The sequence below is a fragment of the Geodermatophilus sp. SYSU D00867 genome (assembly GCF_054050315.1).
Window position 1 is genome coordinate 55,030 of sequence record NZ_JBJGZC010000011.1, and the last position, 54,678, is coordinate 109,707.

61 protein-coding genes and 1 tRNA gene (2 of these 62 cut by a window edge) are annotated in these 54,678 nt (G+C 76.0%); 41 read left to right on the forward strand and 21 right to left on the reverse strand.

Annotated elements, in window-relative coordinates; translation table 11 throughout:
- Positions 1-47, reverse strand: partial view of an alanine racemase gene (locus tag ACI8AK_RS12180; protein WP_387985819.1) — the 5' end (the start) only. It extends 1,159 nt beyond the left edge of the window; 47 of the gene's 1,206 nt are visible here — the first part of the coding sequence; its start codon is at positions 45-47; its stop codon lies off the left edge, out of view.
- Between the two features lie 104 nt (positions 48-151).
- Here ACI8AK_RS12180 and ACI8AK_RS12185 point away from each other — a divergent pair, with 104 nt between their 5' ends.
- The gene (locus ACI8AK_RS12185; RefSeq protein ID WP_456948652.1) at positions 152-1,471 is read left to right on the forward strand and encodes a D-arabinono-1,4-lactone oxidase; all 1,320 of its coding nucleotides are present in this window, start codon (positions 152-154) and stop codon (positions 1,469-1,471) included.
- Position 1,472: 1 nt separating this feature from the next.
- A complete protein-coding gene (locus tag ACI8AK_RS12190; RefSeq protein WP_387985814.1) occupies positions 1,473-2,063 on the forward strand; it encodes a TetR/AcrR family transcriptional regulator in 591 nt (196 codons plus the stop codon).
- Position 2,064: 1 nt separating this feature from the next.
- Here ACI8AK_RS12190 and ACI8AK_RS12195 read toward each other — a convergent pair whose 3' ends face one another.
- The 3 genes from ACI8AK_RS12195 to ACI8AK_RS12205 form a co-directional block, all read right to left on the reverse strand.
- On the reverse strand, positions 2,065-2,955 hold the full coding sequence (locus ACI8AK_RS12195) for an aldo/keto reductase family oxidoreductase (RefSeq protein ID WP_387985812.1): 891 nt from the start codon (positions 2,953-2,955) through the stop codon (positions 2,065-2,067).
- A 35-nt stretch (positions 2,956-2,990) separates the two neighbouring features.
- Positions 2,991-4,199, reverse strand: coding sequence for an MFS transporter (locus tag ACI8AK_RS12200; protein ID WP_456948651.1), 1,209 nt, complete (start codon positions 4,197-4,199; stop codon positions 2,991-2,993).
- A 181-nt stretch (positions 4,200-4,380) separates the two neighbouring features.
- The gene (locus tag ACI8AK_RS12205) at positions 4,381-5,562 is read right to left on the reverse strand and encodes an alcohol dehydrogenase catalytic domain-containing protein (protein WP_456956420.1); all 1,182 of its coding nucleotides are present in this window, start codon (positions 5,560-5,562) and stop codon (positions 4,381-4,383) included.
- Between the two features lie 586 nt (positions 5,563-6,148).
- Here ACI8AK_RS12205 and ACI8AK_RS12210 point away from each other — a divergent pair.
- From ACI8AK_RS12210 to ACI8AK_RS12235, 6 genes are all read left to right on the forward strand, one after another.
- On the forward strand, positions 6,149-7,162 hold the full coding sequence (locus tag ACI8AK_RS12210; protein WP_456956422.1) for a M23 family metallopeptidase: 1,014 nt from the start codon (positions 6,149-6,151) through the stop codon (positions 7,160-7,162).
- Between the two features lie 142 nt (positions 7,163-7,304).
- On the forward strand, positions 7,305-8,228 hold the full coding sequence (locus ACI8AK_RS12215; RefSeq protein WP_456948648.1) for a cation diffusion facilitator family transporter: 924 nt from the start codon (positions 7,305-7,307) through the stop codon (positions 8,226-8,228).
- Positions 8,229-8,294: 66 nt separating this feature from the next.
- Entirely contained in the window at positions 8,295-9,257 is a 963-nt protein-coding gene (locus ACI8AK_RS12220; RefSeq protein WP_387985799.1) for a cytochrome c oxidase assembly protein, read from the forward strand.
- Between the two features lie 78 nt (positions 9,258-9,335).
- Positions 9,336-9,839, forward strand: coding sequence for a metallophosphoesterase family protein (locus ACI8AK_RS12225; RefSeq protein ID WP_456948646.1), 504 nt, complete (start codon positions 9,336-9,338; stop codon positions 9,837-9,839).
- Complete coding sequence (locus ACI8AK_RS12230; RefSeq protein ID WP_456956424.1) at positions 9,836-11,062, forward strand: MFS transporter; 1,227 nt, start codon at positions 9,836-9,838, stop codon at positions 11,060-11,062. Before ACI8AK_RS12225 ends, ACI8AK_RS12230 begins: the two co-directional genes overlap by 4 nt.
- Positions 11,063-11,091: 29 nt before the next feature.
- Complete coding sequence (locus tag ACI8AK_RS12235) at positions 11,092-11,943, forward strand: putative RNA methyltransferase (RefSeq protein ID WP_456956509.1); 852 nt, start codon at positions 11,092-11,094, stop codon at positions 11,941-11,943.
- Between the two features lie 72 nt (positions 11,944-12,015).
- Here the strand turns inward: ACI8AK_RS12235 and ACI8AK_RS12240 are convergent, their stop codons facing one another.
- On the reverse strand, positions 12,016-12,294 hold the full coding sequence (locus ACI8AK_RS12240) for a GlsB/YeaQ/YmgE family stress response membrane protein (RefSeq protein ID WP_387985792.1): 279 nt from the start codon (positions 12,292-12,294) through the stop codon (positions 12,016-12,018).
- Positions 12,295-12,496: 202 nt separating this feature from the next.
- On the opposite strand from ACI8AK_RS12240, the gene ctaD reads away from it, so the two are divergent.
- Together ctaD and serB are read left to right on the forward strand one after the other, a co-directional pair.
- Positions 12,497-14,254, forward strand: coding sequence for an aa3-type cytochrome oxidase subunit I (gene ctaD / locus ACI8AK_RS12245; protein ID WP_456948644.1), 1,758 nt, complete (start codon positions 12,497-12,499; stop codon positions 14,252-14,254).
- A 119-nt stretch (positions 14,255-14,373) separates the two neighbouring features.
- The gene (serB, locus tag ACI8AK_RS12250; protein WP_456948643.1) at positions 14,374-15,642 is read left to right on the forward strand and encodes a phosphoserine phosphatase SerB; all 1,269 of its coding nucleotides are present in this window, start codon (positions 14,374-14,376) and stop codon (positions 15,640-15,642) included.
- Positions 15,643-15,813: 171 nt separating this feature from the next.
- Here the strand turns inward: serB and ACI8AK_RS12255 are convergent, their stop codons facing one another.
- A complete protein-coding gene (locus ACI8AK_RS12255) occupies positions 15,814-16,380 on the reverse strand; it encodes an isochorismatase family protein (protein ID WP_456956426.1) in 567 nt (188 codons plus the stop codon).
- 14 nt (positions 16,381-16,394) lie between these two features.
- The gene (locus tag ACI8AK_RS12260) at positions 16,395-17,678 is read right to left on the reverse strand and encodes a nicotinate phosphoribosyltransferase (RefSeq protein WP_456902836.1); all 1,284 of its coding nucleotides are present in this window, start codon (positions 17,676-17,678) and stop codon (positions 16,395-16,397) included.
- A 72-nt stretch (positions 17,679-17,750) separates the two neighbouring features.
- Between ACI8AK_RS12260 and clpS the strand changes: the two genes are divergently transcribed.
- Both clpS and ACI8AK_RS12270 read left to right on the forward strand, forming a co-directional pair.
- Positions 17,751-18,047: an ATP-dependent Clp protease adapter ClpS gene (clpS, locus tag ACI8AK_RS12265; protein ID WP_387985781.1), complete on the forward strand. Its 297-nt coding sequence runs from the start codon at positions 17,751-17,753 to the stop codon at positions 18,045-18,047.
- A complete protein-coding gene (locus ACI8AK_RS12270; RefSeq protein WP_456902835.1) occupies positions 18,044-18,541 on the forward strand; it encodes a DUF2017 family protein in 498 nt (165 codons plus the stop codon). The genes clpS and ACI8AK_RS12270 overlap by 4 nt, the downstream gene beginning before the upstream one ends.
- Here the strand turns inward: ACI8AK_RS12270 and ACI8AK_RS12275 are convergent.
- Positions 18,480-18,836, reverse strand: coding sequence for a hypothetical protein (locus ACI8AK_RS12275; protein WP_387985778.1), 357 nt, complete (start codon positions 18,834-18,836; stop codon positions 18,480-18,482). The genes ACI8AK_RS12270 and ACI8AK_RS12275 overlap by 62 nt on opposite strands.
- Before the next feature lie 107 nt (positions 18,837-18,943).
- On the opposite strand from ACI8AK_RS12275, the gene ACI8AK_RS12280 reads away from it, so the two are divergent.
- The 9 genes from ACI8AK_RS12280 to ACI8AK_RS12320 all read left to right on the forward strand — a co-directional run bounded on the left by ACI8AK_RS12280 (position 18,944) and on the right by ACI8AK_RS12320 (position 26,087).
- Positions 18,944-19,417, forward strand: a complete 474-nt coding sequence (locus ACI8AK_RS12280) for a Mov34/MPN/PAD-1 family protein (protein ID WP_456948641.1) — start codon at positions 18,944-18,946, stop codon at positions 19,415-19,417.
- A 159-nt stretch (positions 19,418-19,576) separates the two neighbouring features.
- A complete protein-coding gene (locus tag ACI8AK_RS12285; RefSeq protein ID WP_387985774.1) occupies positions 19,577-19,855 on the forward strand; it encodes a ubiquitin-like small modifier protein 1 in 279 nt (92 codons plus the stop codon).
- Positions 19,856-19,902: 47 nt separating this feature from the next.
- Positions 19,903-20,853 carry a PLP-dependent cysteine synthase family protein gene (locus tag ACI8AK_RS12290; RefSeq protein WP_387985771.1) on the forward strand — a complete coding sequence of 317 codons (951 nt, stop codon included), beginning with the start codon at positions 19,903-19,905 and terminating at the stop codon, positions 20,851-20,853.
- Positions 20,844-21,506 (forward strand): HAD-IA family hydrolase, encoded by a 663-nt coding sequence (locus tag ACI8AK_RS12295; RefSeq protein WP_456956428.1) that lies wholly within the window; start codon positions 20,844-20,846, stop codon positions 21,504-21,506. Before ACI8AK_RS12290 ends, ACI8AK_RS12295 begins: the two co-directional genes overlap by 10 nt.
- Positions 21,507-21,560: 54 nt before the next feature.
- On the forward strand, positions 21,561-22,298 hold the full coding sequence (locus tag ACI8AK_RS12300) for an MBL fold metallo-hydrolase (protein WP_456902832.1): 738 nt from the start codon (positions 21,561-21,563) through the stop codon (positions 22,296-22,298).
- A 109-nt stretch (positions 22,299-22,407) separates the two neighbouring features.
- Positions 22,408-23,361 carry a DNA polymerase domain-containing protein gene (locus tag ACI8AK_RS12305; protein WP_456956430.1) on the forward strand — a complete coding sequence of 318 codons (954 nt, stop codon included), beginning with the start codon at positions 22,408-22,410 and terminating at the stop codon, positions 23,359-23,361.
- A 114-nt stretch (positions 23,362-23,475) separates the two neighbouring features.
- The gene (locus ACI8AK_RS12310; protein WP_456956432.1) at positions 23,476-23,955 is read left to right on the forward strand and encodes a DUF4262 domain-containing protein; all 480 of its coding nucleotides are present in this window, start codon (positions 23,476-23,478) and stop codon (positions 23,953-23,955) included.
- 100 nt (positions 23,956-24,055) lie between these two features.
- Positions 24,056-25,297 (forward strand): low temperature requirement protein A, encoded by a 1,242-nt coding sequence (locus ACI8AK_RS12315; protein WP_456956434.1) that lies wholly within the window; start codon positions 24,056-24,058, stop codon positions 25,295-25,297.
- 199 nt (positions 25,298-25,496) lie between these two features.
- Entirely contained in the window at positions 25,497-26,087 is a 591-nt protein-coding gene (locus ACI8AK_RS12320; protein WP_387985759.1) for a QsdR family transcriptional regulator, read from the forward strand.
- A gap of 4 nt (positions 26,088-26,091) precedes the next feature.
- Here ACI8AK_RS12320 and bcp read toward each other — a convergent pair whose 3' ends face one another.
- Complete coding sequence (gene bcp / locus ACI8AK_RS12325; protein WP_387985756.1) at positions 26,092-26,574, reverse strand: thioredoxin-dependent thiol peroxidase; 483 nt, start codon at positions 26,572-26,574, stop codon at positions 26,092-26,094.
- A gap of 48 nt (positions 26,575-26,622) precedes the next feature.
- Positions 26,623-27,027, reverse strand: a complete 405-nt coding sequence (locus ACI8AK_RS12330; protein ID WP_387985754.1) for a YjbQ family protein — start codon at positions 27,025-27,027, stop codon at positions 26,623-26,625.
- 75 nt (positions 27,028-27,102) lie between these two features.
- Here ACI8AK_RS12330 and rph point away from each other — a divergent pair, with 75 nt between their 5' ends.
- From rph to ACI8AK_RS12355, 5 genes are all read left to right on the forward strand, one after another.
- The gene (gene rph, locus ACI8AK_RS12335) at positions 27,103-27,825 is read left to right on the forward strand and encodes a ribonuclease PH (RefSeq protein ID WP_456948637.1); all 723 of its coding nucleotides are present in this window, start codon (positions 27,103-27,105) and stop codon (positions 27,823-27,825) included.
- On the forward strand, positions 27,822-28,433 hold the full coding sequence (gene rdgB / locus ACI8AK_RS12340; protein WP_456956435.1) for an RdgB/HAM1 family non-canonical purine NTP pyrophosphatase: 612 nt from the start codon (positions 27,822-27,824) through the stop codon (positions 28,431-28,433). The genes rph and rdgB overlap by 4 nt, the downstream gene beginning before the upstream one ends.
- Positions 28,434-28,521: 88 nt before the next feature.
- Entirely contained in the window at positions 28,522-29,607 is a 1,086-nt protein-coding gene (locus tag ACI8AK_RS12345; protein WP_456956437.1) for an HPP family protein, read from the forward strand.
- 88 nt (positions 29,608-29,695) lie between these two features.
- Positions 29,696-30,895 carry a glycosyltransferase family 2 protein gene (locus ACI8AK_RS12350; RefSeq protein WP_456948635.1) on the forward strand — a complete coding sequence of 400 codons (1,200 nt, stop codon included), beginning with the start codon at positions 29,696-29,698 and terminating at the stop codon, positions 30,893-30,895.
- Positions 30,896-30,915: 20 nt separating this feature from the next.
- Positions 30,916-31,077: a hypothetical protein gene (locus ACI8AK_RS12355; protein ID WP_387985743.1), complete on the forward strand. Its 162-nt coding sequence runs from the start codon at positions 30,916-30,918 to the stop codon at positions 31,075-31,077.
- 16 nt (positions 31,078-31,093) lie between these two features.
- Here the strand turns inward: ACI8AK_RS12355 and ACI8AK_RS12360 are convergent, their stop codons facing one another.
- Complete coding sequence (locus ACI8AK_RS12360) at positions 31,094-32,062, reverse strand: hypothetical protein (RefSeq protein WP_456948634.1); 969 nt, start codon at positions 32,060-32,062, stop codon at positions 31,094-31,096.
- Between the two features lie 273 nt (positions 32,063-32,335).
- Here ACI8AK_RS12360 and ACI8AK_RS12365 point away from each other — a divergent pair, with 273 nt between their 5' ends.
- Positions 32,336-33,259, forward strand: a complete 924-nt coding sequence (locus tag ACI8AK_RS12365; protein ID WP_456956511.1) for a DUF6910 family protein — start codon at positions 32,336-32,338, stop codon at positions 33,257-33,259.
- Here the strand turns inward: ACI8AK_RS12365 and ACI8AK_RS12370 are convergent.
- A tRNA-Leu gene (locus tag ACI8AK_RS12370) sits at positions 33,211-33,291 on the reverse strand. The genes ACI8AK_RS12365 and ACI8AK_RS12370 overlap by 49 nt on opposite strands.
- 102 nt (positions 33,292-33,393) lie before the next feature.
- Between ACI8AK_RS12370 and ACI8AK_RS12375 the strand changes: the two genes are divergently transcribed.
- The gene (locus ACI8AK_RS12375) at positions 33,394-33,624 is read left to right on the forward strand and encodes a DUF3618 domain-containing protein (protein WP_387985736.1); all 231 of its coding nucleotides are present in this window, start codon (positions 33,394-33,396) and stop codon (positions 33,622-33,624) included.
- A gap of 53 nt (positions 33,625-33,677) precedes the next feature.
- Positions 33,678-34,130 (forward strand): DUF427 domain-containing protein, encoded by a 453-nt coding sequence (locus ACI8AK_RS12380; RefSeq protein WP_456948633.1) that lies wholly within the window; start codon positions 33,678-33,680, stop codon positions 34,128-34,130.
- 3 nt (positions 34,131-34,133) lie between these two features.
- Here ACI8AK_RS12380 and ACI8AK_RS12385 read toward each other — a convergent pair whose 3' ends face one another.
- Entirely contained in the window at positions 34,134-34,745 is a 612-nt protein-coding gene (locus ACI8AK_RS12385) for a TetR/AcrR family transcriptional regulator (RefSeq protein WP_456948632.1), read from the reverse strand.
- A 121-nt stretch (positions 34,746-34,866) separates the two neighbouring features.
- Here ACI8AK_RS12385 and ACI8AK_RS12390 point away from each other — a divergent pair, with 121 nt between their 5' ends.
- Positions 34,867-35,964, forward strand: coding sequence for an EAL domain-containing protein (locus ACI8AK_RS12390; RefSeq protein WP_456948631.1), 1,098 nt, complete (start codon positions 34,867-34,869; stop codon positions 35,962-35,964).
- Here the strand turns inward: ACI8AK_RS12390 and ACI8AK_RS12395 are convergent.
- On the reverse strand, positions 35,942-36,523 hold the full coding sequence (locus tag ACI8AK_RS12395; protein WP_456956439.1) for a histidine phosphatase family protein: 582 nt from the start codon (positions 36,521-36,523) through the stop codon (positions 35,942-35,944). The two genes, ACI8AK_RS12390 and ACI8AK_RS12395, sit on opposite strands and share 23 nt — an antisense overlap.
- Positions 36,524-36,652: 129 nt before the next feature.
- Here ACI8AK_RS12395 and ACI8AK_RS12400 point away from each other — a divergent pair, with 129 nt between their 5' ends.
- The gene (locus tag ACI8AK_RS12400; RefSeq protein WP_456948629.1) at positions 36,653-37,507 is read left to right on the forward strand and encodes an aldo/keto reductase; all 855 of its coding nucleotides are present in this window, start codon (positions 36,653-36,655) and stop codon (positions 37,505-37,507) included.
- A gap of 54 nt (positions 37,508-37,561) precedes the next feature.
- Here the strand turns inward: ACI8AK_RS12400 and ACI8AK_RS12405 are convergent, their stop codons facing one another.
- Positions 37,562-38,101, reverse strand: coding sequence for an STAS domain-containing protein (locus tag ACI8AK_RS12405; RefSeq protein ID WP_387985723.1), 540 nt, complete (start codon positions 38,099-38,101; stop codon positions 37,562-37,564).
- 190 nt (positions 38,102-38,291) lie between these two features.
- On the opposite strand from ACI8AK_RS12405, the gene ACI8AK_RS12410 reads away from it, so the two are divergent.
- The 5 genes from ACI8AK_RS12410 (at position 38,292) to ACI8AK_RS12430 (ending at position 43,997) form a co-directional block, all read left to right on the forward strand.
- Entirely contained in the window at positions 38,292-39,446 is a 1,155-nt protein-coding gene (locus tag ACI8AK_RS12410) for an acyl-CoA dehydrogenase family protein (protein WP_456948628.1), read from the forward strand.
- 49 nt (positions 39,447-39,495) lie between these two features.
- Positions 39,496-40,182 (forward strand): PaaI family thioesterase, encoded by a 687-nt coding sequence (locus ACI8AK_RS12415; protein ID WP_456956441.1) that lies wholly within the window; start codon positions 39,496-39,498, stop codon positions 40,180-40,182.
- 1,031 nt (positions 40,183-41,213) lie between these two features.
- A complete protein-coding gene (locus ACI8AK_RS12420) occupies positions 41,214-41,507 on the forward strand; it encodes a hypothetical protein (protein WP_456956443.1) in 294 nt (97 codons plus the stop codon).
- Between the two features lie 1,074 nt (positions 41,508-42,581).
- Positions 42,582-43,331 carry a hypothetical protein gene (locus ACI8AK_RS12425; RefSeq protein ID WP_456956445.1) on the forward strand — a complete coding sequence of 250 codons (750 nt, stop codon included), beginning with the start codon at positions 42,582-42,584 and terminating at the stop codon, positions 43,329-43,331.
- A 48-nt stretch (positions 43,332-43,379) separates the two neighbouring features.
- Positions 43,380-43,997: a hypothetical protein gene (locus ACI8AK_RS12430; RefSeq protein WP_456956447.1), complete on the forward strand. Its 618-nt coding sequence runs from the start codon at positions 43,380-43,382 to the stop codon at positions 43,995-43,997.
- Positions 43,998-44,018: 21 nt separating this feature from the next.
- Here the strand turns inward: ACI8AK_RS12430 and ACI8AK_RS12435 are convergent, their stop codons facing one another.
- The 4 genes from ACI8AK_RS12435 to ACI8AK_RS12450 are packed head-to-tail and all read right to left on the reverse strand — an operon-like array spanning position 44,019 to position 47,273.
- Positions 44,019-45,137: an NAD-dependent epimerase/dehydratase family protein gene (locus tag ACI8AK_RS12435; protein WP_456956449.1), complete on the reverse strand. Its 1,119-nt coding sequence runs from the start codon at positions 45,135-45,137 to the stop codon at positions 44,019-44,021.
- Between the two features lie 9 nt (positions 45,138-45,146).
- Positions 45,147-46,436 (reverse strand): MFS transporter, encoded by a 1,290-nt coding sequence (locus ACI8AK_RS12440; protein WP_456956451.1) that lies wholly within the window; start codon positions 46,434-46,436, stop codon positions 45,147-45,149.
- Positions 46,433-47,014, reverse strand: a complete 582-nt coding sequence (locus ACI8AK_RS12445) for a helix-turn-helix domain-containing protein (protein ID WP_456956452.1) — start codon at positions 47,012-47,014, stop codon at positions 46,433-46,435. Before ACI8AK_RS12445 ends, ACI8AK_RS12440 begins: the two co-directional genes overlap by 4 nt.
- A 58-nt stretch (positions 47,015-47,072) precedes the next feature.
- Positions 47,073-47,273 carry a hypothetical protein gene (locus ACI8AK_RS12450; protein ID WP_387985704.1) on the reverse strand — a complete coding sequence of 67 codons (201 nt, stop codon included), beginning with the start codon at positions 47,271-47,273 and terminating at the stop codon, positions 47,073-47,075.
- A 204-nt stretch (positions 47,274-47,477) separates the two neighbouring features.
- Here ACI8AK_RS12450 and ACI8AK_RS12455 point away from each other — a divergent pair, with 204 nt between their 5' ends.
- From ACI8AK_RS12455 to ACI8AK_RS12465, 3 genes are read left to right on the forward strand one after another with little or no spacing between them, the layout of a single operon-like run.
- Entirely contained in the window at positions 47,478-49,040 is a 1,563-nt protein-coding gene (locus ACI8AK_RS12455; RefSeq protein ID WP_456948619.1) for an MFS transporter, read from the forward strand.
- Positions 49,037-50,719 carry an FAD-dependent oxidoreductase gene (locus ACI8AK_RS12460; protein WP_387985700.1) on the forward strand — a complete coding sequence of 561 codons (1,683 nt, stop codon included), beginning with the start codon at positions 49,037-49,039 and terminating at the stop codon, positions 50,717-50,719. The genes ACI8AK_RS12455 and ACI8AK_RS12460 overlap by 4 nt, the downstream gene beginning before the upstream one ends.
- Positions 50,716-52,146, forward strand: coding sequence for an ATP-binding protein (locus tag ACI8AK_RS12465; RefSeq protein ID WP_387985698.1), 1,431 nt, complete (start codon positions 50,716-50,718; stop codon positions 52,144-52,146). Before ACI8AK_RS12460 ends, ACI8AK_RS12465 begins: the two co-directional genes overlap by 4 nt.
- Before the next feature lie 71 nt (positions 52,147-52,217).
- Here the strand turns inward: ACI8AK_RS12465 and ACI8AK_RS12470 are convergent, their stop codons facing one another.
- Together ACI8AK_RS12470 and ACI8AK_RS12475 are read right to left on the reverse strand one after the other, a co-directional pair.
- Positions 52,218-52,688 carry an Hsp20/alpha crystallin family protein gene (locus tag ACI8AK_RS12470; protein ID WP_456956454.1) on the reverse strand — a complete coding sequence of 157 codons (471 nt, stop codon included), beginning with the start codon at positions 52,686-52,688 and terminating at the stop codon, positions 52,218-52,220.
- 80 nt (positions 52,689-52,768) lie between these two features.
- Positions 52,769-53,602 carry an alpha/beta fold hydrolase gene (locus tag ACI8AK_RS12475; RefSeq protein WP_387985692.1) on the reverse strand — a complete coding sequence of 278 codons (834 nt, stop codon included), beginning with the start codon at positions 53,600-53,602 and terminating at the stop codon, positions 52,769-52,771.
- Positions 53,603-53,661: 59 nt separating this feature from the next.
- On the opposite strand from ACI8AK_RS12475, the gene idi reads away from it, so the two are divergent.
- Together idi and ACI8AK_RS12485 are read left to right on the forward strand one after the other, a co-directional pair.
- Positions 53,662-54,210 carry an isopentenyl-diphosphate Delta-isomerase gene (idi, locus tag ACI8AK_RS12480; protein ID WP_387985690.1) on the forward strand — a complete coding sequence of 183 codons (549 nt, stop codon included), beginning with the start codon at positions 53,662-53,664 and terminating at the stop codon, positions 54,208-54,210.
- A gap of 104 nt (positions 54,211-54,314) precedes the next feature.
- Positions 54,315-54,678, forward strand: the 5' portion of a protein-coding gene (locus ACI8AK_RS12485) for a polysaccharide deacetylase family protein (protein ID WP_456902815.1). The gene runs 419 nt beyond the window's last position; only the first 364 of its 783 coding nucleotides appear in the window; the start codon lies at positions 54,315-54,317; its stop codon lies off the right edge, out of view.

Sequence of the window (54,678 nt, forward strand, 5' to 3'; positions counted from 1 at the left end):
GCGGTCGCCCGGTCCAGCCGGGCCCGGGCTGCGGCCGGGGAGGTCATGGCGGGGCAGCATCCTCGCGGTCCGCCGAGTGGGTCAAGCGTCCCAGTCGCTTGACCCGGTCCGGCGGCCACGGGACGCTGCCGCGCACGACGGAGGAGGCGGCGTGGGCACCTGGCGCAACTGGGCCGGCAACCAGCGGGCGGACGGCGTGACCGTCGTGCACCCGGCGGGCACCCGGGAGATCGCCGCCGCGGTCCGGAGCGCTGCCGACGCGGGCCGCCGGGTCACCGCCCTGGGCAGCGGCCACTCGTTCACCGGCATCGGCCGGCCGGAGGACGTCGCGCTGGCGCTGGACCGGCACGCCGCGCTGATCGGCGTCGACGACGCCGGGCTGGTCACCGTGCAGGCCGGCATGCCGCTGCACCGGCTCAACGCGGAGCTGGCCGCGCGCGGCTGGGCCCTGACCAACCTCGGCGACGTCGACCGGCAGACCGTCGCCGGCGCGATCTCCACCGGCACCCACGGCACCGGCGCCCGGTTCGGCGGGCTGGCCACGCAGGTCCGCGCGCTGGAACTGGTCACCGCCGACGGGACGGTGCTGCGCTGCGCGCCGGACGAGGACCCCGACGTCCTCTCCGCCGCGCGGGTCGGCCTGGGTGCCCTCGGCGTGCTGAGCACCGTGACCCTGCAGGCGGTGCCGGCGTTCGCGCTGCGCGCCGAGGAGGGCACCGCCGCGCTGCCGGACCTGCTGGCCGACTTCGCCGGCTTCACGTCCTCGACCGACCACGTCGAGTTCTACTGGTTCCCGCACACCGACCGGTGCCGGACCCTGCGCAACACCCGGGTGCCCCTCACCGAGCTCGCGCCGCGGGGCCGGGCGCGCGCGTTCTGGGACGACGAGGTGCTCGCCAACGCCGGCCTCGCCGCCGTCGTCGCCGCCGGTCGCCGGGTGCCCGCGCTGGTGCCGACCCTGGCGCGGTTCTCCGCCGGGGCGCTGGGCGCCCGCACGTACACCGACCTCGCGCACCGGGTCTTCGTCTCCCGCCGGCGGGTGCGGTTCCGGGAGACGGAGTACGCCCTCCCGCGGGAGGCGGCCCCGGCCGTGCTGGAGGAGCTGCGGCGGGTGGTCGACGCCGGGCCGCACCGGGTGCCGTTCCCGGTCGAGGTGCGCGTCGCCGCCGCCGACGACGTCCCGCTGTCGACGGCGTACGGCCGCGACACCGCCTACGTCGCCGTCCACGTGCCCGCCCGCAGCGAGCCGGGCGGGTACTCCGCCGCGTTCGAGGCGATCGCGCTGGCCGCCGGCGGGCGCCCGCACTGGGGCAAGGAGCACGGCCTCGACGCCGCGGCGCTGGAGCCGCGCTACCCGCGGTTCGGCGAGTTCGCCGCGCTGCGCGCGCGGCTGGACCCCGCGGGGGTGTTCACCAACGCCCACCTCGCCCGGGTCCTCGGTCCGGCCGGGCAGCCCGCCGGGCAGGCCTGAGGTGCCCCGGCTGCCGGCCGGGCAGCGGCGCGCGGCCCTGGTGGAGGCGGCCCTGCGGGTGATGGCCCGGGACGGCCTGGCCGCCGGCACCACCCGCGCGGTCGTCGCCGAGGCCGGGATGCCGCTGGCCGCCTTCCACTACGCCTTCTCCTCGCGCGACGAGCTCCTGCGCGAGCTGGTCACCCGCGTGGTCGGCCGCGAGCTGGCCGCCGCCACCGCGGGGCTGGACCCGGCCGCGGGCCTGGCCGGCTGCCTGCGCGCGGCCGCCGCCGGCTACCTCGACCACCTCGAGCGCGAGCCCGGCGCCGAGGCGCTGATGCTCGAGCTCACGCTGCACGCGGTCCGCGACCCGGCGTTGCGGCCGGTGGCCGCCGAGCAGTACCGCGCCTACACCGCGGCGGCGACCCGCCTGCTGGAGGAGGCCGCCGCCGCGACGGGTGCCACCTGGCGGCGGCCGGTCCCGGAGCTGGCCCGGCTGCTGGTCACCGTCGTCGACGGCGCGACGACGACCTGGCTGGTCGACCGCGACACCGCCGCCACCCGCGCGGTGCTCGAGGCCGCGGTCGACCAGCTCGCGGCCTGGGGCAGGTGACTCAGAGGTCGACGTCGGGCTCGCCGGTGCCGCCGATGCGGTCGAGCTCCTCCATCTCCAGCGGCCCCAGGACCCGCGCGCCCGCCTGCAGGTTCTCCTCGAGGTGCGCCACCGACGACGTCCCCGGGATCAGCAGGACGTTGGGGGAGCGGGCCAGCAGCCACGCCAGCGCCACCTGCATCGGCGTGGTCTCCAGCCGCCGCGCCACCGTCTCCAGCGCCGCGGACTGCAGGGGCGTGAACCCGCCGAGCGGGAAGTAGGGCACGTAGGCGACGCCCTCGCGGGCCAGCGCGTCGAGCAGCGGGTCGTCGTCGCGGTGCACGAGGTTGTAGTGGTTCTGCACGCACACCACCGGCGCGATCGACCGCGCCTCGGCGAACTGCTGCGTCGTCACGTGGGAGACGCCGAGGTGCCGGATGAGCCCCTGCTGCTGGAGCTCGGCCAGCGTCTCGAACGGCTCGGCCAGCGAGCGCTCCGCCGGGGCGTGGCCGGGCATGCGCAGGTTCACCACGTCGAGCACGTCGACGCCGAGGTGGTCGAGGTTGTCGTGCACGGCCTGCGTCAGCTCGTCGGGGGAGAGGGCCTCGGGCCACGCGCCGTCCGGCGTCCGGCGGGCGCCGACCTTGGTGACGATCGTGAGCTGCTCGGGATAGGGGTGCAGCGCCTCGCGGATGAGCTCGTTGGTCACGTGCGGGCCGTAGTAGTCGCTGGTGTCGACGTGGTCCACGCCCAGCTCCACCGCCCGGCGCAGGACGGCGACGGCGGCCTCCCGGTCGGCCGGCGGGCCCATCACCTGCGGGCCGGCCAGCTGCATCGCGCCGTAGCCGATGCGGTTGACCGTGCGGTCCCCGAGCGGAAACTGTCCCGACCTCTCGGCCGTCGTGGTCGTCATGCCCGCCTCCTACCCGGGGAGTCCGGGGGAACCCGTCAGGCCGCCAGCCGGCTGCCGACCTCTGCGTGCCAGCGGCCGACGTCGGCGCTCACCCGCGCGGTCTCGCGCCGGTCGGCCCGCCGGGCGACCAGCGCCAGGCCGCTGCCCAGGAGCGCGAGGGCCGCGCCCACCCACATCGGCGCGGTGTAGCCCAGGCCCAGGGAGATGACCAGCGCGCCCAGGGCCGCGCCGACCGCGTTGGCCACGTTGAACGCCGCCTGGTTGGCCGCCGACACCAGGCTGCCGCCGGACACCCGCGCGGCCACGATCACGCCGTTCTGCACGACCGGACCCATCGCGAAGGCGACCGCGCCGAACAGGACCAGCAGGACGACGGCGGCCGCGGGGGTGCGGGCGAGGAAGGCGAAGGCGGCCAGCAGCAGCGCGGTGGCCAGCAGCCCGGCGACCACGAACGTCCAGCCGAACCGGTCGCCGAGGCGGCCGCCGGCCAGCGTCCCGACGGTGGTGCCGACGCCGAACAGCGCCAGCACCGGCGTCACCCAGCCCTCGGGCAGGCCGGCCAGGTCGGTGAGGATCGGGCTGACGTAGCTGTAGACGGAAAACAGCGCGGCGAAGCCCACCATCGTCAGCACGAGCACCAGCCACACCTGGGGGCGGCGGAAGGCGGCCAGCTCGGCCCGCAGGTCCCCGCGCTCCCCGGTGCCGGCGGGCAGCCAGGCCAGCAGCCCGGCGATCGTGACCAGCCCGATGACGGCGATCGCGGCGAGCACCAGCCGCCAGCTCAGCTGCTGGGCGACGAACGTGCCGAGCGGGACGCCGACGACGTTGGCCAGCGTCAGCCCGACCATCATGAGCGAGATCGCCTGCGTGGCCCGCTCCGGCGCGACCAGCCGCCGCGCGGCCACCGCACCCACGCCGAAGAACGACCCGTGCGCCAGCGCGGTCAGCACCCGTGCCGCGGCCAGGGTCTCGTAGGTGGGCGCCACCGCCGACAGCGCGTTGCCGACGACGAACACGACCATCAGCGCGACCAGCGTCTGGCGCGGGGAGAACCGCACGCCGAGCGCGGTGAGCGTCGGCGCGCCGAGGACGACGCCGACGGCGTAGGCGGAGATGAGCAGGCCGACGGCGGACACCGAGACGCCGAGGCCGTCCGCGATCTCGGGCAGCATGCCCATCACGACGAACTCGGTGGTGCCGATGCCGAAGGCGCCGATGGCGAGCGCGAGCAGACCGCGGGGCACGGGAGGACTCCAGGGGACGACGGCGGGAGGGGGAGCGTGCGGACGTCGTCGTCCGTGCTGGCCCTGCGGGGCGGGTACTACGGGGAGGCGGGTACTACGGGGAGGCGGGTACTACGGAGAGGCAAGGCACCGGCCGCGCGGGACATGCCCCGCGCGGCCGGTGGGTGTGCTCACACCCGGGTCAGGGCTGCAGCAGCACCTTGACCGCGCCGTCCTTCTTCTCGCGGAAGTCGGCGTAGGCCTGCGGCGCCTGCTCCAGCGGCACCCGGTGGGTGGCGAAGTCGTCGACGCCGAGCGGGTCGCCGTCGACCAGCAGCGGCAGGATGTCGGGCACCCAGCGCCACACGTTGGCCTGGCCCATCCGCAGCTGGATCTGCTTGTCGAACATCCGCATCAGGGGCAGCGGGTCGGTGGCGCCGCCGTAGACGCCGGACAGCGAGATGGTGCCGCCGCGGCGGACCGCGTCGATGGCGGTGTTCAGCGCGGCCAGCCGGTCGATGCCGGCGACCTGCATGACCTTCTCCATGATCGCGTCCGGGACGACCGCGGTCGCCTTCTGCGCGATCTGCGCCAGCGGGGAACCGTGCGCCTCCATGCCCACGGCGTCGATCACCGCGTCGGCGCCGCGGCCGGCGGTCGCGTCCTGGATCTGCTGGACGACGTCGTCCTTCTTCGTGGAGCGGATCACGTGCGTGCCGCGGGCGGTGGCCCGCTCGAGCCGCTCGGGCACGACGTCGGAGGCGTACACGTCCTCGATGCCCAGGTGGTGGGCGATCCGGGTGCACATGTCGCCGATCGGCCCCAGGCCCAGCACCAGCAGCGTGCCGCCGGGCGGCGTCGCGGCGTACTGCACCGCCTGCCAGGCGGTGGGCAGGACGTCGGAGAGGTAGACGAACCGGTCGTCCGGCGGGCCGTCCGGGACCTTGATCGGCAGCGTGTTGCCGAACGGGACCCGCAGGTACTCGGCCTGGCCGCCGGGCACCTGCCCGTAGAGCTTGGTGTAGCCGAACAGCGAGGCGCCGAAGCCCCGGTCGCGGTTCTGGGTGGTCTCGCACTGCGACTGCAGGCCCTGCGAGCACATCCAGCAGGTCCCGCAGGAGATGTTGAACGGGACGACGACGCGGTCGCCGGGCTTCACCGCGGTCACCGCGGAGCCGACCTCGCGGACGACCCCCATCGGCTCGTGGCCCATGACGTCGCCCTTGGTCATGAACGGCGCCATCACCTCGATCAGGTGCAGGTCGGACCCGCAGATGCCGCTCGAGGTGATCTCGACGAGGACGTCGGTGTCCTCCTGCAGCGTGGGGTCGGGGACGGTGTCCACCTGTACGTCGGCACGTCCGTGCCAGGTCACTGCGCGCACGAGATCCTCTCCTCGGGTCGTCCGCAGGGAGCGCTGTCGATCACGCCTGTCCAGGGCCTTCTGCCCGGTGTGGGCCTGATCGCCCCTCGTTCAACGCTCAACCGGCGTGTTCATCACTGTCCGTCACATCGGTTCTACGCAGTGTCGAATGACAACGGTGCAGCTCCGTGGCCTGCGCCACACATCCGGCCCTGCGTACCCAGGTCCGCAGATCACGTAACGGTCACGGCGTGTTTACATGGGCCCCGCCCGCTCCCCCGGGCACGGCACGACGTCCCTGTCCCCGACGGAAGTCAGGTGCATGACCGAGCTCCACCCGGACCGCCTCCTCGACGGAGGGACGGCCGCGCAGCCCGCGGCCGGCACCCCCCTCCGGCAGGCAGCGGCAGCGTCGCCCGACCGGCGACCCGCCGACGCCGCGACGACGGCCCCGCGGCCCACCCCGTACCGACGTCAGGGGGAGACGTCGCCGGGCGGGGACCGCACCGAGTCCCGATCCGAGTCCCGCCCCGCCCGCCGTCCCACGCCGTCGCCGCGGACCTCGCCCGAGGAGACCGCCGCCGGGACGCCCGCCCCCACGACCACGGTGGCCGGCCTCGAGGTCCGCACCGTCGTCGCCGGGACCGGGCCCGCGCAGGCTCCCGCCGCCGAGCCCGCCGAGGTCCTCGCCGTCGCCGACGCCGCCGAGCTGGCCGAGGCCGCCGGCGCCCAGGCGCTGGCCGCCGTCGCGGCCGCCGGCGCCGACGACACCGCCGCCGACGACACCGCCGCCGACGGGCCCGAGGGCGCCGGCGCCGGTGGGGAGCGGGTCCCGGTCACCGTCGTCGCCGGCCACGGCCGGCACCGGGCGATGGCCCGGCTGCTGCGGCTGCCGCGCCGCCGGCCCGCCTTCTACCTCGCCGCCGCGCTGGTCGGCGCGGTCGGGGTCGGCTCCTTCTCCGTGGGCGACCGCGTCGCCCAGGCCGACGGCCCGGAGGCGGTCAGCCACTCGGTGAGCGTGGCCGAGGAGCTCGGCATCGCCGACCAGGACCTGCCCGCGGCCGCCGAGGCCGCGACCCTGCGCTCGGACGCCACCCTGCTCGGCGCGGTCACCGCCAGCCGCAACGCCCGCGAGGCCGAGGAGGCCGCCGCGGCGCAGGTCCAGGCCGACGCCGACCGCGCCGCCCAGGAGGCCGCCGCGGCCGCGGCCGCCGAGGCCGCCCGGCCCAGGACCGTGCTGCCGGTCGACGGTGCGCGGCTCACCAGCGGCTTCGGCGCGCGCTGGGGCACGCTGCACGCCGGCATCGACCTCGCCGCGCCCATCGGCACGCCGGAGTACGCGGCCGCCGACGGCGTCGTCCTCGAGGCGGGCCCCGCCAGCGGCTTCGGCCTGGCGGTGTACGTCCAGCACGAGAACGGCGACGTCACCGTCTACGGGCACATGGAGGAGATCCTCGTGCAGCCCGGCCAGGTGGTCCGCGCCGGCGACACCATCGCGCTGCTGGGCAACCGCGGCCAGTCGACCGGCCCGCACCTGCACTTCGAGGTGCACGTCGGCGGCATCGACGGCGAGCGGATCGACCCGATCCCGTGGCTGCGGGACCGCGGCGTCGCCATCTAGACGCGAGGACCCCGCCGCCCCGCCCCTCGCAGGCCCGGGGCGGGCCCCCGCAGCGGGGCCGGCACGACACGCGCCCCCCCCCCCGGCAGGTCCGGGCAGGGGGCGCGTGCCGTCGGAGGACACTGGAGGAGGAGGTGGGCCGATGGGAGCCGGGCACGGGCACGGGCACGGGCACGCCACCGTCGCGGCGGCCTCGCGCGGGCGGCTGGCCGTCGTCCTCGGGCTCACCCTCGCCGTCCTCGTCGCCGAGGTGGTCGGGGCCCTGGTCTCCGGCTCCCTGGCGCTGCTCGCCGACGCCGGGCACATGGCCACCGACGCGCTCGGCGTGGGCCTGGCCCTCGGGGCGGTGACGCTGGCCCAGCGCCCGGCCCGCGGGCGGCGCACCTTCGGCTGGCAGCGGGTGGAGATCCTCGCCGCGGTGGCCAACGGGCTGCTGCTCGCCGGCGTCGCGGTGTTCGTCCTCGTCGAGGCGGTGCGGCGGATCGGCGACCCGCCCGAGATCACCTCCGGCGTCGTCCTCGCCGTGGCCGCCGGGGGTCTGGCCGCCAACCTCGCCGGGCTGGCGCTGCTGCACCGCGGCCGGCGGGGGTCGCTCGCCGTCCGCGGTGCGCACCTGGAGGTGCTCGGCGACGCGCTGGGGTCGGTGGCCGTCCTCGTCGCGGCCGGCGTCGTCGCGCTCACCGGGTGGACGCCGGCCGACACCATCGCCGCGCTGCTCATCGGCTGCCTGGTGCTGCCGCGGGCGTGGGCGCTGCTGCGCGAGTCCCTCGACGTCCTGCTCGAGGCCGCGCCCCGCGACGTCGACCTCGACCGGGTCCGCGCGCACGTCCTCGGGGTGCCCGGCGTCATCGGCGTCCACGACCTGCACGCCTGGACGATCACCTCCGGCCTGCCGGTGCTGTCCGCGCACGTCGTCGTCACCGACGAGGCGCTGGCCGCCGGGCACGGCGGCCGGGTCCTCGACGCGCTGTGCGCCTGCCTCGGTGACCACTTCGACGTCCCGCACTGCACCTTCCAGATCGAGGCCGAGGCGCACGCCGGCCACGAGGCCCCCGTCCACGACTAGGAGGACGCCCCTGGCGGGGGCGCCGGTGGGACAGTGGAGGGCACGACGGACGGACCGGAGGTACAGGTGGAGCACGGGCACCACTCGGGCATGTGGGTGCCCGACGAGCCACCCACGTGGGGACGGGTCTTCCTGCCCCACCTGGACGCGTGGTCGGTGCTGCCGGTCCTCGCCCTGCTCGGGGTGCTGGCCTACCTGGTCGGCCTGGTCCGGCTGCGCCGCTCGGGCGTGGCCTGGCCGTGGTGGCGCACGGCGTCCTGGGTGGCCGGCTGCCTGTCGCTGTTCGCCGTCACCGGGACCTGGCTGAACGGCTACGGCATGGTGCTGTTCAGCGTGCACATGGCCCAGCACATGGTGCTGTCGATGGTCGCGCCGCTGCTCCTGCTGCTCGGTCGGCCGGTGACGCTGGCGCTGCGGTCGCTGCCGCGGGGGAGGGGAGTGGCCGGCGTCCCGCGGGCGCTGCTGCTCGACGCCCTGCACAGCCGGGTCGCGCGCTTCCTCTCGCACCCGCTGTTCACGCTGCCGCTGTTCCTGGTCAGCCTCTACGGCGTCTACTTCACGCCCGTCTTCGACGCGCTGATGGGCGACCCGTTCGGGCACCAGTTCATGCTCGCCCACTTCACCGTGACCGGGCTGCTGTTCTTCGGGCCGATCCTCGCCCAGGACCCGTGGCCCCGGCAGGTGGGTCACGCCGGCCGGATGCTCGAGCTGCTGATCCCCATGCCGCTGCACGCCTTCTTCGGCGTCGCGATCATGATGTCGACGTCGCTGGTGGTGCGGACCTTCGCCGACCCGCCCGCCGGCTGGGGCGTCGACCCGCTCGCCGACCAGAACGCCGCGGGCAGCATCGCGTGGTCCTTCGGCGAGCTGCCGACGGTGCTCGTCCTCGTCGTCGTCCTGTTCAGCTGGATGGGCTCCGAGGAGCGCCGCGGCCGCCGGATCGACCGCACCGCCCGGCGCACCGACGACGCCGAGCTCGAGGCCTACAACGCCCGGCTCAGGCAGCTCGCCGCCCGCTCCGGGTCCTGAACGCGGCACCGCCCGCGGCCCCCGCGGGGAACGCGTCGGCCCCCGGGGCGGCGACCCGCGCCCTGCCACCATGGGGCCGTGTCCGTCTCGCTGGTGGTGACCGCCGACACGCACCTCCCGAAGCGGGCCCGTGACCTGCCCCGCTCCCTCTGGGCCGCGATCGAGGCCGCGGACCTCGTCGTGCACGCCGGCGACTGGGTCGACGTCGCCCTGCTCGACGCCCTCGAGTCCCGCGCCCGGGCCCTGCTCGCGGTGTACGGCAACAACGACCACGGGCCCCTGCGCGAGCGGCTGCCGGAGGTGGCGCACGCCGAGGTGGGCGGGCTGCGGGTCGCCGTCGTCCACGAGACCGGTGACGCCAAGGGCCGCGAGCGCCGCTGCGCCGCGCGCTTCCCCGACACCGACGTCCTGTTCTTCGGGCACAGCCACATCCCGTGGGACACCACCACCGACAGCGGACTGCGGCTGGTCAACCCCGGCTCGCCCACCGACCGGCGCCGGCAGCCGCACGGCACCTTCGTCACCGCGGTCGCCGACGGCGGGGCGCTCACCGAGGTGGTCTTCCACCCGGTCGCCCGGTGACGGTCTCCCCACCGGCGTCCCCTCCCGCCGCCCGCTGGCGTCACCTGGCCGTCGGCCTGACCGGGCTGGTCGCCGCCTGCGCGGCGCAGAACGGGATGCCCTTCCTCACGCTGGCGCTGCGGGAGGAGGGGCTGACGCTGCCGCAGGCCGGCCTGCTGGTCGCCGCGCCCACCGCCGGCCTGGTGTGCGCGCTGCTGCTCTGGGGCGTGCTGGCCGACCGGTACGGCGAGCGGCTGGTGCTCTCCGCCGGGCTCGCGGTCGCCGCCGGAGCGCTCACCGGCGCCGCGCTGGCCGACGCCGCCGTGCCCACCGGCCTGTGGCTGCTGCTGGCCGGGGCGGGCAGCGCGTCGGTGCACGCGGCCAGCGGCCGGCTGGTGCTGGGCTGGTTCCCCGCGGAGCAGCGCGGGCTGGCCATGGGCGTCCGGCAGGCCGGGCAGCCGCTGGGCGTGGGCCTCGCCGCGCTGACGCTGCCGCGGCTGGCCACCGACGGCCCCGGCGGCGCCTTCGCGTTCCTCGCCGCCGGCTGCGCGGTCACCGCCGTCCTCGTCGGCCTGCTCGTCCGCGACCCGGCCCGGCCGCCGCGCACCGCCGGCGCCCCGCGGCCGGCCTCGCCCTACCGCAGCCCGGTCCTGTGGCGGGTGCACGCGGCCAGCACCCTGCTCGTCGTGCCGCAGTTCGCCGTCGCCGGGCTGGCCTTCGACTGGCTGGTGCGCGACGCCGGCTGGAGCGCGCCCGGCGCCGGGACGCTGCTGGCGGTCGCGCAGGCCGGCGGGGTCGCCGCACGCCTCGGCGCGGGCACCTGGTCGGACCGGGTGGGCAGCCGGCTCGGGCCGCTGCGGCAGGTCGCGGGCGCGGTGGCCGTCGTCGTCGGGCTGCTCGCCGTCGTCGCGGCCCTGACGCCGGGCCTCCTCGGCCCGGGGGTCGCCGCGGCGGCGGTGGCGCTGGCGGCGGTCGCCACGGTGAGCCCGAACGGGGTGGCGTTCACCTCGGTGGCCGAGCAGGCCGGCAGCGCCTGGGCCGGGCGCGCGCTGGGCGCGCACAACACCGCGCAGAACCTGGCGGCCGCGCTGACCGTCCCGCTGGCGGCGCTGCTCGCCGACGGCGGACCCGGCTACCCGGCGGCGTTCGCGCTCGGTGCGGTCGCCGCCGCGGCCGCGGTCGCCGTCGTGCCCGCCCGGACGGCGGAGCCGGCGCCCCCGCCGGTCGCGGTCGGTGCGCCGTGAGCCGGTGGCGCCCCTGGCCGCCGCGGGCGGTGGCCGTGCTGGCCTGTCCCGTCTGCGGCGCGGAGCTGGCCGCGCTCCCCGGCGACGCCGGCCTGCGCTGCCCGGCCGGCCACTCCTTCGACCGGGCCCGGCAGGGCCACGTGACGCTGCTGCCACCGGGCCACGCACCGCCGACCGGGGACACCGCCGCGATGGTCGCCGACCGGGCGGAGGTGCTCTCCGCCGGGAGCTACGCCGGGCTCACCCGGGTCCTGGCCGGCGCGCTCGCCGCGGGGGAGGGGCCGGTGGACGCCGTCCTGGACCTCGGCGGGGGGACCGGGCACCACCTGGCGGGCGTGCTGGACGCGCTGCCCGGCGCGGTCGGCGTGGTGCTCGACGCCTCGCGGTACGCGGCCCGCCGCGCGGCCGGCGCCTCGCCGCGGGCGCTCGCCGTCGTCGCCGACACCTGGGCCCGGCTGCCGGTCCGCGACGCCGCCGTCGACCGGGTGATGGTGGTCTTCGCGCCGCGCAACGGGCCGGAGACCGCGCGGGTGCTGCGCCCCGGCGGCCGGCTGGTGGTCGCCACGCCGGCGCCGGAGCACCTGGCCGAGCTGGTCGGCCCGCTGGGGCTGCTGCGGGTGGACCCGGAGAAGGAGGCCCGGCTGTCCGCGGCCCTGGAGCCGCACCTCGTGCCGGCCGGCCGCGTGCGGCACCGGGAGGAGCTGGAGCTCGACCACCGCACCGTGACCACCGTCGTGGGGATGGGGCCGCACGCCCGGCACCTGGCGCCGCAGCGGCTGGCCGCCGCGGTCGCCGCCCTGCCGCCGCGGGTGCGGGTCACCCTCGCTGTCGACGTCACGACCTGGGCGCTGCCCGCGGACGCAGGAGGGGCCCGGCCGTGACGGCCGGGCCCCTCCTGGGCGACCGGGCGCAGGGCTCTCGTGGCCTCCGGGGCGCCGGGAGCCCTGCGTCGGTCAGATGCGGGTGCGGCTGCGTCCGCGGGTGGCGAAGACGTAGACCAGCAGCACGATGATGGCGCCGATGATCGAGCCGATGATGCCGGCGGCGCCGATCTCGAAGCCGTTGCCGCTGATCAGGCTCCCGAGCAGGTTGCCGACGAAGGAACCGATGATGCCGAGGACGATCGTCATCCCGACGCTCATGGACTGCTTGCCGGGGACGACGGCCCGCGCGATGAAGCCGGCGATGGCGCCGACCACGATCAGCACGATGATGTTCCAGAGAAGCTCCACGGGGGACCTCCTGAGGGGATGGCCGGGTGGCCGAGGCGCTGGGATCTCCAGGCTCGGACGGTGCTGTTCCCCTGGTGAGCAGGGCGGAAACGCGTCTTGATCATGACGTGACCTGGTCGTCACCCGGGAGGGGGGCGCCGTCACCGGCGCGCCCGCCCGGACGGGCCCGACGGGCCCGTCGCCCTCGGTCTAAGCTGCGCTCGTGACGATCGCGCCTGCACCGATCGTGAGCCGGCCCAGCCCGGCTCGCGAGGTCCAGCGGGGTGCGCGGCTCTCGAACCTGCTGCGGACCACGGACCACAAGACCATCGGCCTGATGTACATGGCCGCCTCGTTCGCCTGGTTCATCGTGGGTGGCTTCATGGCCATGCTGATCCGCGGTGAGCTGGGCCAGCCCGGGCTGCAGTTCCTGTCGCCCGAGCAGTACAACCAGCTCGTCACGATGCACGGCACGATCATGCTGCTGATGTTCGCGACGCCGCTGTTCTTCGCGTTCTCGAACCTGATCATGCCGCTGCAGATCGGCTCGCCGGACGTCGCCTTCCCGCGACTGAACGCCTTCTCGTTCTGGCTGTTCTTCTTCGGCAGCCTCATCGCGGTCTCGGGCTTCTTCACGCCCAGCGGTGCGGCCGACTTCGGCTGGTACGCCTACGCCCCGCTGTCCGACGCCGTGCACTCCCCGGGCCCCGGCGCCAACCTGTGGTTCTCGGGCCTGGCGGTCAGCGGTCTGGGCACGATCCTCGGCGCGGTCAACTTCACCGCCACGATCGCCTGCCTGCGGGCGCCGGGCATGACGATGTTCCGGATGCCGATCTTCACCTGGAACACGCTGGTCACCAGCCTGCTGGTGCTGCTGGCCTTCCCGATCCTCACCGCGGCGATCTTCGGCATGCTGGCCGACCGCAACCTCGGCGCGCTCGTCTACTCGGACGAGAACGGCGGCCCGATGCTGTGGCAGCACCTGTTCTGGTTCTTCGGCCACCCCGAGGTCTACATCATCGCGCTGCCGTTCTTCGGCATCATCACCGAGATCATCCCGGTGTTCGCCCGCAAGCCGCTGTTCGGCTACAAGGGCATGGTCGGCGCGACGCTGCTCATCGGTGGCCTGTCGCTCACGGTGTGGGCGCACCACATGTACGCGACCGGCGCGGTCCTGCTGCCGTTCTTCGCGTTCCTGACCTACCTCATCGCCGTGCCGACCGGCATCAAGTTCTTCAACTGGATCGGCACCATGTGGCGCGGCCAGCTGACGTTCGAGACGCCGATGCTGTTCTCCATCGGCTTCCTGGTCACCTTCCTCCTGGGTGGCCTGACCGGCGTGCTGCTGGCCAGCCCGCCGCTGGACTGGCACGTCAACGACAGCTACTTCGTCGTCGCCCACTTCCACTACGTCGTCTTCGGCACCGTGGTGTTCGCCGCCTACGCCGGCATCTACTTCTGGTTCCCGAAGATGTCGGGCCGGATGATGGACGAGCGGCTGGGCAAGCTGCACTTCTGGCTGGTGTTCATCGGCTTCCACGCGACGTTCCTGGTCCAGCACTGGCTGGGCACCGAGGGCATGCCGCGCCGGTACGTCGACTACCTGCCCACCGACGGGTTCACCACCCTGCACGTCATCTCCACGATCGGGTCGTTCGTCCTGGGCGCCTCGACCATCCCGTGGCTGTACAACGTGGTGAAGTCGTGGAAGTACGGCCGCCTCGCGCTGCGCGACGACCCGTGGGGCCACGGCAACTCGCTCGAGTGGGCCACCTCCTCGCCGCCGCCGCGGCACAACTTCACCGAGATCCCGCGGATCCGGTCGGAGCGTCCGGCGTTCGAGGCGCACTACCCGCACCTGGTCGAGCGGCTGCACGCCGAGGCGCACGTCGGCAAGCGGCACCAGCCCTACGCCGGTGTCAGCGAGCTGGCCGAGGGCACCGGCCCGCGTCAGGGTCCCAACGACCCCGACCCGTTCTGACCCCCGGGGCCCGGCCCCACGCGATCGCACGTCACGACGACGCCCCGTCGGCTCCGGCCGGCGGGGCGTCGCCTCGTCCGCGGGACCACCGCCCGGAGCCGCCGGGGGAGTGCGGCACCATGGCCGCCGTGCCGCTCGACCCCGCACCCCGCACGCGTCCGCAGGCCGCCCCCGACGGGCCCCGCGCGGTCCTGACGGTCACCGGCGCCGACCGGCCCGGCGTGACCGCCCGGCTGTTCGGGGCCCTCGCCTCCGGCGACGAGGGGCTCCCGCCGGTCGAGGTCGTCGACGTCGAGCAGGTCGTCGTGCACGGCCAGCTGGTCCTCGGGGTGGTCATCGGCGCCCGGCCGGCCGACGGCGCGGTGGACGAGGCCGGCTTCCTCGCCTGCCTGGGCCGGCTGGCCACCGAGGTCGCCCGCGCCACCGGCGTCCGGGTCGAGGTGGAGACCGCCTCCGGTCGCGGTGGCGGCACCACACCCACCGGGCGGCCGCACCACGTGATCCTGCTCGGCCGGCCCGTGCCGCCGTCCGCGGTCGCCGGCGCGGCCACCGCCATCGCGGGCGTCGGCGGCAACATCGACGCGATCCGGCGGCTGTCGGACCACCCGGTCACGTCCCTGGAGCTCACCGTCTCCGGGGCCGGGGCCACCGAGCTGCGCACCGCGCTGGCCGCCGTCGCCGCCGCCACCGGCGCCGACATCGCCGTCGAGCAGGTCGGGCTCGCCCGGCGCAGCAAGCGGCTGATCGTCCTCGACGTCGACTCCACGCTGGTGCGCGGCGAGGTCATCGACGAGCTGGCCGCCCGCGCCGGGCGGGCGGCCGAGGTCGCCCGGATCACCGCGGCGGCCATGAACGGGGAGCTGGACTTCGCCGAGTCGCTGCGGGCCCGGGTGGCCACGCTGGCGGGCCTGCCGGTCGAGGTCCTCGACGAGGTGCGCGAGCACCTGGAGCTCACCCCCGGCGCCCGCACGCTCATCCGCACGCTGCAGCGGCTCGGGTTCCGCTGCGGCATCGTCAGCGGCGGCTTCAGCCAGATCACCGACCCGCTGGCCGCCGCGCTCGGCCTCGACTTCGCCGCGGCCAACACCCTCGAGGTCGCCGACGGGAGGCTCACCGGCGGCCTGGTGGGCGAGATCGTCGACCGGGCGGGCAAGGCCCGCGCGCTGGCCCGCTTCGCCGCCGAGCACGGCATCCCGCTGGAGCAGACGGTCGCGGTCGGCGACGGCGCCAACGACCTCGACATGCTCAACGCCGCCGGGCTCGGCATCGCGTTCAACGCCAAGCCCGTGGTGCGCGAGCAGGCGCACACCGCGCTCAACCAGCCCTACCTCGACGCCGTGCTGCAGGTCCTCGGCTTCACGAGGGACGAGGTGATGGACGCGCTGTGACACCGTGTGACTGTGACACCGTGTGACTGTGACACCGTGTGATCTGCCGTCCTGCCGGACGGCACCGCGGCCACGAGCCGTACCCCTGCTGCGCTGAGCCCTGCCACGACGTCCCGCCCGGGAGCCTCCGGCCCCGCGGTCGGTCCGCCGTCCTACGCAGGGCGGCTCGCTTCAGGGGCGGGTGACCGTGCCCTCCAGCTCCACGCCGGCGGTGCGCAGCTGGTCCAGCGCCGCCTCGGTCGAGGCCTCGGACACCCCCGCGGTGAGGTCGAGCAGCACGCGGGTCCCGAAGCCCGCCGCGACGGCGTCGAGCGCGGTGGCCCGCACGCAGTGGTCGGTCGCGATGCCGACGACGTCGACGGCGTCCACGCCCCGCTCGCGCAGCCAGTCCGCCAGCGGCACGCCGTCGGCCCGCCCCTCGAAGCCGGAGTAGGCCGCCGCGTAGTGGCCCTTGTCGAAGACGGCGTCGAGCGGCCCGCGGTCCAGCGACGGGTGCAGCTCGAGCCCGCTCGTGCCGGCGACGCAGTGCGCCGGCCAGGTCTCCAGGTAGTCGGGCTCCTCGTGGAAGTGGTCGCCCGGGTCGACGTGGTGGTCGCGCGTGGCGACCACGTACGCGTAGTCGGCGGACCGCACGTGCTCGGTGATCGCCGCCGCCACCGCCGCACCCCCGGCCACCGCCAGGCTGCCGCCCTCGCAGAAGTCGTTCTGCACGTCCACCACCAGCAGTGCGCGCGTCACCGCGGGACCTCCGTTCACGCCGTCACCGTCTCCAGTGCGGGTTCCCCGCGGGAGAGCGCCCATGCCTCCTGCGGCAGGGCCTCGCGCGCCCGGCGGTGGTGCGCGGCCGCCGCCTCGAGCGCGTCGGCCGGGGACGACGGCGTCACCACCTCGCCGCCGCGGACCAGCTCCACCAGCAGCCGCCGGTCGCCGTCGCGCGGCTCGACCCGCCCGCTGCTGACCACCTCGGCGGTCGCCGTCCCGTCGGCGTCGTGCCGGCGGACGGCGGTCTTGCGGCCCCCGGTGGAGTTCTTGCCCTCCGAGCGCTTGGCCACCGGCACGCCGTCGCGCTCGACCAGCTTGTAGACCATCCCGGCGGTCGGCGCGCCCGACCCGGTGACCAGCGAGGTGCCGACGCCGTAGCCGTCGACCGGCGCGGCCATGAGCCCGGCGATCGCGTACTCGTCGAGGTCGCTGGTGACGATGATCCGCGTCTTCGTGGCGCCCAGGTCGTCGAGCTGGCGGCGGGCGGCGGTGGCCAGCGTCGGCAGGTCGCCGGAGTCCAGCCGGATGGCGCCGAGCTCCGGCCCGGCCACCTCGACCGCCGTCCTGATGCCCTGGACGACGTCGTAGGTGTCCACCAGCAGCGTGGTGCCGACGCCGAGCGTGTCGACCTGCGCGCGGAAGGCGGCGGCCTCGTCGTCGTGCAGGAGGGTGAACGCGTGCGCGCTGGTGCCCGTCGTCGGCACCCCGTACCGGCGGCCGGCCTCCAGGTTGGAGCTGGCGGTGAAGCCGACCAGGTACGCCGCCCGCGCCGCGGCGACCGCGGCCTGCTCGTGGGTGCGACGCGAGCCCATCTCGATGCACGGCCGCTCGCAGGCCGCCCCGACCATGCGGGCCGCGGCCGAGGCGATCGCGCTGTCGTGGTTGAGCACCGAGAGGACCAGGGTCTCCAGCAGCACGCCCTCGGCGAAGGGCGCGCGCACGGTGAGCACCGGGGAGCCGGGGAAGAACAGCTCGCCCTCGGCGTAGCCGTCGACGTCGCCGGAGAAGCGGAAGTCGGCCAGCCAGTCCAGCAGCCGCGCGTCGGTCAGGCCCTGCTCGCGGAGGGTGGCCAGCTCCTCGTCGCCGAAGCGGAAGGCGGGCAGCAGTTCCAGGAGCCGGCCGGTGCCGGCGACCACGCCGTAGCGGCGGCCGTGCGGGAGGCGCCGGGCGAAGACCTCGAAGACGCAGTCGCGGTCGGCGGTGCCGTCCGCCAGGGCGGCGGCGACCATCGTCAGCTCGTACCGGTCGGTGAGCAGGGCGGTACCCGTCGGCATGATCCCGACCCTAGGTCGACCGCCGCGACCGCACCCGGGGGACCGGGGGAGCGACCGTCCTAGAGTGGTCGGGTGGCCGGACCACTCGCGCCGACACGGACGCCCGAACCCACGGTCGAGGAGACCGCCGACCTCGACCGGCCCTGGGTCACCATCGTCTGGAACGACCCGGTGAACCTCATGACCTACGTGACCCACGTGCTGCGGGAGCTGTTCGGCTACGACGAGCCGACGGCGACGACGCTCATGCTGCAGGTGCACAACGACGGCAAGGCGGTGGTCAGCTCCGGCCCGCGCGAGCGGATGGAGCACGACACCAGCCGGCTGCACGCCTACGGCCTGTGGGCCACCTACCAGCAGGACGCATGAGGCCGTTCCGCCGCAAGGGGGCCGACGTCGTCGCGCGGCTCGAGCCGGCCGAGGCCGGCGTCCTCGGGCTGCTGCTCGACCAGCTCGAGCAGCTGCTGGGCGCCGACCCCGAGGACGTCGACGGCGACCCGGTGGTCGCGCGGCTGCTGCCGGCCGGGCACCGCACCGACCCGGAGCTCGCCGCCGACTACCGCGAGCTGACCGAGTCGGCGCTGCGCGCGGGCAAGACCGACGACCTGGCCGCCGTCCGGGCCACCCTCCCCGCCGACGGCGGCGAGGTGCGGCTGGACCGGGACCAGGCCGGCGCGTGGCTGCGCACCACCAACGACCTGCGGCTGGCCCTGGGCGAGCGGATCGGGGTCACCGAGGAGACCGAGCCGCCCGAGGACCCGGCCGGCGAGGAGGGCCAGCAGCTGGCCGTCTACTACTGGCTCACCGGGCTGCAGGGGTCGCTCGTCGACGCGGTCGCCGCCGGGCGCGACGCCCGAAGGTGAGCAGCACCAGCGCCGCCAGCAGCAGGTCCAGCACGAAGAAGACCAGCACCAGGCTGGGCAGCTCCAGCTCGCGGACGGCCGCCCCGACGGTGGAGACGAGCGTGACCACCGACAGGGCCAGCACCAGCAGGAGCACCAGCACCCGCAGCGCGACGAGCAGCGCCAGCGACAGGCGGTCGGCGGCGACGTCGCTGCTGTAGTGCCCGCTGCGCAGGGTCAGCCCCCGGATGCCGAGCCACAGCGACGGCAGCGCGACGACGACCACGCCGGCCGCCATGATCAGGTCGAGCACCACGGGTCCGCACCGTATCCGGTCGGTGACGAGCGGGTGACCTGCCCCGGTCGGGCGAGCGTCGCCCGGTGCCCGCGGTGCCGCTCCCGGGCGCCGCCTAGACTGGCGGTGTGCTGCGCATCGACCGCGCGACCTACGACGCCATCGTGGCCCACGCCCGGGAGGACCACCCGGACGAGGCCTGTGGCGTCGTCGCCGGGCCCGAGGGCAGCGACCGTCCCGAGCGGTTCATCCCGATGCTCAACGCCGCCCGGTCGCCGACGTTCTACGAGTTCGACTCGGCCGACCTGCTGCGCCTGTACCGGGAGATGGACGACCGGGACGAGGAGCCGGTGGTGATCTACCACTCCCACACCGCCACCGGGGCGTACCCCTCGCGCACCGACGTCAGCTACGCGTCCGAGCCCAACGCGCACTACGTGCTCGTCTCCACCCGCCACCACGGCCGGGAGACCGGCCTGGCCGGGGACGACGTCGAGTTCCGCAGCTTCCGGATCGTCGACGGCGAGGTGAGCGAGGAGGACGTCGAGGTCGTCGAGTCCTACCTGTTCGGCCACTCGCCGACCACCGTCGTCTACGACTGACCGAGGACCCCGTCCTCCCCACCCCTCGCGAGCCCGGGGCGGGGCCCTGGACGGGCCGGCCGCGGAATGACCCGCGGCGAGCGGGCGTTGCCCGCACCGACACGCGCTCACGCCGAGCGCTCCCGCACGTCCCCACCCTCCCGAGGAGAACCGCACGCCATGGCCATCGAGGTCCGGATCCCGACCATCCTGCGCACCCACACCGGCGGCAACAAGACCGTCGAGGGCAGCGGGGACACCCTCGGCGCGCTCGTCGACGACCTCGACGCCAAGCACCCCGGCCTCAAGGGCCGCCTGGTGACCGAGGAGGGCAAGCTGCACCGCTTCGTCAACGTCTACGTCAACGACGAGGACGTGCGCTTCACCGGCGCGCTCGACACCGCGGTCAAGGACGGCGACTCGGTCACCATCCTCCCGGCGGTCGCCGGCGGCTGCTGAGGCCTCCCGCCCCGCCGTCCCGTCCCCTCACCCGGAAGAGCTCCCGCATGGCCCGCTTCAACTCCCTCGTCGACTCCCTCGGCGGCACCCCGCTGGTGGGGCTGCCGAACCTGTCGCCGACGCCGGACGTGCGGCTGTGGGCCAAGCTCGAGGACCACAACCCGACCGGGTCGATCAAGGACCGTGCCGCGATCTCGATGATCGAGGCGGCGGAGAAGGACGGGACGCTGCAGCCGGGCGCCACCATCCTCGAGCCGACCAGCGGCAACACCGGCATCTCGCTGGCGATGGTGGCCCGGCAGCGCGGTTACCGGCTGATCTGCGTCATGCCGGAGAACACCTCCGTCGAGCGGCGCCAGCTGCTGGAGATGTACGGCGCGCAGATCGTCAGCTCGCCGGCGGCCGGCGGGTCCAACCAGGCGGTCGCGATGGCCAAGGAGATGGCCGCCGAGCACGACGACTGGGTGATGCTCTACCAGTACGGCAACCCGGCCAACGCCGAGGCGCACTACACCGGCACCGCCCCGGAGATCCTCGCGGACCTGCCGTCGATCACCCACTTCGTCGCGGGCCTGGGCACCACCGGCACGCTCATGGGCTGCTCGCGCTACTTCCGCGAGCACAAGCCCGGCGTCCAGGTGATCGCCGCCGAGCCGCGCTACGGCGAGCTGGTCTACGGCCTGCGCAACATCGACGAGGGGTTCATCCCCGAGCTCTACGACCCGTCGCTGCTGGACTCGCGGTTCTCCGTGGGCCCCGAGGACGCCGTCCACCGCACCCGGCAGCTGGTCGAGCGCGAGGGCATCTTCGCCGGCATCTCGACCGGGGCGATCCTGCACGCGGCACTCGGCGTCGCCGACCGCGAGGTCGCCGCCGGCCGCCGCGCCGACATCGTGTTCATCGTCTGCGACGGCGGCTGGAAGTACCTGTCCACCGGCGCCTACGCCGGCACCCTCGAGGAGGCCACCTCGGCCCTCGAGGGCCAGCTGTGGGCCTGAGCCCGGAGCTGCCCGCCCGGGCCCTGCTGTTCGACAACGACGGCGTCCTGGTCGACTCCGACGCCGCCGTCACCTCCTCCTGGTCGCGCTGGGCCAGCGAGCACGGCCTGGTGCCCGCCGACGTGCTCGCCGTCGTACACGGCCGGCGGTCGGCCGACACCGTCGCCGACCTGGTGCCCGGGCCCGGGCGGGCCGCCGCGACGGCGCTCATCGACCGGTACGAGCTCGAGGACGCCGCCACCGTGGCCGCCGTCCCCGGCGCCGCCGACCTCCTGGCCGGCCTGCCCGCGGACGTGTGGGGCGTGGTCACCTCCGGCACCCCCGACCTCGCCACCGCCCGGCTGACCGCCGCGGGGCTGCCGCTGCCCCGCACCCTGGTCACCGCCCGCGACGTGCGCACCGGCAAGCCCGACCCCGAGGGCTACCGCCTCGGCGCCCGCCTGCTCGGCGTGCCCCCGGAGGACACCGTGGTGTTCGAGGACAGCCCCGCCGGCATCGCCGCCGGCCGGGCGGCCGGCGCGCGGGTCGTCGGCGTGGGGGAGCGGGCCCTCGGCACCGGGGCCGACGTCGTCGTCCGCGACTTGCGCGGCCTGTCCTGGGCCGGCGGCGTCCTGTCCGTCCCGGCCGCCGCCCTGCTCCCGACCGGCGGCTAGCCTGGCGCCCGCCATGGACAGCGGATGGACGTGCGACCGGCCGGGGGTCGCGGCATGAGGCTCACGGTCGTGGGCTGCTCGGGCAGCGGGCCCGGCCCCGCGTCGGCGGCCTCCTGCTACCTCGTCGAGCACGACGGCTTCCGGGTGCTGCTGGACCTGGGCAGCGGCGCGTTCGGGGCGCTGCAGGCGCTGGCCGACCCCGACTCGATCGACGCCGTCTACCTCTCCCACCTGCACGCCGACCACTGCCTCGACGTCGTCCCGTTCGTGGTCTGGCACCGCTACTCCGGCCGCTCGTCGCGGCGCCGGGTCCCGCTGATCGCCCCGGCCGGGGCCGAGCGGCGGCTGGGCCTGGTCTACGACGAGGGCGGCGCGCCGCTGACCGACGTCTTCGACTTCGCGGCCACCCCGGTGTCGGCGGTCCTCGGCCCGTTCACCGTGCAGACCGCGCGGACCGCGCACCCGGTCGAGTGCCACGCCGTCCGGCTGACCGCCCACGGCAGCTCGCTGGTCTACACCGGCGACACCGGGCCGTCGCGGGCCGTCGTCGACCTGGCGCACGGTGCCGACGTGCTGCTGGCCGAGGCCGCCCACCCCGACCGGGACGGGCTGCCGCCGGACCTGCACCTCACCGGCCGGCAGGCGGGGGAGGCCGCGGCCGCGGCCGGGGTGCGGCGCCTGCTGGTCACCCACGTGCCCGCGTGGGTGGACCCCGTCGCGCAGCTGGCCGCGGCGCGGACGGCGTTCCCCGGCGCGGAGCTGGTCGCCCCGGGCGCGACCTACGACGTGTGAGCGGAACCCTCGCGCCCCGCGTGCTCGGCGCGGGCCCGCGCAGGGTGGCCGGCGGGGACCAGCGGTGGACTCACTTGCCGCGCCCGTGCCGGGCGGGCACGGTGGGCCGGTGGTCGACGACGAACGGGACGGCGTCCGGCTGACCAGCCTCGACGCGCCGCTGGGGGACGGGCTGGGCGTCACCAAGGGCGACCTGGTCGACCACCTCGACGCGTTCGCGGACCGGCTGGTGCCGCAGCTGGCGGGCCGGCCGCTGTCGGTGAAGCGCGTGCGGCCGGGCCAGGAGCCGTTCATGCAGCGCAACGTGGCCAGGGGCGCGCCGGACTGGGTGCGCACCGTGCCGGTGTGGTCGTTCGGCGCCCACCGCCAGGTGCACCAGGTGCTGTGCGACGACCGCCGGACGCTCCTGTGGCTGGCCAACCAGCGCGCCGTGGAGTTCCACGTCCCGTTCTTCCGCGCGGGCGCCGAGACCGAGCCGACCGGCGTCGTGCTCGACCTCGACCCGCCGGAGGGCGCCGACTTCGCGGTGGTCGTGCGGGCCGCGGAGCTGGTGCGGCGGGCGCTGGCCGACGCCGGGCTGGCCGGGGCGGTGAAGACCAGCGGGTCCAAGGGCGTGCACGTCGTCGTCCCGGTGCGCGGGGCCGGACCCGAGGACGCCGCCGCCGCGACCCGCGCGCTCGCCGCCCGCGCCGCGGCCCTCGACCCGGACCTGGCCACGACCGCCTACATCAAGGAGGACCGGCACGGCCGGGTCTTCCTCGACTCCACCCGCTCGGGGTCCTCGACGATCGTGGCCGCCTACAGCCCGCGCATCCGGCCGGGCCTGCCCGTGTCGGCGCCGGTGGCGTGGGAGGACCTGCCCTCGGCCCGGCCGGGCGACGTCACCGTGACGACCGCGCCGGACCGGCTGGGGGACGGCGACCCCTGGGCGCGGCTGCTGCCCCCGCCGCAGGCGCTCCCGGCCGACCTCGTCGCCGAGGGCCACACCATCCCGGTCGCGCGGGTGGCCGCGATGCACGAGGGCAAGCGGCGGGCGCGGGCCAAGCGGTCCGCGGAGGGCTGAGCGGGCGACCCGGGGGCCGACGCTCCGGCCGCCGTCGTCCCCAGGGGGGACCCGCGTCCACCACCGGGTGTGCGCGGGCGCGTCCTGTCGGTGCCGACCCGCAGGCTCCCGGGCATGACGCACGACCCGCAGACCACCGCCTGGCTCGACCAGGAGGACGCCCACCTCGCCGCCGTCGTCCGCCGCGCCCGCTTCGCCGTCCAGTACGTCGGGCCGGGGGACCGTCCCGACGAGCCGGCGTTCGGCTACACCATCGGCCTGTTCGGCCTCGGCCACCCCGAGCTGGTGGTCGTCGGGCGCGGGACCTCCGCCACGCACTCCCTGCTCGACGCGGTGGCCCGCGAGGTCGTGGCCGGCCGGTCGCTGGTGCCCGGGGAGCTGCTCGAGGCCGGCCGGGAGGAGCTGGTCGTGGAGGAGTGCCCGAACCCGGGCGAGGTGCTGCTCGGCGCCAACCGCTGGTACCGGCGGCCGGCCGAGTACTCGGTGCCGGCGCACGTGCTCACCTGGGCCTCGCCCGCCGGGTGCTTCCCGTGGGACCCGGGCTGGGACGCCGGCCGGTGCGGGCAGCCCCGACCGGGCACGTGGACGGCCTGAGTCCGCCCTGGGAGAACGCCTCTCGTCCCGGGCGCCGGGAGGGGCCAGGATGGCCCGCGTCGCGGGATGCCGGGACGCGCCCGGCGGGCGGGAGGTGCACGTGACCGCGCGAGCCGATCGACCGTCCGGGGTGCGCGCCCACGCCCGGGTGCTGCCGACGACGGAGCACCACACGGTCACCACGCTGGAGCTCTTCTTCGACCTGGTCTTCGTCTTCGCGATCACCCAGGTCACCGCCTTCATGGCCGAGGACATCGGCTGGCGCAGCGCGGTGCGCGGCCTGCTCGTCCTCGCGCTGCTGTGGTGGGCCTGGAGCAGCTACGCGTGGCTCGGGAACCAGGCCCGGGCCGACGAGGGCGTCGTCCGCGGTGCGCTGATCACGGTGATGGGGGCGCTGTTCCTCGTCGCGCTGTCGATCCCGGAGGCGTGGCGCGACGAGGGCGACGGGTTCAGCGCCCCGCTGGTGCTGGCCGCGTGCATCGCCGTGGTGCGTCTGGGTCACCTCGCGGTCTACCTCGTCGCGGCGGGGGACGACGCCGGGTTGCGCCGACAGCTGCTGCGGACCGCGGTCCCGGTCGTCCTGGCCGCCGGGCTCCTGGTGGCCGGGGCGCTGGCCGGCGGGACCACCCAGACGCTGCTGTGGGTCCTGGCGCTGCTGGTCGACTACACCGGGATCTACGTCTCCGGCACCGACTGGCGGTTGCCGGCGCCGCGGCACTACGCCGAGCGGCACGGCCTCATCGTGATCATCGCCCTCGGCGAGTCGATCATCGCGGTCGGCGTGGGGGTCACCGACCTGCCGCTGACCCTGCCGATCGCGGCCGTCGCGCTCCTCGGACTCACGGTGAGCGTGTGCCTGTGGTGGTCCTACTTCGACGTGGTCGCCCCGGTGGCGGAGCGGGTGCTGGCCGGCAGGCAGGGCGTGGACCGGGTCCGGCTGGCCCGCGACTCCTACACCTACCTGCACTTCCCGATGATCGCCGGGATCATCTTCCTCGCCCTCGGGCTGAAGAAGGTCGCCGAGTACGTCGGCGACGTCGAGCACCACGACCTGACCGACCCGCTGAAGGGGACGGGCCTGTGGTCGCTCTACGCCGGCGTCGCGGTGTACCTGCTGGCGCACCTGGCCTTCCGGCTGCGCAACGTCGGGTCGGTCAACCGGCCGCGGGCCGTCGTCGCGGTGGTGCTGCTGCTCGCGCCCCTGGCCGTGGCGCCCCTGCCGGCGCTGGCGCAGCTCGCGGTGCTCGCCGCGGTCCTGGTGGCGCTGCTGAGCTTCGAGGTGGTCCGCTACGCCGACGCGCGGGCGCGGGTGCGGGCGGAGGCGGCCGCCGAGCACGGGTGACCGCCTCCGCCCGTGCCCGGCCGCCGCGCCAGGAGCGGTGCGTGGACACCGGCACCCGGCACTCGCGGTGCACCGGCCCGGCCCGTGTCCTGACGACGGGGACGGCCGCCGTGCACGTACGGTGGCCACCCTCCCGCCGGCGGGTGAGGCCGGTGCCGGGGCCGTGTCGACGCCGGACGCCCGCGCCTACGCTGCTGCCGTGATCGCGCCGCGTGAGGAGGTCGTCCGCCGGGCGGCGCGGACCCTCCTCGACGGCGAGCGGCTCGACACCACGACCCTCTCCGCCCAGCTGGGCATCTCGCGGGTGACGCTGTTCCGCCGGGTGGGCAACCGGGACGCCATCCTCGGCGAGGCGATGTGGTGGCTGGCCGAGCGCACGCTGCGTCGAGCCGCGGAGGCGCACGACGCCCGGCCCGAGGGCGCGGAGCCCGCGGCCCGGCTGCGCAGCCTGGCGATCATCGAGGACTACCGCCACGTCCTGGGCACCGCGTCGTCGCTGCGCCGCTTCATCGACGACGAGCCGACCACCGCGATGCGCGTCCTCACCGACCCGCGCGGCCGGGTGCAGCCGCGGCTGGTCGAGGCCTACACCGCGCTGTTCGAGCGCGACGTCGAGGAGCGCGGGCTGACGCCGGAGGTGCCCCTGCCGGTGCTGGCCTACGCCGTCGTCCGGCTGGGGGAGTCGTTCCTCTACTCCGACGTCATGGTCGCCCGCGACCCCGACCTCAAGGCCGCGACGACGGTCGTCGACGCGTTGGTGACCGGCGTGCTCGGCGTCCGCGGGGACTGAGCGCTCAGCCCAGGCCGAGGTCGCGGCGCAGCTTCGCCACGTGCCCGGTGGCCTTGACGTTGTAGGCGGCCCGCTCGATGCGGCCCTCGGCGTCGACGACGAAGGTCGAGCGGATGACGCCCTGCACCTCCTTGCCGTAGAGCTTCTTGGTGCCGAAGGCGCCGTAGGCGGTGAGCACGCGCTTGTCCGGGTCGGACAGCAGCGTGATGCCCAGGCCCTCCTGCTCGCGGAAGCGCTGCAGCTTCTCCGGCGGGTCGGGGGAGATGCCGATGATGTCCAGCCCGGCCTCGGCCAGCTCGCCGGCGGCGGCGGTGAAGTCGACGGCCTGGGTGGTGCAGCCCGGGGTGAGGGCGGCGGGGTAGCAGTAGACGATCACCCGGCGGCCGCGGCGGTCGGCGAGGGAGACCGGGGTGCCGTCGGCGTCGGGCAGCGTGAAGTCCGGCGCCGGGTCACCGGGCGCGAGGCGGACGGAAGCGGTCTCGGTCATGCCCGGCATGATGCCGTGCCCGCCCGGCGGGGTCGGGGAGCAGGGGCGTCAGCCGCGGAGGAACGACAGCCGCACCTGCCGCTCGGGGTTGTCGCCGTTGGGGTCGACCAGGCAGATCCGCTGCCAGGTGCCCAGCTGCAGCCGGCCGCCGAGCACCGGCACGCTCAGGTGCGGTGGCACGAACGCCGGCAGCACGTGGTCGCGCCCGTGGCCGGGGCTGCCGTGCCGGTGGCGCCAGCGGCCGTCGCGGGGCAGCAGCTCGTCGAGCTGGGCGAGCAGGTCGTCGTCGCTGCCCGCGCCGGTCTCGATGACCGCGAGCCCGGCCGTGGCGTGCGGGACGAACACGGACAGCAGGCCGTCGTCCTCCTGCCGGACGAAGTCCTCGCACTCGCCGGTCAGGTCGACCACCACCGGCTCGCCGCCGGTCCGCACCGTCCGCAGCTCCGATCGCACGTCGTCGATCGTGGCACGCCGATCGCGGCATCTCGCCGCGAGGACGGCGTGCCGGCGTCGATAGGCTCGGTGCCCGTGACCCGCCCCGACGGCCGCGCGGCCGACCAGCTCCGCCCGGTGACCATCACCCGCAACTGGCTCGACCACGCCGAGGGCTCGGTGCTCGTCGAGTTCGGCCGCACCCGCGTGCTGTGCGCGGCCAGCGTCACCGAGGGCGTGCCGCGCTGGCGGAAGGGCTCGGGCCTGGGCTGGGTCACCGCCGAGTACGCGATGCTGCCGCGCGCCACGCACACCCGGGGCGACCGCGAGTCGGTCAAGGGCCGCATCGGCGGGCGCACCCACGAGATCAGCCGGCTCATCGGCCGCTCGCTGCGCGCCTCGATCGACCTCGCGGCGCTGGGGGAGAACAGCGTCGCCATCGACTGCGACGTCCTGCAGGCCGACGGCGGCACCCGCACGGCGGCCATCACCGGCGCCTACGTCGCCCTCGCCGACGCCGTCGCGTGGCTGGCCGACCGCCGGAAGCCGGCGAAGAAGAACGCGATCGTGCAGTCGGTGGCGGCGGTCAGCGTCGGCGTGGTCGACGGCGAGCCGCGGCTGGACCTCGCCTACGAGGAGGACGTGCGCGCCGGCACCGACATGAACGTCGTCTGCACCGGCGAGGGCGGGTTCGTCGAGGTGCAGGGCACCGCCGAGGGCGCGGTGTTCGACCGGCCCACCCTCGACCGGCTGCTCGACCTCGCCGTCGCCGGGTGCGCCGAGCTCACCCGTGTCCAGCAGGAGGTGCTGCAGCGATGACCACCCGCCTGCTGCTGGCCACCCGCAACGCCGGCAAGCTCGCCGAGCTGCAGCGGCTGCTGACCGACGCCGTCCCGGGCATCGAGGTGGTCGGCCTGCGCGACGTCCCCGAGTACCCGGAGGCCCCCGAGACCGGCGCGACGTTCGCGGAGAACGCGCTGCTCAAGGCGCGCGAGGCGGTCCGGTACACGGGCCTGCCCGCGGTGGCCGACGACTCCGGTCTCGCCGTCGACGCGCTCAACGGGATGCCCGGGGTGCTCTCCGCGCGCTGGTCGGGCCGGCACGGCGACGACGCCGCCAACACCGCGCTGCTGCTCGGCCAGATCCGCGACGTCCCCGACGAGCGGCGCGGCGGGGCGTTCGTGTGCGCCGCCGCCCTGGTCACCCCGGACGGCGCGGAGTCGGTCGTCGCGCGGCAGTGGCGCGGCCGGGTGGTCCGCGAGCCGCGCGGCAGCAACGGCTTCGGCTACGACCCGGTGTTCGTCGCCGACGGCCTGGACCGCACCGCCGCCGAGCTCGAGCCCGCGGAGAAGGACGCCCGCAGCCACCGCGGGCAGGCCTTCGCCGCGCTGGTCCCGGTGATCGCGCAGACGCTCGGCGCGGCCTGACCGCCGCGCCGCGGCGGCACCTCGGCACCGCCCCGACGACGTAGGGTCCACGCCCGCGGCGGGCGGGGGCCCGCGGGAGGGGAGCCGGGTGCGCGCGGACGTCGGGGCGTGGAGGACCGGGCTGCGGCCCTCGCCGGTGGGCTACCGCCGCTCGGAGGTGCTGCGCGGCGGGCTGGGCGCACTGGCCGGCATCGCGCTGGCCGCCCTGACCGCCTCCGCGGTCCCGGGCGGGCCGGCCGGGCTGCCGTGGATCGTCGCGCCGATGGGCGCCACCGCGGTGCTGCTGTTCGCCGCGCCGGCCAGCCCGCTGGCCCAGCCCTATCCCGTGCTCGCCGGCAACACGGTATCCACGCTGGTCGGCGTCGCGGCGGGCAAGCTGCTCGACGACGTCACGCTGGCCGCGGCGGTCGCCGTCGGCGTGGCGGTCCCGCTGATGATGGTGCTGCGCTGCGTGCACCCGCCAGGCGGCGCCTGCGCGCTGTTCACCGCGGTCGGCGGGGCGGCGGTCGCCGACCACGGCTGGGCGTTCGCGCTGTGGCCGGTCGGCGTCGACACCCTCGTGCTGCTGCTCGTGGCCGCGCTGGTGAACAACCTGACCGGCCGGCCCTACCCGCACGTGCCCGAGCCGCCGCGCACCGGGCCCGGGGCGCCGCCCACCGAGCGGGTCGGGCTGCAGGCCGAGGACGTCGCGGCGGCGATGCAGCGGCTGGACCGCGGCCTGGACGTGCTGCCCGGCGACGTGCTGGCGCTGGTCCGCGACGCCGAGGCGCACGCCCTGGACCGCCGGCTCGGGCAGCTGCGCGTGGGCGCGCTGATGGAGCGCGACGTGCGGACCGTGCAGCCCGACGAGACGCTCTACCGCGCCCGGATGCTCATGAACCAGCACGCGGTGAAGGCCCTGCCGGTGGTCACGCCCGACCGCCGGGTCGTCGGGATCGTCACCGTCCACGACCTGTTCAACCTCGACGTCGTGGACTTCGACCCGGTCGCGAAGGTCATGACCAGCCCGGTCACCACCGTCGGCGCCGACACCCCGGTCTCCGAGCTGGTCGGGCTGATGGCCGACCGCGGGCTGCGGCACCTGCCGGTGGTCGACGCCGACGACCGGCTCGCCGGGATCGTCACCCGCGCCGAGCTCGTCGCCGTCCTGCACCGGGCGCTGGTCGGCTCCTGACCCGTACGGGTGGTCCCGTCGGCGCCGGCTGCGGGATCCGCCTCGGGCTGCCGTTGACCTCCTGACGGGCCGACGGCAGGGGGCGGGCATGGCAGGGGACGACGGGCGTCCGGCGGCGCGGCTGGTCGTGCTGATCCCGGCGCACGACGAGGCCGCGAACATCGGGGACACCCTCGACGCGCTGCAGCGGCAGACGCGCCGTCCCGACCGCGTGGTCGTCGTCGCCGACAACTGCACCGACGACACCGCCCGGATCGCGCGCGAGCGCGGGGCCGAGGTCTACGAGACCGTCGGCAACACCGACAAGAAGGCCGGCGCCCTCAACCAGGCGATCGTGCAGCGGTTCCGCCGCACCGCCACCGCCGACCGGCGGGGCGCCTCCGACGACCCGCGGCGAGGCCCCGACCGGCGCAGGGGCGCGGCGGAGGACGGCCCCGCCGGCCCCACGCCCGACCTGCGCGACGACGACCTCGTCCTCGTGATGGACGCCGACACCGAGCTCGCGCCCGGCTTCCTCGAGGCCGCCGCGGCCAGCCTCGAGTCCTCGCCGCGGATCGGCGCTGCCGGGGGTCTGTTCTACGGGCACCCCGGGGCGGGGTTGCTCGGGCAGCTGCAGCGCAACGAGTACCTCCGGTACAGCCGCGACGTCTCGCGGACCGGCCGCGTGATGGTGCTGACCGGCACGGGCACGCTGTTCCGCGTCCGGGCGCTGCGGGAGGTCGCCGCCGCCCGTGGCACCACGCTGCCCGGCCGGGAGGGGCAGGTCTACGACACCCTCGCGCTGACCGAGGACAACGAGCTGACCCTCGCACTCAAGACCCTGGGCTGGCGCATGACCAGCCCGGCGGCGTGCTCGGTGGTCACCGAGATCATGCCGACCTGGCGTGACCTGTGGAAGCAGCGCATGCGGTGGCAGCGCGGTGCCCTGGAGAACCTCCGGCACTACGGGCTCACCCGGGTCACCCTGCGCTACTGGGGCCAGCAGCTCGGCATCGGTCTCGGCGTCCTCGCCTTCCAGGCCTACCTGCTGCTCACCGTGCTGGTCCTCGCGCGCGACGGCGGCCTGCACCTGGACCCGTTCTGGGCCTCGGTCGGCCTGGTCTTCCTGGCCGAGCGGCTGGTGACCGTCCGCCGGGGCGGCCCGCGGGCGCTGCTGCTGGCGCTGCCCCTGGTCGTCGAACTGGTCTACGACCTGTTTATCCAGGCCGTCTTCGTCCGCTCCCTGGTGGACGTCGTCCGCCGCCGGGAGGCCACCTGGCACCACGTCGCGGCCCCCGCGGCGGGCTGACCCACCGAGAGGAGGTGCACGTGTACAGCAAGGCGGGTTACGTGACGGCCAGCGGCGTGGGCGGGTCGACCGCCCTCGCCTCCACCGGCTTCGACGCGCTGGCGGTCGTGGTCGCCGGCGTCACCCTGCTGTTCGCCGGGCTGGCGCTGCTCAAGCTGGTCCCCCGGCGGGCGAAGGACTGACGGCGGGGCGGCCGGCTCAGGCGGCCGGCTGCGCCCCGCTGTCCGCCTCGGCCTGCGGCTCGGTGCCCGACCCGGAGCCCGAGCCGCCGCCGGAGCCGCTGCCGGAGCCGCTGCCGGAGCCGCTGCCGCTGCCGCTGTCCGGGTCGGTCCCCGGTGCCTGCGTCGACGGCTCGGCGGGCGCGGACTCCTCCGTGCCGCCGTCCGTGCCGCCGTCCGTGTCGCCGCCGCTGCCGCCCTCGGTGTCCTCGCCGGTGCCGCTGTCGGTGCCGTCGTCGCTGCCGCTCTCACCGGCGGGCGCGGACTCCTCGGGCGGGGTCGCGCTCTCCCCGGCGTCCCCGGGCGTCCCCGTGGCCGGCGCCCCGGTCGTCGGCGTGGTCGGGTCGGAGTCCGACGGCGCCAGGTCCCGCGAGGACGAGGCGTTGGACAGCTCGCCGATCGTGGTGGACGACGACGAGGTGTCGGACCCGCCGACCAGCGCCGACACCGGCTTCTGACCGACCAGCTCGATCGCCGTGACGATCCCCATGGCCAGCACGAAGACCGCGGCCGCGTACGCCGCCACCCGCGGCCAGCGGATCCGCCTGCGCGGTGCCGGGGCCCGGCGCGGGTCCAGGTGCGCGGGCAGCTCGCGGGTCGCCGCCTCACCGGCCGCCGGCCCGGCCGCGGGCATCGCCCGGGTCGGCGCCTCGCCGGCCGCGGAGGCGGGCCGGGTCGCCAGCTGCTCGCGGGCCTTCCGCAGCTTCTCGCCGGTGCGGTTCAGGGAGGCGCTGTAGAGCGCGGAGCCGACGGTGCTGACCACGCTGACCAGCGCCGCGCCGATCACCGTGCCGGCGACTCCGAAGAACGAGGCGAGGACCGCCGCGGACACCGCGGCCAGGGCGCCGGCCGCCACCTGGGTGACGGTGAGCGAGGCGCGGGGCTTGTCGGGGACCGGCTCGGGGTCCGTACCGGGGGAGGTGCTGGTATCGGTGCGCGGGGAGGTCATGGGCTCCGACGGGTCGTGTCCGGAGGACGGTGTGCGGGGAAGAGGACCGGTCCCGGGCACCCCGTCGTGCGGCCGGCCGATCCGAGGCTACGTCGGATGCGGCGCCCGTGCAGCGGCCCCGGACCGGCTTCAGCGTGCTGAGCTGCGGAAAGACAGTTGTGTGATCCGGTCCCAGCGGTCGTGCGCGTGGGGCCGCAGGGGAGCGGGCACCCCGTGCCCGTGCGCGTCGACCTCACCGCTGTCCGCGAGCTCCGCTTCGACGACGGGACGCCGGTGACCGCGGCCTCGGGCCTCGCGCCGCTGGGCGACGGCTGGCTCGTCGTCCAGGACGACGCCACGTCCGCGGCCTGGCAGCGCCCGGGCGGCGTGGTCCCGGTGCGGCTGCTGCCGCCGGTCGAGGGGCACGACCGCTTCTCCGAGGCGGCCGGGACCAAGTCCCTCAAGCCCGACCTGGAGACGGCCTGCCCGGTGGAGGCCGACGGGCGGCCCGCGGTGCTGCTGCTCGGGTCGGGGTCCACGCGGCGGCGCACCCGCGGGGTGCTGGCCGCCGTCGACGGCGACCGGCCCTCCGCCCGGGCGGCCGACCTCGGGCCGCTGTACGCCGCGGTCGGCGACCGCCTCGGGGTGCCGGACGGGCAGCGGAACCTGGAGGGCGCCGCCCGCGTGGGCGACGTCCTCCGCTGGTACCAGCGCGGCAACCGCGCCGCCGGGGTGCCGAACGCCTGCGTCGAGGTCCCGCTGGCGCCGCTGGTGGCGGCCGTGCTCGGGCGCGCGGACCCCGGCTCGGTGCCGCTGGGGCCGGTGCACGCCCTCGACCTCGGCGAGGTCGCCGGCGTCGGGCTCGCCGTCACCGACGCCGTCGCCCTGCCCGACGGCCGGGAGCTGCTGTCCGCGGCCGCGGAGGACACGCCGAACGCCGTCGACGACGGCCCGGTGGTGGCCGCGGCGCTGGTCCTGGCCGAGCACGGGCGGGTGCTCGACGTCGCGCCGGTGCCGGAGGTGGACGGCCGGGTCGCGAAGGTCGAGGGCCTGGCGCTGCGCGGCGTGGACGGCGACCGGGTGCGCCTGCTGGCGGTGGTCGACGCCGACGACCCGGGGCTCGCCTCGCCGCAGGTCGAGCTCACCGTGAGCCTGGGCCGACCCCTGGGTGCGGGAGGCGGGAGTCGAACCCGCACGCCCGAGGGCACCAGATCCTAAGTCTGGCGTGGCTGCCGTTACACCACTCCCGCGTGGCCGCCGAGTCTAGGTCGCATCCGGGGGCGCATCGCCCGCGCGGGTGCCGCTGATCGCCGGAACGGGCCGGTCGGCGCGGTGTCTGGCAGGCTGTCGCCGTGCCTCGCGACCCTCGAGAGATCCAGCTGGAGATCGACGCCGCCCGTGAGTCGCTGGCGGCCACCCTGGACCAGTTGGCGTACCGGAGCAGCCCGACGCGGCTGCGCGCCCAGGGGCAGGCCGCCGTCGTGCGCTTCCTGCAGTCGACGGCGGGGCGCGCCACCGTCGGCGCGCTCGGCCTGCTGGTGACGCTGGTCGTCGTGCAGAAGGCCCGGCACCGCAACGACTGAGCCGCACCGTGCGCCCGCCGCGCCGCGACCCGGTCGGCCCGGGTCAGGAGTCCGTGTGGGACTACCCGCGCCCGCCGTCGGCGGAGGTGACGCCGCGCCGCGTCGTCGTCGAGCTGGGCGGGCGGGTGGTCGCGGGGACCGGCCGCGCGGTGCGGGTCTGCGAGACCAGCCACCCGCCGGTCTACTACGTGCCCCGCGAGGACGTCGCCCCCGGCGTGCTCGAGCGGGCCGCCGGGTCGTCGTGGTGCGAGTGGAAGGGGCGGGCCACCTACTGGGACGCCGTCGTCGACGGGCGGCGGTACCCGGCCGTGGGCTGGTCCTACGAGGACCCGGCCCCGGGCTACGAGCACCTGCGCGGCGCGGTGGCGTTCTACCCGAGTCGGGTGGACCGGGCGCTGGTCGACGGCGAGCAGGTGCGCGCGCAGGCGGGGGACTTCTACGGCGGCTGGATCACCGCGGACGTCGTCGGCCCGTTCAAGGGCGAGCCGGGCACGCTCGGCTGGTGAGCGTCAGCCCCGGCGGACCAGCGGGAGCACCACGGTCTCGAGCACGGCGTCGGCGTAGGCCGCGTCCACCGGCTCGCGGGTGACCAACCAGCGCTGCACGAGCAGCGCGGTGGTGGCCTCGGCGGGGATTGACTGCGGCAGCCCGGGCCCCACCTCGCCGCGCGCCTGGGCGCGGTTCCACACCTCGTCGTAGGCCCGCCGCCAGACGGCCAGCGGGCCCTCGCGGAACGCCTCGATCAGCGCCGGCTCGTGCTGCATCGCCGCGAGCAGCGAGCGGGTGGCCGCCCCGACCGGGCTGGCCATCATCTCCACCATGCGGTGCACGAGCTGGCGCAGGTCGCCCTCGAGCGACCCGGTGTCGGCGGTGACCGTCCACGCCCGGTTCAGGTCGGAGACGGTGTCGACGACGAGGTCCTGCTTGGTTCGCCAGCGGCGGTAGATGGTCGCCTTCCCGACGCCGGCCTCCGCGGCCACGGCGTCCATGGTCAGCGCGCCGTACCCGACCTCCCCGAGCAGCCGGAGGATGGCCGCGCGGATGACGTCGTCGCGGCTGGGGTCCCGTGGTCGGCCGCCGCGGCCTGTGCGCGTCGGCGGCTCGGTGATCACAGCAGCCATGCAGCGACAGTAGGGCCTCCGCGCCGCGTGCAGGCAGGTCCGCGGCGCGGCATCCTGAACGGTCGGACCTCGTCCGCGCGCCTGCCCGCCCCGGCCGGGCGGGTCGGTCATCCTGCTGCGCGTGGGGAGTCCGATCGGCGCGGCGCGGCGGCGCGAGCAATGGCCCCTGCCCGAGGCCGCGACCCGCGTGCTGCTGGCGACCGCGGAGGAGAACGTGCTGCCCGCCGTGGCCGCCGTCGCCCGGTCGGCCGGGCTGTCTGTCTTCGCCGCCCCCGGTCTGCTCGACCTGTCCGACGAGCGCGACGGCGTCGGGGTGGAGGTCTTCTTCGACCGGCTCTCCCGCGCGCTGACCGGCGCCGAGGCCGAGGCCGTGCGGGTGGCCACCGACCCGGCCAACGAGTACACCGCGCTGACCCTCGGCCTGCTCACCGCGCCGACCCTGGCGCAGGAGCTGGCCCGCCGCGGGGTGACCGCCGAGGTCGGCGTGCTCGCCGAGGCCGAGCTGTGGTCGGCGTACCAGCCGATCGTGGCGCTGGCCGACCGCGCCGTCGTCGCGCACGAGGCGCTGCTGCGCGGCGACTCCGACGGCCGCACCGTCGACGGCGGGGACCTGTTCTTCGTCGCCGACTCCGCGGGCTGGCTGACCCGGCTGGACCGGGTCGGCCGCGAGTGCGCCATCGCCGGCGCCGCGGGCTGGCTGGGGAGCGCCGACCTGTTCGTCAACACCCGGCCCACCTCGGTGCTGCACCCCGACGCCGACCTCGCCAGCACCGTCGAGGCGCTGGAGGCCGCGGGGCTGGAGCCGGGGCAGCTGGTGCTGGAGGTGGGGGAGCGGGCCGCCGTCGCCGACCGCGGGCACCTGCTCGCCGTCCTCGAGTCCTACCGCGAGCGCGGCTGGCGGGTGGCCCTCGACGAGGTGGCCGCCGGGTGGTCCAGCCGCTCGCTGCTCGACGTCGTCCGGCCCGACGTCGTCAAGCTCGGCCGGGCGCTGGTGTCCGCGCTGCCCGACGACGGCGCCCGCGCGGTGGTGCGCACGGTGACCGAGCACGCGCACCGGCTCGGGGCGGTCGTGGTCGCGGAGGGGGTGGAGACCGAGCAGGTGGCCGCGGAGGTGGCGGCGCTGGGCGCCGACCTCGCGCAGGGCTGGTTGTTCGGCCGGCCCGCCGCGCCCGCCGGCGCCGTCGAGCCGGCGGACCTCAGCCCAGTCCCCATCCCGTGAGCACCGGGCGCGCGTGCTCGTGCCCGAGCACGCCGTAGGCGCCGGCCGGCAGCGCGAACAGCGCTCCCGCGGCGGGCTCGAGGCCCAGCCAGCGCGCGGTGAGGACCCGCAGCACGTGCCCGTGCGCGACGAGGGCGACGTCGCCGTCGTCGAGCCGGGCCCGCGCCCGGGCCAGCACCCGGTCCACCCGCTCGCCGACCTGCTCGAGGGTCTCGCCGGGGGTCTCGCCCGCCACCACCGGGTCGCGCCAGACCGACCACTCGCGGCCGAGCTCCTCGCTGATCTCGGCGGTGGTGCGGCCCTCGTAGCCGCCGTAGTCGAGCTCGACGAGGTCCTCGTCGACGGCGGTGGCGGTCAGCCCGGCCAGCTCGGCGGTGCGCCGGGCGCGCTGCCGGGGACTCGTCCACACCTCGACGACGTGCCGCTCGGCCAGCGCCGGGGCCAGGGAGCGGGCCCGCTCCTCGCCCTCGGGCAGCAGCGGCAGGTCGGTCACGCCGGTGTGCTGGCCGCTCTTGCTCCACTCGGTCGCGCCGTGCCGCAGCACCAGGATCTCGCCCATCGCCGTCCTCTCGCTCGCCGTGTCGCCGGTCACACCGCCGGCGCGCCGGGAAGACCGGCGCGGACCGCCGTGCTGGCGGGGTGCGGGACCCCGGGCAGTCGGCCCGGGGCACACGCACCGGGAGGGTCCATGACCGCCACCGCACCTGCCGACACCTTCGCCATCGGCGGCGACCTCACCGTCCACCGGCTCGGCTACGGCGCCATGCAGCTGCCCGGCCCGGGCGTCTGGGGCGAGCCGGCCGACCGCGACGCCGCTCTCCGGGTGGTCCGCGCCGCCGTCGAGCAGGGCGTCGACCTCATCGACACCGCCGACTCCTACGGGCCGTTCGTCAGCGAGCAGGTCATCGCCGAGGCGCTGCACCCGTACCCGGAGGGCCTGGTCATCGCCACCAAGGCCGGCCTGACCCGCCAGGGCCCGGGCATCTGGACGCCGGTCGGGCGCCCGGCCTACCTCAAGCAGCAGGTCGAGCTGTCGCTGCGCCACCTGCGGGTGGAGCGCATCGACCTCATCCAGCTGCACCGCATCGACGCCGAGGTGCCGCTGGCCGACCAGCTCGGCGCGTTCAGGGAGCTGCAGGACGAGGGCAAGGTCCGCCACATCGGCGTCTCCGAGGTCTCGGTCGAGGAGCTGCAGGCGGCGCGCGAGATCGTCGACGTCGTCAGCGTCCAGAACCTCTACAACCTGACCAACCGGCAGTCGCAGGACGTCCTGGACCACGCCACCGCCCACGGGATCGCGTTCATCCCGTGGTTCCCGATCGCGACCGGCGACCTCGCCGCCCCGCACAGCCCGGTGGCCGACATCGCCCGCGAGCTGGACGCCACCCCGGCGCAGGTCGCGCTGGCCTGGCTGCTGCAGAAGTCGCCGGTGGTGCTGCCCATCCCGGGCACGAAGTCGGTGGACCACCTCACCGAGAACATGGGCGCGGCGCGGCTGACCCTCTCCGACGAGGACATGGCCCGCCTGGACGCCCTGGCGTAGGCGCTGCCCGGTCGTGCCCCGGTCCGCCGCGTGCGGGCCGGGGCGCGTGCGCGGTCAGCGCCAGCGGTCCAGCGGGACGGGGACACGGCGGCGGGACGCCCCGGCCGGTCCCCGCACCGGGTGCGCCGCGGCCCGCGGCCGGGGGGCCTCCTCGGGCGCCGGGGCCGGCAGGCCCGCCGCCGCGAGCAGCGACCCGACGGGGAGGGGCTGCGTGGGGCGCGGGTCGGTTCCGGACTCCGGGGCCGGCCGCGGCAGGGGGCGTACCGGGTCGGCGCCGGTGAGCGGGCCGTCGAGCTCGAGGACGCCGGCGAGGCCGGCCTCGGCCACCTGGCGCCGGGTGGCCGCGGGCGCGCCGACCACCCGGCACCGCCGGCCGGCGGCGCTGAGGGTGTCGCTGAAGCCGGCGAGGGTCCGCAGCGCCGCGCGGTCGTGGAAGCGGGCGCCGGCCACGTCGACGACGACGCTGGGGGTGCCGTGCTCGGCGGCGCGGGTCAGGCCCGCGGCCAGGCGGGGGAGGGTCGGGCGGCCGGCGTCGCCGGTCAGGCGGACGACGACCTGGCCCGGTGCGGGCACGACGGCGACGGAGAGGTGCACGAGGGCTCCCGGGGGGAGGACACGGCGCCGCTGGTTCGGGTGCCGTCCGTGACGCTAGTGCCGCTGACCGTCACCGGCAACGGGGTGTGTCCGGACGACGACGTTCCGTTCTCGCGTGTCCGTAACACCGCCGGTGCGGTGTTGCACCCCCGGCTCGTCGGGAGGCCGCCCGGGGCGGCACCATGGGGCCGTGGACGCCGAGGACTTCACGCAGATCCGGGATGCGGTTCGCCAGCTGGTGCGGGAGGTGGTCGTCCCGCGCGAGGAGGAGATCGACCTCGACGACCGCATCCCCGAGGAGCTGCGCGGCGCGGCGGCGGAGATGGGACTGTTCGGCTACGCGCTGCCCGAGGAGTACGGCGGCCTGGGTGTCTCCATGAGCGAGGACGTCGAGCTGGCGTTCGAGTTCGGCTACACGACGCCGGCCTTCCGGTCGCTGTTCGGCACGAACAACGGCATCGCGGGGCAGGTGATCGCGAAGTTCGGCAGCGAGGAGCAGAAGAAGGCCTACCTGCCGCGGCTGGCCGCGGGCGAGCTGATCGGCTCCTTCGCGCTCACCGAGGCCGAGGCCGGCTCCGACCCCGCGGGCCTGCGCACCAGCGCCCGCCGCGACGGCGACGGCTGGGTCCTCAACGGCGCCAAGCGCTACATCACCAACGCCCCGCTGGCCGACCTGTTCGTCGTCTTCGCCCGGACCGACCCGCAGGAGAAGGGCGGCCGCGGGATCTCCAGCTTCGTCGTCGACGCCGAGGCGCCCGGCGTCACGCTCGGTCCCAAGGACAGGAAGATGGGGCAGTCCGGGGCGTGGACCTCGGAGGTGTTCTTCGACGACGTCCACGTGCCGGCCGACGCGCTGATCGGTGAGGAGGGGCGCGGCTACTCGAAGGCGCTCACCGTGCTGTCCCGCGGCCGGCTGCACATCGCGGCGCTGTGCGTGGGGATGGCGCAGCGGGTGCTCGACGAGTCGGTCGCCTACGCCGCCACCGCCAAGCAGGGCGGCGCCCCGATCGGCCGGTTCCAGCTGGTGCAGGCGCTGATCGCCGACATGCACGCCGAGACCCTGGCGGGGAGGGCGATGGTCCGCGAGGTCGCCGCCCGCTACGACTCCGGCGAGGACACCTCGATCGGCCCCTCGTCGGCGAAGCTGTGGTGCAGCGAGATGGTCGGCCGGGCGACCGACCGCGCCGTCCAGGTGCACGGCGGGCTGGGCTACCTGCGGACCACGCCGGTCGAGCGCTTCTACCGCGACGCCCGCCTCTACCGGCTGTACGAGGGCACCAGCGAGGTGCAGCGGGTCATCGTCGGCGGCGGGCTGCTGCGCGCGGCCGGCATGCCGCGTGGCTGACGAGGGACCCTCCTGCCCCCCGCCCCTCGCCGCCGCTCGGGGCGGGTCCGTGCAGGAGGGCCGTTCCAGCCTGTCACCCGAGGAGCGGGCCGCCCGGCGGGTGGCCGTCGGCGAGCTCGGCGACGCTCTGCGCGAGCTGGTCGACGCCGCCGTCCGCACGGAGGTGCCGGAGGCCGAGCTCGAGGCGGCCGCCGCCGTCGCGCGGGAGCTGGCGGCGCGGCTGCGGGTGGCCGGCCGCGGCCTGCACGAGATCGCCCGCGTCGACGACCCCGAGACCGGCGAGCGCTGGTACAGCCCGGTGTACGGCCCGGGCAGCCCGGTGGCGCCGCCGCTGGTGGCCACCGACACCCCCGACGGGACGGCGACCGGCCGGGTCACCGTGGGCAAGGCGCACGAGGGGCCGCCCGGGCTGGTGCACGGCGGCGTGGTGGCGACACTGCTCGACCACGTCCTGGCCCGCGCGCTGCGCGCCGCCGGCCGGGGCGGGCTGACCGCGACCCTCACCGTGAGGTACCGGCGCCCGGTGCACCTCGGGGTGCCGCTGCTGGTGACCGCCGAGATGGGGGAGACCGCCGGCCGGCGCACCACCGCACACGCCCGGCTGGTGGCCGAGGACGGTCCCGAGGTGGTGCTCGCCGAGGCGGAGGGCCTGTTCGTGGCGCTGCGCGCGGAGCAGGCCGCCGACGTCTTCGCGGCCACCGGTCGCTCGGTCGGCGCCTGGACGTCACGCACCTGACCCGGCACCGCCTCCCGCGGATCACACGAAGCGTCCCTGCCGCCCGAGTCCCTGAGCGGCCCACTGCGGGACGAGCTCGGCGTCGACGCCCTTCCTCCGCGAGTGCTGCTCATGGGCGGTCAGTCACGGCCCGTAGCGCTCCGGCAGGCCCCGCCACGGCGCTCCGGCGCGGGCGCGCCGCAGGAGCGCGTCGATCACCTGCCGGTGATCGCGCCACCGCTCACCTGTCGTCCGGTCAGGGCCGGCAGCGGCTCGATGCGGACCCGGGCCCCGTCGGTGAGCTCGTGGCGGCCGACACTCGACCACCCCCCGGCGCGGATCACCTCTCCTGGGCGTTGGCGCCCGTGGCCGGCCCCCTTGGTGGAGCGGCGCTGAACGGGATGGAGCCGTCACGCCCGCACCGGGAGGATTGACGTGGGGCCGCGGGTGGGTACCTCCGAGGGTCAGCGACGGGGCGTGTTTCCGCTTTCCAGTGGGGGAGGCGTCGCAGTATGGCTCAGGAGCGTCGTGCGGCGCCGGAGCGGCGAGCGGCGGCGCGGGCCGCTGGTCCACAGCGCAGCCCCGCCCGTTCCACGCGGACCGCCGGCTCGTCGCGGACCGGCACAGCCGCAGTCCCGCGGCCGGCCGCCGGTGCTGCTCGGGCCGGGCAGATCCGTCGTGACGCCGGACACGGTCGGGACGCGCGCGCGGTCACCGGACGACGTGCCGACACCGGCACCCGCGTGGCGCAGCCACCCACCGAGCGCCGACGGCGCCCGGCGAGCGCCGAGAAGCACCTGACCGGCGGCACGCCCGAGGTGAGCCGCGAGGCCAGGGCAGACGGCGGACCGGCTCGAACCCGCGACGCCGGCCGCACCGACGGCCGCACGCCGGGTTCCGGCCGGCCTCGGTCGCCATCCCGCCCCGCCCCCCGCCGCACGGGCACGGCACGGCGGTCCCGCGGTCTCGGCGCCGTCCTCTCGGCGGTGCTGCGCCGCGCCCGTGCCGCACTGGACGGGCTCGGCGCTCGTCTGGGGCGGACGGTCCGGCGCATGATCCGTCGGTTGTCACCCCGGATGGCCGCGGCCTTGCACGGCCTCGCCGGCCGCGGCAGCGGGTTACAGCGGGCCGCGTGGGCCGCCTTGCGAGCCGTCCTGACCGGCCGCAACCCGGTGCTCGCGGCGATCAAGGCCTGGTTCGCCGCGCTGAGCACGCCGATGAAGATCCTGGTGATCGGGGCGCTGGTGTTGCTCGCCGTACTCGCGCCGCTGCTGCTGCTGCTCCTCCTGCTGGCCCTCGCCATCGCCCTCGTGGTCATCGCCGTACGGGCGCGGGCCACCGCCTGAGCCCTGACCGGCCGATCCTCCTCGCCCGCGGACCCGGCGGCTCCTCCTGACAGCCCGAGGCAACGTCTCCTCCGGGCTGCGCGCCCTGCGCCGCCCTCGGCCTGCGTGGACGTCTCCGGCCGCTGACACCCGCCGGGGCGCCACGCCGGCCTGGGCGACGTCGGCCGTCGAGGGACCGGTCGAGGTGTCAGGGCGGCACCGCCGCACCCGGTACGCCAGGGGAGTCGCCGTCACGGCTGCACGTGAGCAGACTCCCTGCCGTCGACACGGTCCGCCGGGTTCGCTGGGGGACCACTGTCCCCAAGCGGCTCACTACGGGACACCTGAACTCGGCGGGCACGCCTTCTGCCACGGCGGGGACTGGGACGCCGACTTCGAGGTCAGGTGCCACTGCCCGCGACACTGGGAACAGAGGTAGACGCCCGTCGGCCGCTTGCGCTCGGCTTCCGGACTCCGCTTCTGAATGGCCCGTAGAGCCAGCAGTGCTGCCACTTGGGACGGGTAGCGCTTCTTGAGGCAGCCCGACATCTCGGTGCATCCCTCTATGCGAGGTGCTCGGCCGGCTCACATCCGGCCCGACACCGCGGCACACGCCTCATGGCGGGCGGCCACGTCACTCCTGATGGAGCGCTCCAGGTCAGCATACGTGGGCGCCGAAGCCACTGCTTCGAAGCCGCCCTCCCGGCGAGCCGGCCCGGTGTCCCGTAGTGGACTCTCGGGGCGGGCACAGAGGGACCACGGCGTGTCCTGCGAATCATGTGCGCACTGCTGCTGCCGGTATCCTTGAGCGGCTCACTGAGGGACAGTCGCGCAAACCCAGTTCGGGACTCCCCGCAGGTCGTCTTGGGCTCCCGGGTCCGGTGGCATCCGACTGATCCGGCGGCTGAGTCGGTCCGCGCGCGGCGCCCCGTCCTTCGCCGCCCCACGGTCGCGACCTGTGGTCAGCCGGCGCGGGTCACTGCGCCGCGGTGTCGTGGCGGCACGGTGTCGTGGCGGCACGGTGTCGTGGCGGCGGTGTGCCGGTGCGGCATCCTGCAGCCTGGTCCGGAGGGGCGGAGGGCGATGAGCCGATCGGTGGGTGGCAGCGCGGTGCTCCGCGCGACCGGGGCTCGGCGGAGCGCCCGGCGCCCGAACCAGCGCAGGCACGTACGGATCGGGGTGCTGACGGCTGCACTCCTGGCCGGTGGCACCGGCTGCGGCGACCCGGACCTGCTCGACCCGACCGAGGATCCGCTCGCCGCCGACCGCGAGCGCGTCATCTCCTCGATGACCGAGGGCATGGCCGCAGCCGCCGACCAGCTCGGCGCCGGCGAGGTGTTGGGTACCCGCGTGGATACCTGGTGCTCGGCCGGTGAGGACACCTGGAAGGACACCGACGACCACCGCTCCACCTGCCAGATGTCGCTGTCCACCGGCTTCCCGCTTTCCACCGGCGTCGACGTCGCGCTCGGCGGCAGCCTCGAGGGGATGCTCGCCTTCGAGGAACGGATGGACGCCGCAGGATGGGGCAGCGCTGACTGGTTCCTGAGCATCAACCAACCCGGTGTCGGGGTGGAGGTGGACCACCTGCGCGAGTACGGCCTGCCGGTGACTCAGGTGACCGGTGTCCGGCTCTACAGCGCCCAGGGCAACGATGACTCGATCACCCTGTCGTTCCAGCCGGCGGCCACACCGGTCGACCCGGCCCGGCCGAGCTCGCCGGCGGGTTACTACAGGGACACCGAGGGCGCGGACTGGCAGACGGCGTGGTCGGCCGAGAGCGCCTGGCACCCATATGTGCTCGTCGGGTACGGCGACGCCGTCTTGGCCGAGCAGCCGTGGTGAGCAGCGGATCGCGCCGTTGTGACCCGCGCTGATCGCAGCGACGCGTCGGTGAGCCCTCCCGACGCCGTCACACTCGCCGCGGTCAGCCCGAGGCCGTGGCCGGCCGCCACCAGCTGGCTGGTGTGTGTCCTGCTCGGCCTGGGCCTGGGCCTGGGCCTGGGCCTGGGCCTGGGCCTGGCGTGTCGGCTGCCGCTGGCCTTCACCGTCGTCACGGGCTCCGCGGCCGCGATGACGACCGGCTGGGTGACGCCTGCCCCCACCCTCGTCGACGATGGCCTGTTCTCGGCGGTCTTCGCCACCGCCGCGCTGTGGGCGCTGTTCGCCCTGAGGGCAGTGCCGGCGACCACGTTCCTGCGGCGACGGACACCCGTGCCGCCGCGCGCGTGGTGGAGCGTGTCCCTGCTGCTGTGGGGCGCCCCGTTCGTCGTCGCGGACGTGCTCGGCGGCCGGATGGCACCTGACTGCACCGCGGCGGTGCGCGCAGCGCTTCAGTGGTGCGCGTGCACACCGCATCGTGTTCGGACCTCGACCGGCACACGGAGACCGCCCCGTAGGGCCGTGTCACCTCAGGCCGGCAGGGCTGGCACCCAGTTCACGTACCGGCGACCCCGCCACGTGTTCGATCATGGGTTCGAACGGGCAGGGGAGCAAGTCTGTGGATGGTGAAGTGCCTGGCCACGGGCCTGTTCAGCCCGGGCGGTGGTCCGGCACGTTGGACGGGTCGCCGCCCGGGTCGTGCTCCTTGCCGCCGGTCGCGGCCAGCAGCGGGCCGGGGCCACCTTCGCCGCGGCCGAGCGCGGCCACGAACTGGCGCAGGGAGTCGTCGCCGCGGTAGGCCGGCTGCCAGTCCAGCTGGGTGCGGGCGCGGGCGGTCTCGAGCACCGGCGACTTCAGGGCGAGGTCCAGCCAGCCCGGCTCGGTGGGCACCAGGCGCGCGTGGAAGGCCGCGCTCAGCCCGGCGCGCAGCACCGTCGCCGGCACCGGGATCCGGGTGGTGCCGAGCGCGCGGGCGATCCCGTCGGCGTCGAGAGCCGGGTCGGCGGAGAGGTTGAACGGGCCGGGGGCGCGCCGGTCGAGCATGCGGGTGATGGCGTCGGCGACGTCGTCGGCGTGGATGAAGCCGACCCGCAGCGACGGCAGGGGCAGCGGCAGCAGCGAGGCCACCTGCCCGGGCACCAGCCGGGCGGCGCCGAGCAGCAGCGGCCCGAGGAAGTAGCGGCCGATCTCGCTGGCCGCCTCCGGCTGCAGGACCAGGGTCGGGCGGACGACGGTCAGCGTGACGTCCCTCCTCCGCCCGACCACCTCGCGCACCACCCGCTCGGCCTCGGACTTCTGCCGGCTGTACTGCGAGCTCGGGATGCCGGTGACCGGCCAGTCCTCGGTGACCGGCCGGTCCCCGGCCCCGGCGGCGTAGGCGCCGAGCGAGGACATGTGCACGACGTGCCTGACCCCCGCCGCCACCGCGGCGCGCACCACCCGGCGGGTGCCGTTGACGTTCGCCTCGTGCAGCGCGTCCGGCTTGCGGCCGGGCTGCAGCACCCAGGCCAGGTGGACGACGGCGTCGACGTCCTCGAGCAGGTTGGTCAGCGCCTGCTCGCTGGAGGTCTCGCCGAGGTCGGCGGTGTACCAGGTGACGGAGTCGTAGGGGGCGGTGTCCGGCGGCTGCCGGCGGGCCAGACCGCGGATCTCGGCCACCCCGCTGCCCGGGGCGGTCAGCCGCCGCAGCAGTGCCGTCCCGACGTTGCCGCTCGCGCCGGTGACGGCGACCCGGAGGCCCTTCAGGTGGTCGCGGGGGAGATCAGCCATGCCCCGCCGCTACCCGCGCTGCCGCGAGGCAACCGGGGAGGCCGGCCCCGAGGCGGCCGCCGCGCCGGAGCGCAGACCCAGCGACACCGCCGCGACGACGAGCAGTGCCCCCGCGGCCACCCAGAACCCGGTCGCGGTGCCCAGGGCGTCGGCCAGCCGCAGCACCAGCAGGCTGGCGAGCAGGCCGCCGACCTGCAGCGTCAGCGACGACGCCGACAGCGCGGTCGCCCGCTGCCCGGCGGCCACCCGCGCGTGCAGCGCGTCCTTCCACAGCGGCCACGCCGCGGCGTTGCCCACGTAGAAGACGGTGAACAGCCCGCCCAGCGCCGGCGGCCCGCCGAGGGGGACGACCGCGACGGCGAGCGCGCCGAGCAGGGCCAGCCCGGCCGTCGCCGCGCCCGCCGACCCGCGCGCCGCCCGGCGGGCGAGCGGCGCGAGCAGCGCCCCGACCCCGGCCGCCGCGTACGACACCGCCATCACCACGCCGAACACCGCGGCGCCCTCGGCGTCGTCGCCGGTGAGCGCGGCGACGTGCAGCGGCCCCATCAGCTCGAGCGTGCTCAGCGTGCAGCCGACCAGCAGCGAGATCGCCAGCAGCCGGCGCAGCACCCGGTCGCGGACGACCAGCCGCGCGGTGTCGCGGACGACCGCGGGCACCTCCCGGACGCCGGCGCGCAGGGCGGCCACCCCCGCGTGCCGCGCGGGACCCACCGGGACGACGAGCGCCGCGACGGCGGCCACCGACAGCAGGGCGACCCCCGTGGCGGCCAGCACCGGCAGCACGAGCACCGCGTCGCCCGAGCCGTCGGCCACCAGGGGCAGCAGCCCGCCGAGCACCGCGCCCAGGCACAGGCCGGCCCCGTCGGCGGCGCCCGCGCGGGACAGGCCCGGGGTCACGTCCGCGGACGGGTCGGCGGCGCGGACGGCGTCGACGTACCAGGCCTCCAGCGGCCCGGAGTCCAGCGCCCGGCCGACGCCCTTGAGCGCCCACGCCACCGCGAACGCCGCGACGGAGTGCGCGAGGGCGGAGGTGACCAGCCCGGCGGCGGTCATCAGCCCGGACAGCACGAGCACCTGCCGGGTGCCGATCGCGTCGGCCAGCCCGCCGGTGGGCAGCTCCAGCAGGAGGGTGACCAGCGAGTAGACGGCGACGACGACGCCGACGTCGGCCGGCGACAGCCCGCGGGAGGCGGCCAGCAGCACGGACACCGGCGCGGCGAGCCCGATCGGCAGCCAGCGCAGCGCGGTCAGCCCGACGAAGCGGCGGCCGGCGGAGCGCACGGTCAGCGGCGCGCTCACGCCGGGTCCTCGGTGAGCGGGAACAGGTCCAGCAGGACGTGCACCAGCGGCTGACCGGGCTCCTCGCGCTCGGCCCGCCAGCGGGCGAGCACGCCGTTGAGCTCCTCGGCCAGCGCCGCGGTGGCCTCCGGCGACAGGTGCAGCGCCCAGTCGTTGAGCGAGACGGCGTCGCGCCAGACGGGCTCGAGGGCCTCCCGCTGCTCGGCGTGCGCGGCGAGCATCCGGCGCTGCCGGCCCAGCGACTGGTGGGTCAGCTCCTCGACGACCTCGCGGCCGCCGGGCTGGGTGACCAGGTCCTCGGTGCGCCAGCGGGTGCTGCGGTGCCGGGCGCGCCACCAGCGCTCCCGCGCGGTGCCCTGGCCGGCCACCTCCTCGACGAAGCCGAGGTCCGCGAGCTGGCGCAGGTGGTAGCTGGTCGTCCCGCTGCTCTCGCCCAGGCGCTGGCCCAGCCGGGAGGCCGTGGACGGCCCCTCCGACCGCAGCAGGGCGAGCAGCCCGGTGCGGATCGGGTGCGCCAGCGCCCGCAGCGTCCGCGGGTCGGTGACGTCGACGGTCTCCTCGGGGGCGGTGCCGGACACGCCGCCAGACTAGGGATGCAGAGACCTCTTTGCAAAGAGGTCTCTGCATCCGGTGGTGTCAGCCGTCGGAGTCCTCGCCGTCGGTGGCGTCCTCGACCTCCTGCTCGGCCTCGTCGACGCCCTCCTCGACGTTCTGCTGCACGTCGTCGTCCACGACGTCGGAACCGCAGGCGGCGACGGTCCACGGGGACGCGGCGAGGGCGAGGCCGACGGCGGCCAGGCGCCAGCTGCGGCGGCGGGGCGTGGTGGCGGGCGACATGGTGGCTCCCTGGGGTCGGGGGTGGGGGCACGGGGTGCCCCGGACGGGCGGCGTCCATGCGCCCGGGCCCGCCGCCCGGGGTGATTGACAGCCCGCGACCGGCGGGGCGAGGCTCGCGGCCACAGGCATCCGCCGACGTCGCCGGGCCTCGGAGCAGCGCACTCCCGCTGCCCGGCACCGGTGGGGGATCGAGGTGGCGCTCAGGTGACGTCCCGGGTGCGGCCGACCCCGGCGGAGGGCCTGCGGATGGGCACCCCGCAGGGGCGGTGGGTGCTGCTGACCACCGTCCTGGGCTCCAGCCTGGCGCTGCTGGACAGCACGGTGGTCAACGTGGCCCTCGAGCGCATCGGGGCCGACCTCGGCGCCGGGTTCACCGGGCTGCAGTGGACGGTGAACGCCTACACCCTCACCCTCGCCTCGCTGATCCTGCTCGGCGGCTCGCTGAGCGACCGGTTCGGCCGGCGGCGCGTGTTCGTCGTCGGCGTCGTCTGGTTCGCCGCCGCGTCGCTGCTGTGCGGGCTGGCGCCGGACACCGGGACGCTCGTCGTCGCCCGCGCGCTGCAGGGGGTCGGGGGAGCGCTGCTGACCCCGGGCAGCCTGGCGATCATCTCGGCGTCCTTCGCCGGGGAGGACCGGGCCGCGGCGGTGGGCGCGTGGTCGGGGCTGGGCGGGGTGGCCGGCGCGGTCGGGCCCTTCGTCGGCGGCTGGCTGGTGGAGTGGAGCTGGCGGGCGGTCTTCCTGGTCAACCTGCCGGTGGCCGCGGTGATCGTCGTCGTCGCGGCCCGGCACGTGCCCGAGACCCGCGACCCCGCCGCCGCACCGGGCCTGGACTGGACCGGGACCGTCCTGGTGGTCGTCGGCCTCGGCGGGCTCACCTACGCCCTCACCGCCGCCGGCGGGCCCGCCCCCGGGCCGGCGGTGTGGGCCTGGGGGGTCGCCGCGGTGGTCGCGCTGGCCGCCTTCGTCGCCGTGCAGCGCCGCTCCCGCCACCCCCTGGTGCCGCCCGTGCTCTTCCGCAGCGTCCAGTTCACCTCCGCCAACGTGGTGACGCTGCTGGTCTACGCCCCGCTCGGGGTCGTCTTCGTGCTGCTGGTGCTGCAGCTGCAGGTCGTGTCCGGCTACAGCCCGCTGCTGGCCGGGACCGCGCTGCTGCCGGTCACCGTGCTCATGCTGCTGTTCTCCTCGCGGGTCGGCGCCCTCGCCCAGCGGATCGGGCCGCGGCCGCTGATGACCTCCGGGCCGCTGCTGTCGGCCGCGGGCCTGCTGCTGATGCTGCGGATCGGCGAGGACGCCTCCTACCCGCTCGACGTCCTGCCGGCCACCGTCGCGTTCGGCGCCGGGCTGACCCTGCTGGTCGCCCCCCTCACCGCGACCGTCCTCGACTCCGCCGACGACCGCTACGCCGGCGTCGCGTCCGGGGTCAACAACGCCGTCGCGCGGGCCGCCAGCCTGCTCGCGGTGGCCGTCGTCCCGGTCGTGGCGGGCATCGGCGGGGACGACTACACCGACCCCGCCGCCTTCGGGTCCGGCTTCCGGACGGCGGTGCTCGTCTGCGCCGCGCTGCTGGTCGCGGGCGCGCTCGTCGCCCTCGCCGGGATCCGCCGGCCGCTGCGCACGGCGGAGCCCGGACCCGGCGGGCGGCTGCCGGTCGAGGAGTACGCGCACTGCAACGTCGAGGGCCCGCAGCTGCACCCGCGCGAGCCCGTGGGCTCCCGCCCGGCCCGCGGGGGCGGTCCCCGCGGCCCCGAACCCCTGGAGGACCAGTGACCCAGGCCCCCGAGGCCGCCGGGCGGGCCCGGCCCGTCCTGCTCACCGTCGACGACGACCCCGGGGTGTCCCGGGCGGTCGCGCGCGACCTGCGCCGCCACTACGGCGAGCGGTTCCGGGTGGTCCGCGCCTCCTCCGGCGAGGAGGCGCTCGGGGCGCTGCGGGAGCTCAAGCTGCGCGGGGACCGGGTGGCGGCGGTGCTCGCCGACTACCGGATGCCCGGGATGAACGGCATCGAGTTCCTCGAGCAGGCGATGGACCTGTTCCCCCGCGCGCGCCGCGCGCTGCTCACCGCGTACGCCGACACCGACGCCGCCATCCAGGCGATCAACCTCGTCGACGTCGACCACTACCTGCTCAAGCCGTGGGAGCCGCCGGAGGAGAAGCTCTACCCGGTCGTCGACGCCATGGTCGCCTCCTGGGAGGCCAGCCCGGACACCGCCGTCGAGGACGTCAAGCTGGTCGGCCACCACTGGTCGGCGCCGTCGTTCGCCGCCCGCGACTTCCTGGCCCGCAACGCCGTCCCGTACCGCTGGTACAGCGTCGAGGAGCCCGAGGGACGGCGGCTGCTCGCCGCGGCCGGCGCGGGTCCCGACGACGTCCCGGTCGTGGTGCCGCCGGGCGGGGAGGCCCTGCTGGCGCCGACCGAGGCAGAGCTCGCCGCCGCGGTCGGCCTCACGGTCGAGCCGAGCACCGACTTCTACGACCTCGTCGTCGTGGGCGGGGGTCCGGCCGGGCTCGGCGCCGCCGTCTACGGCGCCTCCGAGGGGCTGCGGACGGTGCTGGTCGAGCGGCAGGCCACCGGCGGGCAGGCCGGGCAGAGCAGCCGGATCGAGAACTACCTCGGCTTCCCCGACGGCGTCTCCGGCGGGCAGCTGGCCGAGCGGGCCCGGCGGCAGGCCATCCGGTTCGGCACCGAGGTGCTCACCGCCCGCAAGGTGACCGCGCTCGAGGTCCGCGGCTCGGCCCGGGTGGTGCACTTCGCCGACGGCGGCAGCATCGCCGCGCACGCGGTCGTGCTGGCCACCGGCGTCGCCTACCGGACGCTGCCGGCCGCGGGCGCCGACGGGTTCACCGGCCGCGGCGTCTACTACGGCTCGGCGCTGACCGAGGCCGAGGCCTGCGCCGACCAGCCCGTGTACGTCGTCGGCGGGGCGAACTCGGCCGGGCAGTCGGCGGTGTTCTTCTCCCGGCACGCCAGCTGCGTCACGCTGGTGGTCCGCGGCTCCTCGCTGGAGACGTCCATGTCGCACTACCTGGTGCAGCAGCTGGCCGCGATCCCGAACGTCGTCGTCCGGACCGGCACCACCGTGACCGCCGTGCTGGGCGACGACCACCTGGAGCAGGTCGAGCTCACCGACCGCTCCGGCCGGGTGGAGACCGTGCCCACGTCGCACCTGTTCGTCTTCATCGGCGCCGAGCCGCGCACCGACTGGCTCGACGGCGTCCTCGCCCGCGACGAGCGCGGGTTCGTGCTCACCGGCCCGGAGCTGCTCGTCGACGGCGAGCGGCCACCGGGCTGGCGGCTGCAGCGCGACCCGTTCTTCCTCGAGTCCAGCGTCCCGGGCGTGTTCGTCGCCGGCGACGTCCGCGCCCAGTCGGTGAAGCGGGTGGCCTCCGCCGTCGGCGAGGGCGCCATGGCGGTCACGCTGGTGCACCGCTACCTGGAGGAGCGGTGACCGCGCCCGCCCGCCTGGAGCCCGCGCGGCTGCGCGAGCTGTTCCTGTTCGCCGACCTCGACGAGGCGCAGCTGGCGTGGGTGTCGGAGACCGGCGACGTCGTCGCGTTCCCCGCCGGCAGCGACGTCTCCACGGAGGGCGAGCCGGCCGAGTGCTTCTACGTGCTCCTGACCGGCACCCTGCGGATGGTCCGGCGCGTGGGGCGCGACGAGGTGGAGACCGTGCGCACCGACCAGCCGGGCGTGTACAGCGGCGCGGTGCAGTTCTACCTCGGCGACCAGGTCCCGCAGGTCTACCCGGCGACGGTGCGCGCGGTCACCGACTGCACCTTCCTGGCGCTGCCCGCGGCCGAGTTCGCCGCGGTGTTCCGCCGGTGGTACCCGATGGCCGTCCACCTGCTGCAGGGCCTGTTCCTGGGCACGCGCAACTCCGAGGAGCTGGTCGGCCAGCGGGAGCGGCTGCTGGCGCTGGGCAAGCTGACCGCGGGGCTCACCCACGAGCTCAACAACCCGGCCGCGGCCGCGTCCCGGGCCACCGCGGCGCTGCGCGAGCGGGTCGCGGGCATGCGGCACAAGCTCGCGCTGCTGGCCGACGGCACCTTCGACGGCTCGCAGCTGCGCCGGCTGACCGAGCTGCAGGAGCGGTTCGTCGCGGGCATCGGCAGCGCGGTCGAGCTGAGCGCGCTGGAGCGGTCGGACCGGGAGGACGAGCTCGGCGACTGGCTCGAGGACCACGACGTCGACCGGCCGTGGGAGCTGGCGGCGGTGTTCGTCCCGGCCGGGCTGGACACCGAGTGCCTGGAGGCGGTCGCCGGCGCCGTCGACGCCGACTTCCTCGAGCCGGCGCTGCGCTGGCTGGGCTACACCGTCGAGACCGAGATGCTGCTCGCCGAGATCCTCGACAGCACCTCGCGGATCTCCCACCTGGTGGGCGCGGCCAAGCAGTACTCGCAGGTCGACCGCACGCCGCACCAGCTCACCGACCTGCACGCCGGACTGGACGCGACGCTGGTCATGCTCAGCGCGAAGACCGGCCCGGGCATCCGCGTGGTCAAGGAGTACGACCGCGCGGTGCCGCCGGTCCCGGCCTACGCCGCCGAGCTCAACCAGGTGTGGACCAACCTCGTCGACAACGCGCTCGACGCCATGGCGGGGGAGGGCACGCTCACCCTGCGCACCGCCGTCGACGGCGACTCCGCCGTCGTCGAGGTCGCCGACACCGGCCCGGGCATCCCGGAGCCGGTGCGGCGCCGGGTGTTCGAGCCGTTCTTCACCACCAAACCGGTGGGCCACGGCACCGGCCTCGGGCTCGACGTCGCCTGGCGGATCGTCACCAACCGGCACGGCGGGGTGATCAAGGTCCGCTCGGAGCCGGGGAACACCCGGTTCGTGGTGCGGCTGCCGCTGTCCGAGCCGCCGGCGGGCTGAGGCGTCCGCGTCCGCCGGCGGCCGCCGCGTCCGGGCGGGAGGGGTGCCGCCCGGACGGGGAAGCGCGGAGGTCAGCCGGTGATGGCGATCCGGCGCGGCCTGGCCTGCTCGGCCTTGGGCACGCGGACGGTGAGCACGCCGTCGGACAGCGTGGCGGTGACGTGCTCGGCGTCGACGTCGCCGGGCAGGGTCACGGAGTAGGAGAACCGGCCGACGCGGCGGGTCGTGCGGCGCAGGATGCCGGTGCGCTCCCTCTGCTTCACCTCACCGGCCACGGTCAGCCTGCGGTCGCTGAGCTCGATGTCGACGTCGTCCCGGGTCACGCCCGGCAGCTCGATCTCGACCGACCAGGCGTCCTCGGTCTCCTCGACGTCGGCGAGCGGGGACCAGCGGTCGACGGCGCCGCCGAACCCCTCGGTCCAGAGCCGGTTCACCCGCTCGTAGAGGTCCTCGAGCTCGCGGAAGGGGTCCCAGGTCGCGACGTCCCGGGAGGACTCCCGGGAGCTGAGGGGACGGGACGACGAACGGACGGGCAGGGTCATCGTGGTGTCCTCCTCTCGACTCGGTGGTGGTCCGTCCGTCTGCTGGAACCTGTAGTGGTCGCTGGAGATTCCCGGCCGGGTCAGGAGGCGCCGCGGACGTGCGCGGCCACCATGTCGGCGGTGCGCTCGGCGGCGAGCTCGGGGATCCAGTGCGGCACGTCCTCGAGCACCTCCAGCCGGTAGGGCCCGGTCACGTGGTCGCGGGTCCTCTCGGTGGCGGCGCGGCCGAGGAAGGTGTCGCCGGTGCTCCACACGTGCAGGGTCGGCACGGTCACCTCCCCGACGGTGTCGCGGGCGGCGAGGGGCACGGCCCGGTACCAGGCCAGGGCGCTCGACAGCGCGCCCGGCTCGCGCATCCGGGAGACGTAGCGCTCGACGACGTCCGGGGGCAGGCCGCCGTTCTCCAGCACGCCGCGCAGCGCCCGCCCGTCACCGGCGAGCAGCAGCCGCTCGGGCAGGACGGGGAGCTGGAAGAGGGCCATGTACGACGAGCGCAGCCCCTGGTCGCTGGTGAGCACCGCCCGCCCGACCGCGGCCGGGTGCGGGGTCGACAGGGAGGTCAGCGTGCGCACCCTGTCCGGGTGCCAGGCCCCCAGCGCCCACGCGACCGCGCCGCCCCAGTCGTGCCCGACGACGTGCGCCCGCTCGAGCCCGGCGGCGTCGAGCAGCGCCAGGACGTCGCCGGTCACCGCGCGCAGCCGGTAGGCCGAGCGCCCGGGCGGCCGGGCGCCGGGGCTGTAGCCGCGCTGGTCGAGGGCCAGGGTGCGCAGCCCGGCGGCGTGCAGCAGCGGCGCCATCCGGTCGAAGGCGCTCGCGTCCTGCGGGAAGCCGTGCAGGAGCACCACCGGCTCCCCGTCGGACGGGCCGCCGTCGTGCACGTCGAAGGTGAGGCCGTCGTTCTGGCACCGCTCCATGCCCGCCCCCTGCCCGCCCGGCGGCTGCCGGAACCCCCGGCGTCGGGGAGGATGGGGCGGTGACGGTGACCGCGGCGGAGCTGATCGTGCTGGTCGACGACGACGGGACGCCGATCGGCACCCTGCCCAAGCCGCTGGTGCACCACGGCGAGACGCCGCTGCACCGGGCGTTCTCCGCCTACCTCTTCGCCGACGACGGGCGGCTGCTGGTCACCCGCCGCGCCGAGGACAAGCAGACCTTCCCGGGCATGTGGACCAACACCGTCTGCGGCCACCCCGGCCCCGGCGAGGACGACGGCGCCGCGATCGCCCGCCGCGCCGGCCAGGAGCTCGGCCTGCGGGTGGCCGACCTGCGCCCGGCGCTGCCCGGCTACCGCTACCGCGCCGAGTTCCGCGGCGTCGTCGAGAACGAGGTCTGCCCGGTCTACCTGGGCCGCTTCACCGGCACGCCCGACCCCGACCCGCGCGAGGTGGGGGAGTGGGAGCTGCTGGAGTGGACGGCGTTCCGCCGCCGCCAGGAGGACTCCGAGCGCGACGAGTGGTCGCCCTGGTGCCGCGAGCAGGCGCGCCTGATCGAGCAGGCCGGGCTGGTCCCGAGGAGCCGTTGACGCGCGGGAGGCGGTAGCCGGCAGGACACGGACGGTGGCGGGCGCGCCCGCCCGCTCGTGTCGCTGCGCCGGACACGCGGGGGCGCCCTCCTAGCGTCCGCCGCGTGGACCGCCGGGGCTTCCTCCTCCTGCTCGCCACCGGACTCGCCGGGGCCGCCGTCGGGCGCGGCGCCGCCGAGATGGACCTGGGGGCACCGGACCTCGTCGCCCCGCCGCCCGCCGCGGCGGCCACCCCCACCGGCCCGGGCGGCCTGGTCGCCGTCCCGGCACCGGCCGGCGTGGTCGAGGAGATCCCCGGCAGGGGCAACCAGCTGGCCCTGACCATCGACGACGGCAGCAACGGCGAGGTGGTCGCGGCGCTGGTCACCCTCGTCCGCGAGACCGGCACCCGGCTGACGTTCTTCCCCAACGGCAGCTACCGCACCTGGGGTGACAACGCCCGCGACCTGTGGCCGCTGATCGAGTCCG

What these genes read in the sequence shown, in the direction of transcription:
- ACI8AK_RS12195 (WP_387985812.1), bottom strand. Translation starts at nt 2,955, where the DNA reads ATGACGACCACGACGGCCGAGAGGTCGGGACAGTTTCCGCTCGGGGAC.
- ACI8AK_RS12215 (WP_456948648.1), top strand. Translation starts at nt 7,305, where the DNA reads ATGGGAGCCGGGCACGGGCACGGGCACGGGCACGCCACCGTCGCGGCG.
- serB (WP_456948643.1), top strand. Translation starts at nt 14,374, where the DNA reads ATGGCCGCCGTGCCGCTCGACCCCGCACCCCGCACGCGTCCGCAGGCC.
- ACI8AK_RS12260 (WP_456902836.1), bottom strand. Translation starts at nt 17,678, where the DNA reads ATGCCGACGGGTACCGCCCTGCTCACCGACCGGTACGAGCTGACGATG.
- ACI8AK_RS12270 (WP_456902835.1), top strand. Translation starts at nt 18,044, where the DNA reads ATGAGGCCGTTCCGCCGCAAGGGGGCCGACGTCGTCGCGCGGCTCGAG.
- ACI8AK_RS12285 (WP_387985774.1), top strand. Translation starts at nt 19,577, where the DNA reads ATGGCCATCGAGGTCCGGATCCCGACCATCCTGCGCACCCACACCGGC.
- ACI8AK_RS12290 (WP_387985771.1), top strand. Translation starts at nt 19,903, where the DNA reads ATGGCCCGCTTCAACTCCCTCGTCGACTCCCTCGGCGGCACCCCGCTG.
- ACI8AK_RS12300 (WP_456902832.1), top strand. Translation starts at nt 21,561, where the DNA reads ATGAGGCTCACGGTCGTGGGCTGCTCGGGCAGCGGGCCCGGCCCCGCG.
- ACI8AK_RS12310 (WP_456956432.1), top strand. Translation starts at nt 23,476, where the DNA reads ATGACGCACGACCCGCAGACCACCGCCTGGCTCGACCAGGAGGACGCC.
- bcp (WP_387985756.1), bottom strand. Translation starts at nt 26,574, where the DNA reads ATGACCGAGACCGCTTCCGTCCGCCTCGCGCCCGGTGACCCGGCGCCG.
- rdgB (WP_456956435.1), top strand. Translation starts at nt 27,822, where the DNA reads ATGACCACCCGCCTGCTGCTGGCCACCCGCAACGCCGGCAAGCTCGCC.
- ACI8AK_RS12350 (WP_456948635.1), top strand. Translation starts at nt 29,696, where the DNA reads ATGGCAGGGGACGACGGGCGTCCGGCGGCGCGGCTGGTCGTGCTGATC.
- ACI8AK_RS12360 (WP_456948634.1), bottom strand. Translation starts at nt 32,062, where the DNA reads ATGACCTCCCCGCGCACCGATACCAGCACCTCCCCCGGTACGGACCCC.
- ACI8AK_RS12385 (WP_456948632.1), bottom strand. Translation starts at nt 34,745, where the DNA reads ATGGCTGCTGTGATCACCGAGCCGCCGACGCGCACAGGCCGCGGCGGC.
- ACI8AK_RS12395 (WP_456956439.1), bottom strand. Translation starts at nt 36,523, where the DNA reads ATGGGCGAGATCCTGGTGCTGCGGCACGGCGCGACCGAGTGGAGCAAG.
- ACI8AK_RS12400 (WP_456948629.1), top strand. Translation starts at nt 36,653, where the DNA reads ATGACCGCCACCGCACCTGCCGACACCTTCGCCATCGGCGGCGACCTC.
- ACI8AK_RS12420 (WP_456956443.1), top strand. Translation starts at nt 41,214, where the DNA reads ATGATCCGTCGGTTGTCACCCCGGATGGCCGCGGCCTTGCACGGCCTC.
- ACI8AK_RS12435 (WP_456956449.1), bottom strand. Translation starts at nt 45,137, where the DNA reads ATGGCTGATCTCCCCCGCGACCACCTGAAGGGCCTCCGGGTCGCCGTC.
- ACI8AK_RS12450 (WP_387985704.1), bottom strand. Translation starts at nt 47,273, where the DNA reads ATGTCGCCCGCCACCACGCCCCGCCGCCGCAGCTGGCGCCTGGCCGCC.
- ACI8AK_RS12470 (WP_456956454.1), bottom strand. Translation starts at nt 52,688, where the DNA reads ATGACCCTGCCCGTCCGTTCGTCGTCCCGTCCCCTCAGCTCCCGGGAG.
- ACI8AK_RS12475 (WP_387985692.1), bottom strand. Translation starts at nt 53,602, where the DNA reads ATGGAGCGGTGCCAGAACGACGGCCTCACCTTCGACGTGCACGACGGC.